The sequence below is a fragment of the Ruegeria sp. HKCCA5929 genome, assembly GCF_013034525.1.
Classification (GTDB): Bacteria; Pseudomonadota; Alphaproteobacteria; order Rhodobacterales; family Rhodobacteraceae; genus Ruegeria.
The window spans coordinates 1-57,671 of record NZ_WQGE01000012.1 but is presented as its reverse complement, the minus strand read 5'-3'; the positions used below and the strand labels follow the sequence as shown (position 1 = coordinate 57,671).

Below are 57,671 nucleotides of genomic sequence, written 5' to 3'. Positions count from 1 at the left end.
TATTGGTGAAATGTCCATAGTTGGGCCCCGCCCCATGATGGTGAACCAGAAAGAGCTTTATCCCGGAAAATTCTATACCGCCATGCGCCCTGGCCTGTCGGGACCATGGCAGGTTTCCAAACGCAATCAGTCTACATTTGCTGAACGCGCATTTCACGATACCGAATACTGGAAAACCATGTCGTTTGGCACGGATGTTTCAATCGTGTTCCGGACCATTTTTGTTGTTCTGCGCGGCACGGGCTGCTGAAACTGGGCTGTGCAACCGACCAATCGGTGGGTTGCATGCTTTTTCGTGGGTTTTGCGGAGGGACAACAATGAGCTGGATCGTACCCCCTATTGGTGCACGACTGACCGCCGCCCTTTTTGCAGCGGTACTCCTGCTGAGCGCCTGCGACTCGGCCGAGGAGCGTGCTGAAGCCCATTTCCAGGCAGGGCTGGCCCATCTTGAAGCTGGCGACGTCGAGCGCGCCCTTGTTGAATTCAGGAATGTCTTCAAGCTCAACGGTCAGCACAAGGACGCACGGCTGACCTTCGCCCGGCTGGAGCGTGAACGGGGCAATATCTCCCTCGCTTATGGTCAGTATCTACGGCTGGTGGAACAGTATCCCGATAATCTGGAAGGGCAGCGCAGCCTGGCTGAAATGGCTCTGGAAACCGGCAACTGGGATGACGTCCGACGCCATGGTGCGGCGGCGGCTGCACTGGCCCCCGAGGATGTTGCCATCCAGTCCATTAACAATACGCTGGCCTATACTGATGCGGTCAGAAACGGCGACTCTGCCGGTACCGACCTGACCGTGCTCAAAGCCCGCGAAATACTGAGTACCCATCCCGATCTGCTGACTGCACGGCAGACTGTAATTGATCATCTGATCCGCGATCAGGACTGGAGCGGGGTGCTGGAAGAAACGGCGGCTGCTCTTGCCCTTTCGCCCAAGCAGGCAAATCTCTACTCAACCCGTCTGCGCGCGCTGTACGAATTGGAGCAACCCGCCGAGATCGAAAACCTGCTTCAGAAGATGACGCAGGTTTTCCCTGATGATCAAGGTATCGAGCAGGCATTGGTGCAGCACTACATCGCCCAGGGCAATCTGGATGCTGCACAACAGATGCTGCGCTCCGAGATCGTTCCGCAAGCCGAAGATCACATGCCTGTGCAGCGCTATATCGCCTTTCTGGATCAACACCGCGGGACAGAAGCCGCCATTGAGGAAATGGATCAGGTCATCGCGCAAGGCGGGCCCAACACGCCCCGGTTCAAGACCATGCGAGCGATGCTGAAATTCCGCTCGGGTGACAGAGCAGCTGCCATTGCCGATATGCAAGATCTGCTGGTAGGTGCGGAAAGGACTGAGCAAACCCGCGAAAACGAAGTGGAGTTCGCCCGGATTCTGTTTCAGGCCGACCGACCTGAAGACGCACGGGCTCTGATCGAAACAGTAATCTCCGAGGATGCGACACAGGTCGACGCGCTCAAGTTCAAAGCCTCCTGGCTGATTGACGAGGACAATACCGGGGATGCAATCGTGCTTTTGCGCGAAGCGCTTGGTCAGGCACCACGCGATCCGCAACTCATGACCCTTCTGGCACAAGCGCATGAGCGTAATGGTGATCGGGAACTGATGGGTGAAATGCTGGCTTTGGCAGCAGAAGTGTCCCAAAACGCCCCCGCCGAAACACTTCGTTATGTCCAGTTCCTGATTGCGGAAGACGATCTGGTAATCGGGGAACGTGTTCTGATCGCGTCTCTCCGTCGGGCTCCGGAGCACCCCGAACTGCTGTTCCGGCTGGGTGAGATTTATCTGCGCCAGCAGGATTGGGGTCGCCTGGAGGTTGTCCAGCGCTCGATCAGCGAACTGGACACCCCAGAAGCACGCCGTCTGGCAAACGAGCTTCGGGCTCAGATGCTGGCGGCTCAGCAACAAACTGATGATCTGGTGACGTTCCTGAATGAGCTGGCAGACGATCCCGAATTCGGTTTGCCCGCAGATATTGCCCTGATCCGCCTGATGCTGGTCCAGGGGAAAACAGTCGACGCTTTCGCTCGCCTTGATCTGCTTCTCGAAGACAATCCGGACTCTTTGCCCATACGTCTGATCAAAGCGCGCGCGCTGATCAATGAAGGGGAATACGACAAGGCAGAAAAGCTTTATCGCACACTTCTCAGCGCCCGCCCGGACGTAGCCAGAGCCTGGATTGCGCTGCATTCGCTGGAGACCCGGCGGGGTAATCTGGAAACAGCACAGAATGTCATGGCAGAAGCCCTGACGACCCTGCCTGATAATCCTGATCTTCTGATGCTGCAGGCGGCTTTGTACGAACAGGCCGGCGATCTGGATCAGGCCATCGCAACCTATGAAACACTTTATCCCCTCAGCAATCAGTCTCTAATCGTTGCCAATAACCTGGCGAGCCTGCTGACAACACATCGCGCTGATCAGGAAAGCCTGCAGCGGGCCCATGCTCTTGCACGGCGCTTGCGTGGCACCCGTGTCCCGTTCTTTCAGGATACATATGGCTGGATAGCCTACCGATTGGGCAATTACGAAGAGGCGCTTGCGTATCTCGAGCCTGCAGCTGAAGCGCTGCCGGATCAGCCACTGGTCTTCTATCATCTCGGCCGGACTTACGCTGATCTTGATCGACCTCTGGACGCCCTGCGCGCCTTTAAAACGGCTCAGGCGCTGGATGCGTCCCTGAATGTTTCGCCACCGCTCGAGGTAGAGATTGAAAGATTGGGCACCGCAAACATCGCTGGGCAATAGCAACACCATGGGGGCGCTGCATTTCTGCCGCATCTCCTGGTCATTGCACACACCACAGATTGTTTTGTGCTCTACAAGAAGGCATAAACAGGAAAAAGTGAGAGATTTGAATATGCGTACAGTAATCGGGTCCTTGATCGCTCTTGTCATTACTATGCTTGCGACCACCTGGTCATGGGCTCAATCATATCAAATCCAGCCGGGCGATGCGCTTCAGGTCGAAGTTCTCGAAGATCCCACTCTGAACCGAACGATTCTGGTTCTGCCGGATGGATCTATCAACTTTCCGCTTGCCGGTTCGCTCCGGGCAGCCGGTCAATCGACCAATGGGTTGAGCTCATCTCTTTCATCGGCGCTGGCGTCAAATTTCAATGCGCCACCAACCGTCTTTATTTCGGTCGCCTCGCTGGCACCGCCCCCGCTTCTGGGTGCGCAAGCCGCAACCGGCCCAACCATTGATGTTTTCATCATGGGTGAAGTCAACATACCCGGAAAGTTTCTGGCGACCGAAGGTACAACCATTCTTCAGGTTTTGGCTCAGGCTGGTGGTCTGACCAATTTCGCGGCTCGCAAGCGCATCGAATTGCGCAGAGCTGACAGTAAAACAGGCGTGGTGAACAAATATATCTATAACTACAATGGATCGGGCGGTGGCATCCAAGGCAATACAGTGCTCAGAACCGGAGATGTTGTGGTCGTGCCATCACGCCGCTTGTTCGAATAGGGGCTGATACAGGTGGGGAAATCGAAATTCAGGCTGTCCACCGTTCTGGGGGGTGGAACTGCTTTAATAATTTCAGTGATGCCAGTTGTTGGGCAGCAAACCTCAACAACGCAAACGACAACACAGCAGACGCAGCAAACGACCGTGCAACAAGCGCCGGTCACATCAACGCTTGTACAGCAGACACCCAGCCAGCAGCTTATTTCGCAGCAGGCGCTGAGAAACCCAGCGCGGCAGGTCGGCCAGCCATTGACCGGTCAACCGACCGGCACCGGAACCGGCCTGACTGTGACATTGGACTACCTGACCTCGCTCAGGCATGACGATAACCTTCGTCTGACCGATCCGTCGCTTGGATCGACCACTTGGTGGGAAAACACACTTGCCCTTGGGATTCAGAAGCAGACAACGGATTCGACGCTGAGATTCGACCTGTCAGGGCTATACCGGATCGCCAATGAACCAATTATCGGAACGGAATCCAGCTTCTCGGATCCGCTCGCACGGCTGGACTATCAGCGTATACGCGCAAACAGCCGGCTTGGCTTGCTGGCTGAATACCGCGAGAGAGACCTTGCCTTCAATCGCTCGCTGACGGACACGAACCTGGATGGCGTCATCGACGCCTCGGACGTGATCGGCACCATAGGTGATCAGGTCAACACACGTGGGAATCTGGACTGGGAAACCGGCCTGAACGATCCTTTGGGATTCCGCTTCTCTTACAACCACCGTGAACGCAGCTATACGAACACAATCGATCCGAACCTGTTCGACAACCGGTCCGACGATTATTCGGCTGCGGTTCTGTTTCGGTTTTCTCCGGTTCTTCAGGGCAACTTGAATGTCGATTACCGGGATTTCGCGGCCGAAGACAGCGTCCGGACTGATCGGCAAACAACAGTCGTGTCGACGGGTGTTACGTATGACATTTCACCTATCACCACCCTCAGCGCGAATATCGGTTACAGCCAGGTGGACGACACACAGCGTGCGAACAACATAAATGATGTGACCGAAGATTTCGTCTGGAGTGTTGCCTGGAACAAGACGCTGCCGGATGGAACCGCAGATATTCTGTTTGACCAGACATTCGGTGTGAATGGTTCCAGAATCAACGCCACGGTCGGTCGAACTTTCCAACGCTCCAGCGGGTTGTTCGGCTTTAACATTGGCTTCACTCGGGGGCCTTTCGACGAAGTGACGCCGATTGGTCAGATCGACTACAGCTATCAATTGGCCAGCTCTCGGATCGGTGCGACGATTCAACGACGGGTCGGCACCAGTACGCAAAGTGTGGAAACCCGGCAGACCCTGGCCTTCCTGACATATGATTATTTCATCAACCCGGTATCCGGCCTGACTTTTAGCGTCAGTTTCATCGACCAGGAAGATGAAGGGACGGGCCCATCCAACCCAAGACAGCGCGGCACATTCAACGCCTCTTATACGCGCGCGATTACAAAGGATTGGGCACTCAACGTAGGCTATCAGTACGAGATGGACGACCAGAACGGCTTTAAGGCGACCTCGGACTCGGTCTTCCTGACACTTGGGCGGAGGTTCACCCTCAAACCCTGATTTGCTTTGGCTGGGCTCTTTTCGTCAACAAATTCTCCAAAAGCTGCATATTGTATCGATTTTGGATCAAAATCGCGGGAGCTTGGACACCCATGATTTCGAGGCGTGCTTTATTATGCATGATGGGCAGTGATGCATCGTTTCGATTCTAAAAACAGCCGCGACAATATCATTGAAGCGGCCCGAGGCGGCCTGCCGGTCATAAACACCGCAGGGCTGTTCTGGTTTGCCCTGTTGTTGCTTGGGTCGGCGCCTGTCTTCTGGATCGGGATCGTGTCGCTAGGGGCTGCGTGGAGCACACCGGAATACAGCCATGGTCCGCTGATCCCGATCATTTCGCTGTATCTGTTCCTGCGTGAACTTAGGGACATGCCGCCGCCCAATCCGGTTGTGCACGATCGATGGCCGGGTGTTGCCGTGATCACCGTGGCCCTGATCGTCGCCATTCTGGGAAATCTGGCCCGCATCCCCGATATCGTCACCTATGCCATGATCATCTGGACCGGTGGCGTCATGCTGACCGTGTTTGGCTGGCAGCGGGGCAAATACCATCAGCTGCCCGTACTGCACCTGGTGTTCATGCTGCCCCTGCCGCAGTTCGTCTACTGGAAGCTCACGATCTTCCTGCAATGGATTTCATCCGAGCTGGGCGTGTGGTTCGTACAACTGGCCGGTGTCTCAGTCTTTATCGAAGGCAATGTCATCGATCTGGGCGTCTATAAATTGCAGGTGGCCGAGGCCTGTTCGGGGCTGCGTTACCTGTTCCCGATCCTCAGCTTCTCGTACCTCTTTGCCCTGCTTTACCGTGGCCCGATCTGGCACAAGGTGGTTCTGCTGGTTTCAGCAGCTCCGCTGACCGTGCTGATGAACTCGATCCGCATCGGTGTGATCGGAGTACTGGTCAACCACCACGGCATCGAACATGCCGAAGGCTTCATGCATTTTTTCGAAGGTTGGATCATCTTCCTGCTCTGCGTGGCCATTTTGTTCCTGATGGCAATCGGGTTGCAGCGTCTGGCTCCAAACCCGCAGCCTTTTGCTGAGACAATTGATCTGGACACTCAGGGGCTGGGCACCGTCGCATTGCGTATCTTTGGTATCCGCGCATCAGTCGCACTGGCCATCGCAGCACTTTTGACATTGGCTGTTTCTACCGCGTGGACCCTGCGGCCCGCCTCGGAGGTAAAGCCAATCGAGCGGGATCCGTTTGTGCTTTATCCACGCCAGTTGGGCGACTGGTCGGGTTCACCCACCAGCCTTGATCCAAATGTCGAACGGACGCTGGGTGCCAGCGACTATCTTCATGCCACCTATATCGACAGCGGATCGGGCGATTTCGTGAACATGTTCGTGGCCTTCTACAACAAGCAGACCGAGGGTGACGGCATTCATTCGCCCGAGGTCTGCCTGCCGGTTGGCGGTTGGGAAATCTTCAGTCTGGAACCTTATGAGATCAACCCGGGCAACACCCCCTATGGCAGCTTCACCGTCAACCGTGCGGTGATCCAGAAAGAGTTGTCAAAACAACTGGTCTATTATTGGTTCGAACAGCGCGGAAAGCGTATTGTCAATGATTTCCGCGCAAAGATAAGTGTGGTTCATGACGGCTTTACCATGGGCCGCACCGATGGCGCGCTGGTGCGCTTTGTAACCCCGATCCTGCCCGGTGAAACCGAAGCGGATGCGGATGCAAGGTTGCAGAGATTTATGGAACCCAGCCTGAACCGTTTGCCGCAATTCGTGCCGTTCTAAACATTTAGTCTGACGCGCAATGGGATCCGAAAACCGGTTCCCGCTTTTCGGATTGCACACTTAGCCCTTCCAGATCCGCTTATACGCTGCAATGAGCGCGGGCACCTGATGGGGCCAGGCCATTTCCGCCTCGACCCGGGCACGCCCATAGCGGCCCATGGCAGCGCGGCGCTCGTCATCTGCCAGTAATTCGGTGATCTTGTCGGCCATATCCACCGGATCATTGGCCTTGGCATAGAGCGAGGCCTCCTGCGCCGAGAACCGTCCTTCGGTCACGTCGAACTGAACGATGGGTTTCTCGAACGCCATGTATTCGAGGATCTTGTTCATGGTGGATTTGTCATTCATCTCGTTCACCCGGTCCGGGTTCACGCAGACATCGGCGGTCGACAGGATTTCGAACAGATCCTGATCCGGCGCACGGCCGGTGAAGGTGACATAGTCCGATAGACCCATCTCAGCCGATTGTGCCTGTAGCTTGTCCAGGCTGGGGCCGCCGCCCACAAGGCAGAACTGAATGTCGTCGCGCCCCTGAACCTGCACCAGATGCGCCACGGATTCCAGCAGCAGATCGATGCCTTCCTGATCGCCCATGACACCGACATAGCCGACCATATATTTGCGCCCATTGCGCCAGTCCAGGTTTGGCGGCAGGTGCTGCAACCGGCTCAGGTCCGGACCCGAGCGGACGATGAACACATCCTCGGGCGCCATGCCGCCGCGTTCGATGGCGATCTTGCGATAGCTTTCATTGGTGGCAATCGACACCCGGGCCGAGGCGAAGGTCAGCCGCTCGAACGTCTTCATCAGCTTCCAGAAAAAGCCGCGCTTGTCGAACTTGGCCTCGTAAAGCTCGGGGTTGATGTCGTGGTGGTCGAACAGATAGCGCACGCCAAACAGCTTGAAGGGCAGCGCCACCAGAAAGATCAGATCGGGCGGGTTGCAGCCATGGATGACGTGAAAACCGCGGGTAAACTTGATCTTCAGTGCCAGCCAGCTTTCCCAGAACAGCGCCGCGCCATATTCCAGCAGATACCCCAGCGCACCGCTGGCATCCAAAGGCAGCGGATGGCGATAGACCTTGATGCCTTCATCTTCCCAGACGCGTTCCTCGTGCCCCTTGCCGGTGGGACAGATGACCGAGACCAACGCGCCTGCGGCAGCCAGCGTGCGCGCCTCCATCCAGACGCGGCGGTCGAAGGGCACGGGCAGGTTTTCCACCACAATCAGAACCTTCAGCCCTTTCAGGGGCTGGCTCTGGCGCAATTCCTCGAACGAGATCGGTTGCACGGCGGATACAGGGCTAGTCATATTCATAGGTTCTTAGCACCTCTGTATCGCCAAGGTTCAGGTCATTCACGATCCGGTTTGATCCAACCACCAGATCCCAGGGCCCGGCCTCGGCCGTGGCATGATCCACCAGCAGGCTGCCGACATTGGGCAAATGGGTAAAGGCATAGCCCAAGTTCTGTCCGCGCAGATCGGCAGGCTTGATGGCCGGGTCATAGACCGACAGCTGATAACCTGCCTGCAGCAGGCGCCGGGCGATATCGACATTGGGGCTTTCACGCAGATCGTCGGTTCCCGCCTTGAAGGCCAGCCCCGCCATCAGCACCCGGCCCCCGTCAGGCAGGCGGGCCATGATATCCTGCGCCTGATAGGTCTTGTGCGCCTGATTGGTCTGCAACAGACTGTCGATTAGATGGGTATGCGCGCCCACCTCGCCCGCGATATGCTGCAGCGCGCGAACATCCTTGGGCAGGCAGGATCCGCCAAACGCGCCACCCGGACGGGTGTAATAGGGTGAGATGTTCAGCTTGGTGTCCGACACGAAAATCTCGTGCATGGTTTTGGCGGATACGCCCATGCTGTGGCAGATGCGGCCGACCTCATTGGCAAAGGCCACCTTGGTGGCGTGCCAGGTGTTGTCGACGAATTTGGTGATCTCGGCCTCTTCAAAGGCGGTATAGAACACCGGCGCATCCAGCCCTTCGTGCATTTCGTCCATCACTGCGGATCGGTTGCCGTCTGCTGTACCCACAACGATCTTGGGCGGGTTGAAGAAATCATCCACCGCCGAAGCCTCGCGCAGGAATTCGGGGTTATAGACAATCTCGACCGCCTGTGCCGTTCGGTCGCCCAGATAGCTTTGAAAGATCGGCTCGATCAGCTGCCGCACGGTGCCAGGCCGGAAGGTCGACCGATACGCCACGGTCAGAGGCCGTGCCCGGCCCGGCGATACGGTTTCAGCAATCTGGCGCGTCACCTCGGCCACAAAACTCATGTTATGCGAGCCATCTGTGGAACTGGGCGTGCCGACACAGACAATGGCCAGATCCACATCATTGAGGTCTGGCATTTCAACCGAGGCACGGATCAGATTTCTGGCCAACGCTTCGGTCAGCAACTCGGCTACCTTCGGTTCCTTGATTGGGGGCTGTCCGGCGTTGATCTCAGAGACCTTGTCGGCATTCACATCAACACCGACCACCGTATGTCCTTGCCGGGTCAGACAGCAGGCCGCCGTAAACCCCACATATCCCAACCCGAAAATCGCAATCTTCATTCCGTCACACCAATTTTAGAGCTAAATACCCACAGGAAAATCAAACATCTACACCATATAGCTGGCACTCTTGCACGAACCGAGACCAATCTGAGACACTAAAGCGGAAATACACCTTGATATGTGAGGTCATTTTCTTACACGGATCGGATATATTTGTAGCAACATCACGCAACCTCTTAACTCTGAACAAAAAAACATGCGATCCCGACATAAAGAACACTGTCTTGATTTGACTATCAGCCGCTCTGGAGAATTGCCAGATTTGAGATTCGACGCTTTCAAGCAGAGCGGCTGAGAACGATGTAAGTGAAACATTACGAGTGAGTTATAATTATTGTTCCAAAACCGGAAACGTCATGCAAGCGCAGCAATCCCAGAATTCTGAACCAGCCCCCAGTATGCTCTCGCGGCGTTCTGCCTTGGCGGTCGGTGCTGCGACGCTGCTTGCATCGGGCATATTCAGACAGGGCTTGGGGTTTGTCACACTTGCCGTAACAGCACGCCTTCTGACGCCCGAAGATTTTGGCGTCATCGCCTATTTTCTGATCGCTGCCGCATTGTTGGAAATGTTCCAGCGTCAGATCGGGCTGATTCTCATCCGGCTTGAAGATGTCACATCTGAGCATCTGGATACGGTCTTTTCATTCCAGATTCTTTTTGGGCTTATAAGTGCTGCCCTGTTCTGGATTATGCAGCCGCTTGTCGCGCTTTTGGGCATTCCCGCCCTTACAGAGCTGATGCCCGTTCTTTCTGCGCTGGCTCTGGTTCTGGCCATTCGAAGCCCCCGGTTTTTGCTATTCGAACGCGGCCTGCGGTTCAGTTACATCGCTGGCGAAGAAACAACCAGCCGTGTCGTGTACACGATTTCGGCCATCACCTTGTCATGGTTGTGGCAGGATTATTGGGCCGTCGTTGTCGCAAGTTTTGCTGGTCAGGTCACCCGAGGCGTATGGACCTATTACTTCGCCCCTATGGCACCCCGGTTTTCGTTGTCGCGGTGGCGGGAAAGCCTGTCCTTTTCATCCTGGTCGATGGGGGCGCAGCTTGCGCAGTTTTTCTCGACCAACGCGCCGCAGCTTATTATAGGCGCGACGCTAGGTCTTGCGGATGCAGGTCTGTTTCGGGTGGGAACCCGGCTGGTCAATGTTGTGACACATCAGCTGTTCACACCAATGCTGCGTGTGATGTATCCCGGTCTTGCCGATCTGTCCCGGAAAACCGATCAGGGCCGGGAAGGGTTCCGCAAGATCAATGCCGGGTTCCTGGCCATCCTGCTGCCGGTCAGTATCGGCTTTGCGCTGGTCTCACAGGACGCAATCATCGTCGGGTTGGGCTATCAATGGGTCGCAGCTGCACAGGTCGTCTGGATTCTGGCCCCGCTATACGCGCTTGACGGATTGCAGGCCAATGTTCGTTCAGCCGTCTATATCGAAGGTTCGACCCCACTCCTGTTTATCAGAAACACCGCCTTGCTGGTCATTGTCGTCGGCCTGATGTGGGTCGGGGTGCAATATGGATTGACCGGCGCTCTGATTGCGACAGGATTGGCCAACGTGGCCGCGTTGTTCGCAACGCTGATAATCGCCAAACGGTTCGGCAACGGCGGCTTCTTTGAGCCCCTGACCGTCGGATGGCGCAGCTTCGTGGCCTGCGCCATCATGACGGTCGCGGTTCTGGCCACAGATTTTGCGATACGCACGGCCATATACGAGCCGCGTCTGCTGGTGATTATCACCGTCAAGGTACTTGTTGGCGTCTTTGTTTACACGGCCAGCCATATTGCGCTTTGGGCCATGTCCGGGCGGCCAGACGGGTTTGAAACCCTGGTCTTTTCGCTGGTGGCGCGCCTGCGTAACCGCTCTGACCCACAAGAGACATAAATGATCGAGTTGGGTGGTGTGTGCGTGTTCAAAGTTTTTATCGTTCAGTCTCAAGGCAAAATCCGATGCGCGATCCTGACCCATTGAATCATCTGCCCGGAGGTTGTGCTGGCCAGGCTGTCCCTGAAATCGCCGGAAGCGATGCAGAACCATCCATCGCATACCCGTTCGATTTGAGTGTTGTTATCGTGAACTACAACACGCTCGATGTGACGTCCCAGGCGATCCAATCGGTTCTCAAGTATCGCGGCAATCTGGTGCCCGAGATCATTGTTGTCGACAATGATTCAAGCGACGGAAGCGTTGCGGCATTGCGGGCGGCATTTCCACAGATAACCGTACTGGCCGCCGGCAAAAACGGTGGTTACGCGTGGGGCAACAATATTGGCATCCGGCACGCGCGCGGCCGTTACATTCTGGTCCTCAACCCCGATGCCCAAGTCTATGACGGCACGCTCGAACGGGCCGTTGAGTATATGGATTCTCATCCCGAGGTTGGTGTTCTGGCCGGGCATGTCTCGCTGGAAAACGGATCACAGCAACCCACCCTGTTTCGCCAGATATCGCTGAGCAGCATGTTCTGGAACATCCTGGTTCCGAACCGCCTCATCCGGAAAACCCGCCTTTTCGGCGATCAGCGATACGCCTCTTTGTCACGCGATACCATACAGGACGTTGATATCGTGGCCGGGTGTTTCATGATGCTGCCCCGGCATGTGATCGACAAAGTCGGCATGATGGATGATCGGTTTTTCATGTACAGTGAGGAATCGGAATGGTGCTGGCGGGTCCGGCAGGCGGGTCTGAAAGTGCGCTACAACCCCGATATCAGACTTATGCATTATGGCGCGGTTTCCACCGGGCAGACATCTCCCTGGAAATCTGTTGAAATCGCCAGGGGACACATCCTGTTTCTGCGTTTCACCCGCGGGCCTCTCATCGCCTGGCTCGGCACTGCATTGATGGTTGTGGGTGATGTGCTGCGCGCCGTCTGGTTCCTGCCCCTGAGCGCTGTAAAACCCGCCCATGCAGGGGCCAAAGCCTGGCGGGCGCGGTTTTCGTTCTTGCTGGGTGCTCTGATAAAGCCGCCGCACGGACAGATCCCACCGCAACCCAACCCGGACATGGCAGCATGAAAACCATGGCAAAAACGATCATGCGCGGAACCGTGCATACCGTTCTGGCCCCGATGGAAGCGCAAATGCTTGCCCGGCAACCGGATGCACGCTGGCCCCATGTATTTATTCTGGGGGCTCCACGCTCGGGAACGTCGCTGTTTTATGAGCTCATGGTTACTCAATTCCAGTTCGCCTATTTCTCAAACCTTGCGCACCGGTTCTACAAGACCCCTCTGGCCGCAACCCGGCTGGGTCAGAAATTGATCGCCTCACATACACCAGCATATCAAAGCGATTACGGGCATATCGCAGGATGGGCGGCCCCCAATGAAGGGGGATGGATCTGGCACCGCTGGATGGAAGATGGTCCATGGACGGATGAACGCACCCTGTCCTCTTTGCCGGTCGCAGAAATCAGGGCAACACTGGCAGGTATATCGGCACTGGCAGAAGCTCCGTTCATCAACAAAAATGTCATGCATTCCAATCGTGTCCGGTTGATGGATGCGCTTTTCCCAAAGTGCCTGTTTCTCGAGGTGCGCCGTGATGCCAGCGATACCGCCCGATCCATAATAAGGGCGCAACGGCGCAACAAAGGACACAAGCGCGATCAGCAAGGGTGGTGGTCTGTTCGACCATCGAATGCCGGCGGCGATACAGACATTGAGCGCGCCTGCCGACAGGTCACCGGCGTCGCACAGGATATCGAACGCGATTGCGCCCATATAGGTGATGACCGACATTTCCGGGTCGATTACGAAACCCTGTGCGCCAGACCGGCGCAGATGCTGAACGACGCCTCCGAATTTCTCAGGAGTCACGGCCTTCCGGTTGCATCGCGCCCGGATAACACCGTTCCCGACTGTTTCAATCTCCGCGCTTCTCAGCCGCTTGCCGATACCGAAGAAGCCCTTCTGGAACAAATGTTGTGCCCCCAATCGAAGATGGCTGAAATCTGATGGATATCGAAACCCTTTCACTGCGCCAGGTCGCACCTGAAGATTGGTCTGCACTTGGCCGCTCGTTCGACGATCTGACTTACGAGCAGACACTGACCTATGCGCAGGCCGCAGCCAGACGGATCGGTGCCAATGCTGAATTTATCAGCCTGCATGATGCGCAGGGCTTTCCCGTGGCTGCGGCCTGTCTCCGGATCAAACGGGTGCCGGTTCTCAAGCGCGGGATCGTCTGGGTCGCGGCAGGTCCGATGATGATACCAGCAGACGCCCCCCCGCCCAGGCCAGAACGGCAACGCGCCATTTTTGCTGCACTATGCGCCTATGCGCAGGACACCGGCCATGTCCTCCGGTTGCGTCTGCCAGCTGTGACAGCACATGACACGGCAGCTCTGGATCAGGTTGCGCAAGCGGCAGGCTTTTCCCCGACAGATCGCGCAGCGCCCTATCGCACCGTCATTGTCGATTGTGATCAAGATGAAGAAGCCCTGATGGGCGGCCTGCATGGGAAATGGCGGAACCATCTGCGCAAATCGCTGAAAGCTGGCCTGACCCTCGACATCGTGCCGATTGCGGACGCGGCGGACAGGTTTCAGCGCTTGTATCGCGAGGTACAGGCAACCAAAGGGTTTCAGGCTGCAGATATTCCTCCGGAATTCTACTATAAGCTGCAAGGGGAAGATTTTGATCACGAGGTTCTGTTCGCACAGTTGGATGGGGCAGATGTTGCGGGCATGACAATCGGACGGGCCGAGCGCAGCGCCGTCTATCTTTTCGGAGCCACCTCGCAAGCGGGACGGCGACCCAATGCAGGTCACTTCATGATGTGGCAGGCCATTCTGCATTGCCGCGAGGTCGGCGTTAAATGGTTTGATCTGGATGGCATCGACCCCGAGCTCAACCCCACCGTCACAGAGTTCAAACAACGCACCGGCGGCACTGATCTGGTTGCGGCCGGGCCATATGAATATCGACCGCCCGGGATCACATCAGCCCTGATCGGTGCCGCCGAGACCGCCCATACACATCTGAAGAAAGCGCGCACGTGACAGGTTTGACGGGCATAAACTTTCATGGTGTCGGAACACCTGATCGGACGCTCGAGCCCGGCGAAGCGCCGTATTGGCTCTCGATCTCTCAGTTTCATGATGTGCTTGATCAGATCGCTGGTGCTTCCGACTCAACCTGCTTTACGCTGACGTTTGATGACAGCAATCTGTCAGACCACGATATAGCCTTGCCCGCCTTGGTGGCCCGGGGCCTGCGGGCACAGTTTTTCATTTTGACCGGGCGGATCGGACAGCGCGGTTCACTGGATACCTCACATATAAAAGCGCTTTCTGAGGCGGGGATGACAATCGGCAGCCATGGTATCAACCACGTCGCCTGGCCCAGGCTGAGCGATGCTGAGCTCGAACAGGAACTGCGCCTATCTCGCACCCGACTGGAAGATATCTGCGGCCATCCTGTGACCGAAGCTGGCATTCCTTTTGGTCGATATGATGCCCGTGTTCTAAGGGCGTTACATGCGGCCGGATATACTGCAGCCTGGTCAAGCGATGGCGGGAAATACCGTCCTCAGGCATTTCTGCGCCCCCGTACATCCCTTAGGGGCGATATGACAAATCCAGGAATACGCGCCGTCCTTGACGGGCAGATGGCCCGCTCTCAGCAACTGCGTCGCATGGTCGGAATGCTACGGCGACGATGGCTGGTCACGGGATAAACCATAGTTTTTCAGGGCTGTGCGTCCGACACGGGATCCGCAAATCTTGTATACTGCACCCTTTTCCTTTTTGTCGTGGCAGGGCTGACTTCGTCGCCGGGATCCTGCGTGCATTCCGAGTCAGAAAGCCAGACACCGGCGCCCAGAAGAAACATAAACATACAGTAAGACGCATCCCATAAGTGGACGGTAAACGCCGACACACTGATGCTGATAAATGCAATCAGATAGCCTCGCCGGGCCATGGAATGTGCCCCTGTCAAAGGTGCAGTTGCGGCTTTCCAGCAGATATATACGGACGCCAGGGTAATCAGAAACCAGGTCACAATCCCATAGCGCATCGCCAGAAGAAGCCAGAAGTTGTCGACACTCGGCTTCATCCAGCCCGGGCGTGTCCAGTCCCAAAGGCCAATGCCGAAGATTGGATTGCCCAGCACATCATCAATCGCATTTCTGAAGATGTGAATTCGGTTCCAGGCAGAGCCCGCTGAAAAGGTCAGTTCGCTGGCGATGATTTGAAAGGCATTCCTGTTCGAAGCAAGTTCAAGCGCAATGTAGAGCGCACCAAAAATGATAAGGAATATTTTCCAGCGGCTTTTGATTTGCTTCAAGATCTCGTCCCACGCGATCAGCAATCCCTGCAAAAGCACGCTTAAAAACGCTCCCGAAGAAAGCGAGCTGAAAACGGCGACCCCCACAACAAACGGGCGGCGCGCCCTTTTGAAAGGAGAGGCGTCTGTGCCCAGAACATACCATGACAGAGCAAAAGCAGGGGCGCAGAACACTCCGAACAGGATCGGGTGTGGCATGGTCACCTGGGCGCGCTCCAGCCCGAGCCGGGGCTCTTGCGCCACGTCTCGGTAAACATTGAAGACCCCACTGAAAATATCGATCAAAAGCGGGTTCCCGGTCTTGTTTTCAAGCAAGGCAAAAGGCAGCAGAACCAGAACCGCTCCGAAATACCACCGGACAAACCATTGGAATGACCTGAGGTCCCTGATCAAAGTACGCGCCACAAAATAAGGGATCAGGGTTTCGATGAGAAGGATGCCAGCAAATTCCCACTGATCGGCCACCCCATGGTTCACGAAAAGCGCACCCGTCATCCAGAAACCACCCACCAACACCAGAAAATCCGGAAGACGCACACGCCCCGAGGCGCCGTTAATCCAACGGATCATGATCGGAAGCGCCATAACCAGCAGATAGACGCGGTACATGCTCAGCCGGAGGCCGCCCAGAAAGAAAAAGAACGGCATCACCAATGACAAAACCAGCAAGACAATTAAAAGCTGGTCCGCAGATGCTGCACTAGCTGCTTTTGCTGTCCGATTGTGAGAACGCGCAACAAGCGTCATTACATGAGTATTCCCTATATTTTAGACCATTCACCAACAAGATATCTTAGTCTGCACACCGCTCAAACGACCGGTCGAAACATAGCGCACCTCTGCAGTGATCTGCAAAAACAGTTCGTGATGCCCGTATCTGTGACTTCAAGAGCCTGCTGAGCCTCTTCATCAAAATCATACGCTTACGCCCAGTCGAGCACCAAATGCCGACCTGTCCCGCGACACCGTATTCAACAATCCTATGTTTCTCCTCGGATTGTCTTCATATCAATACTATACCTCATCAAAGAGGCGGAAAATCCAATCATGGGTTCAAGCAACGCTGGCACAAAACTCGAGCGATAACTAGAAAATCAATGCGGATTGTTTTGGAGCATATATGCGCATCATAAAACCCCGGACATGGCTGTTCGTGACAATTGTAGCACTTCGGATCCTGCCAACATTCATACGCCGGGCCCGGAAGAAGCTGCAGGGCAAACCCCACCATTTTGAACGTTCAGCCCCGCGCCAAATTCCGCGAAAAATCTGGATATATTGGGATAGCGGAGAAGAAAACGCACCTGAACTGGTCCGTGATTGCATCGCGTCCTGGCGCACACAGAACCCCGGCTGGGACATCCGCGTTCTGAATTCCGAGACTGCCGCACAGGCTGTCGAGATGCCGCACGATCCCGTTAAACTGCCTGTTCAATCTTATGCCGACCTTCTGCGTCTGAGGCTACTCAGGCAACATGGTGGCGTATGGGTGGATGCAACAACATATTGTCTTGCTCCGCTTGACACATGGTTGCCGGTCGTGGCGCAGCGGGGTTTTTTTGCCTTCACCTGGACCAAAAACGACGCCTGGCTTATCTGGCCGGGCGTCCGCCGAACGCTGACGAATTGGTTTCTTGCCTCAGAGCCAGCAGGTCGATTTATCACAGCCTGGGAAGAAACCAGCTTTGACTATTGGGAAGGCCGGGTGAAGCCCCACAATTACTTCTGGCCCCATATCATGCTCGACTACCTGTTTCTGACCAGCCGGTCCTTTCGGCATGCGCTTGGTGAAATTCCACAGATCGGCTGTTTCGGGCCACATCTGGTACATGATGCGGTGACACATGGGAAACATATCGAAGAGATCTCTGCACTACTGCAATCCGGATCGGTTCCCGTTCAAAAATTGCGCTGGAACTGGAATGCAGAACAGGTTGCAACAGCCCGCGCGCTGTTGAAGATCAAAAGCGCGCAAACCTGATCACGCCGCAATGTGTCACGATGGAACAACCGCATCTGAGCGGACCTCCCGGTACAGCTCTATGTCCGCTTTATAGTAGCTGGCAATAAAGTCACGTACCTGCGCCTCTTCGAACACAGAGGCATCAGTGCTGCCCCCCGGTTTCATTAGAACTTTTCGCGCCGAACGTCGCAGTGTTTCATGGACAGAGCCCGGAAGCACCCGACGAGCAAGAGCGCTGCTGGATTGCGCAACCTGTTTCAGTTGCGGATAGCGGAACACAGTTGTTTTGTTGGCGTGTCCAACGGACAAGGTGTCTGCACCGATGTGGCGTGCCAATGCGCAGGCAAATGCATCAAGATGTTCAACCGGAAAGATGTTTTGCACCAGCCGCTCACCGTCAATTTGCACAAAGTCGGATTGGCGCGTGAAATGAATAAACTCTGGTCTTATCACAGCGGGATACGACAGCAGATATTCCTGTACGCGTCCGATCTCAGAGCGTAATTCCGCTTTGTTAAGCTGAGCGAACTCCTTGCCCAGATACATTTTGGCCCGCTGCGCCAAGGCTGAACGAAAGCGCTGAAACGGGTCGCGCAGCAATGCGTAACTGTCATAAACACGCAGCTTCTCGAACACCTCCGGATCAAGTTCGCGCAAAAGAGGCAGAGGAAGATGCCGGAAATCGATCGGCCCAAACTGAGGGTGCTGCTCAACCGTTCTCAGAAACCGCTCATCCGCATCGTGATACGGCAATACCGCCGCCCGGACCGATGTCCCAGCACATTTGGGGATATGGATGAAAACAAATCTATGCTGGTCCGACACAATCATAAAACAACACTCTTAATTCAACACACCCCGTATGCAGGAAGCGTGGTACTGTTGGCAAGGTAGCGGAAAAATGAAGGGGCGGATCGGAGAAACCTCCAATACCGCCCCTTCGGTTCTCATACAGCTAGTCAAGCCGCCTCAATCGCTCACCAACCCCAGAAATCTTCCTGGATCGTTCCGAAACCATCAACAAACAACCCATCGCCATCCGCTAGGGAATTACCGATCTGATCATTGATGAAAGGGCTATCCTGACGCTCAGAGCCCCAGCCATTTTCTCTTCCACGGATGAAATCAAAATGCGTTTCTGTATCATTCACATTCTGATCCCGGAAAGAGAAGCTTCCGTTGAGCCAGCTGTCATTATTGTTCGCCTGAGACCTCAAACCACTTTGATTTAGGGGCAGGTTGGAATTCCCCAGGCTCCAAAACGACTGCTGCTGGCCGCCAATTGCCATGTCTCGTACATAGTCAACAAAGACAGTTGCCGGCTCAGAATGCGCGGGGCCGTCGGGGCGGTTGCCTCCAATAGTGCCAAGACCGCCGCCAAGCTGAAGGGTCGGGACGGTAACATGCGCACCACTATGCAGCCAACCCGCGAGGTCCAATATGAAGGTATCTGTAGCTGTCTGGGAAGCAGGCCCGGTTGGTGCCGGGGCACTCGGCGCTGGCGCTGGCGGAGTTGGAGCGACCGGTACAGGCGCGGATGGCGCCGGGGCGCTTGCATCGGGTACGGATGGTGCCGGGGGGCTTGCATCGGGCGCAGACGGCGCCGGGGCGCTTGCATCGGGTACGGACGGTGCCGGAGGGCTTGCATCGGGCGCAGACGGCGCCGGTGCGGGTGAAGAGCCGGTATTTGGTTGCGTCACAGCAGAATTGGAGCTGCCAACCCACTGATTGTAGTCAAATGGGTAATTGTCGACCAGATTTGAACCGGCATTCAACACATCCAACGTACTGCCGGGAACGACGCCAAACTGATTGTATCCATCCGCGGCCGCCGTAGCATGATAAACGAACTGGGTGTCGTAATAACCCGCTGCGGATGGGTCCGTGTTTTGGATATAGACGTTATTTTTTACGCTCCAATCCGACTGACCATTATGTCCGATAATGGCGTTCGCCACATTCTGCTCGATCACAACATTCTTTGATCCATTTGCCCCGATCTTCGGAATTGCAACACCGCCAGTCTGGCTGGATGGTACAGCGATCAGAGTGTTATTCTTGATCGTCAAGCCATCGGCCATGTGCATACCAATGCCGTTTGCCTGGGCATTGTAGATAATGTTGTCTTCGATAAGGATATTGTAGTTCCAGTGCGTCGGGTCCGAATAGTTGGCCTTGTCCGAACCCGCCCAAATACTTTGGGTGAGATCCCCGGTTCCCATATCCAGAACGTTATTCCGGATTACGATATCGCTGCTGCCTGTTCCGTTGGAGCGCTGAATCTGGATCATGTCGCGGTGATCACCGGATCCTGCAGCCCCACCAAAATCGTGGATATAGTTATTCTCGATCAGAACATTTTGAACTTCACCCAGAGAAATACCGTCCGAGCGGATCGTATGGATGTTATTGCCCGAAAAGTTGATATCGCTCGACTTGGAAGCTGACAGTGCCTTCCACCAGGAATGGAATTCCGTGTTGGTCACATCGACATTGGTTGAGCCTGAGATCATCAGCCCCCTGCCATAGCCTGTGCCATCAGCAGTCGTACCCGTTCCGCTGGCAAAATCCCCATCAAAGACCGACTGATCTATGCTGATATTGCTGCTGTTGGAAATTTTGAACGGGCTGGTATGGGTCGCGTCGCCTGAGCTGAAATTGTAGTCGAACTTGACCGTATCAAAAGAGACATTCGACACCTGATCGAGTCTGAGCCCTGAAAAGCTGGCCATCGCACCCGGATCAGCAGATTTCAGTGTCACAGGTGATGAATAGCTCGTGTTCTTGAGCGACAGGCTGCCATAATCGCCTGGCGCAAGTAGTATCGTTTCCCCACCTGTCGCCTGAGACAGAGCCTGGTTCAGCTCAGCCGCAGAGGTTACCGTGATTGTCGTCGACATGTTCCACCTTCTGTTTCATAGGCGCTGTGAGTGGCAGCGCACGACTTCCCGCACACCCAGGACAGATGGAACAGCCGCCCGAGGGCAGCAGAGTGGCCAAAATATGGCTATGTTTGGAAATTGTTGCCTGTATCGGGGCAATGCTGCCCCCGTGCGCTCATTTCCGAATGAACTCGATACTCGATACTGGGAATTGTTCCACTTCCCTTGGCGGTCACCTTCTGTTTGGGTGATTGAGTCCTACACGGCAACAATGAACACATTATTGCCATTATTCAGGCGTGGCCTTGCGTATCTGCAGCATGCATCGGCAATGATTTGCTTGATGCCGTAGGGGCAACCTGCGTTTGGGATCGCATATATCCGACTATCCGACGACCGCCATGATGCTTTCACTCAGAGTATCGGCACCACAGGCACGCATCATGGACACGAATCGCTGATGCTCCTACGCTTTCAGCTCCGCAGAAATTCAAGATGGTCATTTCATGCGACGTATAATAAACGGTCCCGTTGGTTTCCTGGCCCTTGCTTGCCTGATCTTGTTTACCTTGGTTACTCCGTCGGCCTCCGCGACGGCCTGTGCAGGCATTGCGGTCGCCGCGGATATGCCGAAGGCCCAAAACGGACAGGCCATCCATAACGCATCAGAACTTTCCGCCGCACTCAAGGCGGCACAGGGCGGCGAAACCTTTATCCTGACCGGAGGGAATTACGGTCGCCTGAAAATCAGAACCGATTTCAAAAAGCCCGTGACGATCCGTTCAGGCAGCCCCGGCACACCCGCCTGCTTTACCGAGATGCGTCTGGACGGAGCTGGAAACATCGCGTTTGAGGGGCTGATCTTTGACTATATATATGCGCCCGGCGACAAACATTTCACCCACCGGTTCACCATTCAGAACAGCCGTAACATCACCATCTCCAACTCGGTCTTTGATGGCGGCCAAAATGGGCCCGCTGGCCATGGGCGCGGCATCAACATTCGGGACAGCGCAAATGTAACCATCGAAAACTCGGTCTTTCGACTGTGGTGGAAGGCTCTGACCGGGGACAGCGTCACCAACCTCACAATCCGTGGAAATACTTTCTACAACATCCGTTCAGACGGTATTGGGCTGGGGGTTATCGACGGCCTGCTGATCGAAGCCAATCACATGCACAACTTCCGCCGGCTGGCTGGCAGCAATGATCATGCCGACATGATACAGATCCAGCGCAGCTCAAACCGGCGCAGCACCAATATCGAAATACGCGACAATATCCTTGATATGGGTGCCGGAGATTACACCCAGACGATCTGGATGGGCGGCGACGGAAAAGATCTGAGTGATCCGATGTTGCGGCATCAAAACGTACTGATCGAAAACAACGTCATCTACAATGCACAGGCACATGGCATTTCCGTGCATGGGGTCGATAATCTTTCGATCCGCAAGAATTCAGTCATCCGCGTCCGCAGGCCCACCGAAACCGGGGGCGTTACGATCCCGCGCATCAGCGCCGCGTGGTCGACCTCTGTTGTGATCGAACAGAATGTGACGAGCGATATCCTGGGCTATGAAAATCAGCGGGACTGGGTTGTTCTGAACAATGTGATCGTTCAGGATGAAATCCCTTCTGCAAACGGCTTCTATGATCGCGAGTTCATCTATTACGCAACCGGGCCCACAAACGGCTATAATGAATATGGTGTACGACCGGGCAGCACAATCGACCGTCTGGACGCAGGTTCGACGCTTGTCAAAAACTATCCGACACACCAATAGCCAAGTAGGTAACTTAGGCGGCTCCTGACTTTTATTGGCGGGCCATCCTTGCCCCTGACAGGGTTGTTCTCAGTTTTGTTGTGATCGGCTTTTCGATAAACGAATACATCAAGCAGCCCGCAAAGACACTTGCCACCAGACACAACAGGGCGATGACATCACCATTCGCTGATCCCAGGACAATTGACGATGCCTTGTAGAATGCCGGGATCGACAGAATCTGAATAAGATAAATGCTATAGGACGCATCGCCGAGATAGATGGCAAACGCGTTGGATGTCTGCCCTACGGAAATCAGGCCGAACACAATCAGCGCCGAAGGGATGCCCCAAATAACAGCGCGGTTCACCTGCGTAACAGCCTCACTATCCACCAGGGACAGGCATAAAAGAGCAAAACCGATCGCGAAGATCGCAATCCCGGTTGTATTGCTGACCCTGTATCCCGTGTTGAAAAGATATGCGATGCCCATGCCAAAAAGAAACTCCAGCGAAATGAAGTCCCAAGCCATGAAGGAGGTCACCAGCAGGATGACCCCTACGGTCACGAGGGTGTATTTCCAGATACCAATCGCCAGCGACAGGCCAAAGATCAGGTAGAAGAACATTTCCCATTCCAGGGTCCACCCCACATAAACAATGGGGGACTCTCCGGTCATGAGCTTCGAAATGAACAGAAGGGACCATGATATCGATGCGGGTGTCACCTCCAACGACCTGAACAGCCCCGGGAGAGCAAAATACAAAACAACGACAAATGCCGTTATTAGCCAGTATATGGGGACAATGCGGATAATCCTGGATTTTAGAAAATCCCCTATCCCCCTGCGTCGCTGCATTTGAGTATGAAGCATTACAAAGCCTGAGATCACAAAGAAGATATCAACCCCATTTGCGCCCCAGCCGGATAAAAAGCTTAGAAAACCGGCATCTTGTTGATAATTCGTCGCCGTCTTAAGGACGTGAAGAAAAACAACATTGATGGCAGCAAAGGCTCTCAGGGCCTGAATATTGTTAATCATTACCACTCAAACTTTTTAAGTTTATCCCGCAGGAACGATAACGTTTTAGCCCTTTAAATGCTAGGCTCAGGACTTATCCGGCCCTTCCGGGAAAGCACCGGCCTGGGGGTGGGGATGCCTTGAAAGCCCGAGGGATTGACTGGCCGCAGTCATTTTTTCTGCCCCCAGTCTGCTGCAGGTGATATGACAGTACGAAATTAAGTGTGGTTCAAAGTTTTTCGTTTTTTCATGACATCATCTGAATTCGGCAAAGAGAGTGTTTTCTTCATCCGGCGCGAATATCGTACCTCCGCCGTTTTATGCGCCCTTGTTGTTGCGCTTGTACTGGCGCTGATATTGCGGCTTTGGGGAATTGAGCCCCGCAGCCTGTCCCATCCGGAAATTTATGTTCCCGGCATCGACCTTGCGGCCGGAATTTCTGAACCACCGCCCCGCCATGATCTGGCTGAAACCGTCAGGTGGCACTTCCATGACGAACCCCATCCCATGGGATGGTATGTCACCATGCTGGGCTGGACCAAAACATTCGGGACCTCTCATCTCGCCCTTCGGTTTCCGGGCGTATTGTTTGCTCTGGGCTCGATCCCGCTGATTTTTCTGATCGCACGGAACATATTCGGGTCCACCATAGGCTGTCTGGCGGCACTTTTGCTGGCACTTCATGGCTTTCACGTCTTCTGGAGCCAGATGGCCCGCATGTATATCGCTGGGGCCTTTCTGTCGCTTCTGGCAACCTGGCTTTTGCTTTGCCTCGTCAAAACGCGTGAACCGCGACCCGGTATCGAGGCGGCATATGTTGCCTCGGTCGTAGCTGGTGTTCTGACAGTCGAGCTGTTCTGGCCCCTGATCCTGATCCACCTGTTCTGGGTCGTGCTGATCGCACCCCAACCGGATAAGACACTACCGTTTTCACAGCGCATAAGCCTGCGGCGGGCTCCCCGGCTGTTTCAGATACAAGCCCTTGCATTTATCCTGTCTGCCCCGGCGCTGACACATGCGATCTACCGCGCCCGCAAAGGGGCTGCCCCCGACCCATCTTTTGATTTTCTGGCCGAGTATTTTTCCTTCGGGTTTCTGTTCGCAAAAGACATCTTCACCATTCCGCACCTGCAAATCGGATCAGCCGGAGCCCTTGCCCTGCTGATATTTGCCCTGTCCTTGCTGATCGCCAGCCTGAAAGCTCCTAAACGCGAGGCCTGGATCGTCAATGCCGATCGTCCCCTGCCCATGTGGATTCCAGGTCTTGCTGCACTCTGTTCGGCCGGGTTCATGTTCTGGCTTGCCACAATCGCTCATCGCCGGACCGAAGCTTTGATGATCCTGTCGGTCTTGCCACTCATGGCCCTGCTCATTCCGGTTCTGGGAGCCGTCTGGAGCACCCTCATGCCCCGGCTGCCATTTGGCAACCGCTACGTCCCACAGGAAAGAACCCTGCTCTTATGGTTCTTGGCGGTTGTCGCTCCGCTGATCCTGTTTGCCGCCTCCTACAAGGTATCGATCCTGGCACCCCGCGCCTTTTTGGTTTTTATCCCTTATCTGATCATCCTCAACGCGGCGGGTGCGATCTGGTTGTTCCGAAACAGCCATCTCAGAGCAGCCCTGATCAGCCTATGCGTTGCCGTGTTTACCGCCAGCATCCCTTATGCAGCCAAAAAACCCGGCTCTCCCAATGATTATCAGGCAATTGCGCAAGCCATGCTGCCGGAAATGCAAGACGGAGACCTTGTGTTTCTGAGGCAGCGTAATTGGGTGGACAGCCCCTTGTTTTATTACATCAGTGATGCGGATTTCATCGTTACAGATCATGAGACCGCTCTACAGACCCATCCTGAAGCCCGCGTCTGGCTGGTGACCTGGCCCTACGAAGAAGAGCCCGTCATAAATGATGCACGGCGCGCGGCGCTCAGTGGCTATAAACAGACACTGAAACTCAAAAAACTGCGCGCCAGCGCAGAACTCTTTGAGCCGGACCCTAAACCATGATCACCTGGACGGGACCACAGAAAATGAAGCTCGTATGACGTTGCTGGATATGGACACCGCGCGCGCCTCTTCCCCGGCACAGAGGCAGGATCAGACCACCCCGACACTCAGTATCGTGGTGCCGATGTTCAATGAAGAAGACGTCCTGCCGATCCTGTTCGAGCGCATGGGTTCTTTCCTTGAGACGCTTGGTGAAAGCTATGAGATCATCTGCGTCAATGACGGCAGTACAGACAACACCGCCGATCTGTTGGCGGATGCGCACGTGCGTGACAATCGCATAAAGGTTCTGAACTTTTCCCGCAATTTCGGGAAAGAGATCGCCTTAACCGCGGGGCTTGATGTGGCCTCGGGTCAGGCTGTCATTCCTATCGATGCGGATTTGCAGGACCCCCCGGAACTCATCGAAACCTTCATCGAAAAGTGGCGGGAAGGCTTCGATGTTGTTTATGCCGTTCGCCGCCATCGGCATACGGATACCGCGATGAAACGCTGGTCGGCGATCAAGTTCTATCAGGTCATCAACCGGCTTTCAGGTGTGCCCATTCCCGCCAATACCGGTGACTTTCGCCTTATGGACCGGCGTGTGGTCCGTGCCGTTGTCCGGCTGCGCGAACACAACCGGTTCATGAAAGGGCTTTTTGCCTGGGTCGGCTTCCGACATGTCGAAGTGCCTTATGACCGCCCCGAACGTGCGGCGGGGCAGACCAAATTCAATTATTGGCGCCTTTGGAACTTTGCGCTGGATGGCATCACAGGATTTAGCACCGTACCTCTGAGAATTGCCGGCTATATCGGTATGCTGACCGCATTGGGCGCTATTATCTATGGTGTATTGCTGACCCTGCGCACCCTGATCCACGGGGCTGATGTACCTGGCTACGCTTCGCTGATGGTTGCTGTGTTGCTGATCGGCGGCCTGCAACTTGTCGTGCTTGGCGTGATCGGAGAATATCTGGGACGCCTTTATGAAGAGGCCAGAAAACGCCCGCTTTACATCATCGAAAGCAGCCTTGGCCTTGATGACCGCCAGACGTAGCCGACATCGCAGCTGACCATCAAACGCGCCGGAATTGCAAGTTGATGAATTAAGAACAACAGACGCAATATGCCAGTTCTTACCGGGGCAGTTCGACCACCTGATTTGTGCGACTGCTCTCAATCACCGCATTGGCAATTTCAATTGACCGAAGCCCGGCCTTGCCGTCTGCAATTCGGCCACTCGCATCCCCATCGCACAGTTTGATAAAATCCCGTAATTCCTCTGCGAACGAAATCTTGGCCGTTGTCTTCCATGAGAACAGTTTTTCGCGGACGGCAATGTCGAAATACCTGCGCGTTGTCGTAGTCGGCGTCCCGCCGGGTTCCGGCATCGTAATAAGAACATTCTTCATTGGTGCATATGCCCCCATCACCATGCCATGTGTCCCGTGCACTTCGATTGCAAAATCATATCCGCGCCATTCCCCCCAGCTGGCATGATAAACTGCAGGCACACCTTCGGGGTTTCGGAATATCGCGACTGCGGTGTCCTCGGACCCCGGCAGGTTCCAGACACGCTCACCGGCGACCCCATAAACCGAACTCACCTCGCCCAGCATGTGGCGCACGATATCGGTCATGTGAATCCCTATATCCCACATTGCTCCGCCACCGGATTCCGGCACTTTGTATTCCCAGTCATGGGTAAAATGGGCCAGCCCGTCATGCCCACCAAAGGCACGAATATGAGTAATGTCTCCGATTGCCCCGCTGGTTATGGTGTCTTTCACATAGGCGAATGAAGGATAATACCGCATGTTGAAGCCCGTGGCGATCACCCGGCCTGCGGCCTTTGCCTCGGCCAGCATCTGACGGCAGGTTGCGGCGCTGTTGGACATGGGTTTTTCGACCAGCACATGCATTCCATGTTTCAGAGCGCTGACACATGGATCCTCATGCGTATGCGGAGGGGTCGATACTACGACCGCGTCCATGTCCGTTTCCAGAAACCGCTTCAGGTCGGTGAACACGGGAGCGCCCCCAGCGACACTGCGGGCGGCTTCTTCAGACAGATCCAGAACAGCCGCCAGCGTTGTGTCCGGGCATTCCTGAATGGTCTCGATCCGAAGTTTGCCAATTTTTCCAGCCCCGCCAACAACCCCGATACGCATGGTTTTCTCCTCATAAGACAGACCGCGAACAGCCCGGCCCCGAACTGTCAGCTTCACATAGCAATATTTTCTTGAGGAGTATGCGCCACGGCGACGTCTGTACGCCGGTTATACCGATCGTCATCGAATTCCTCATTAACAAACGCGGGGCACAACTTACCCCGTACTTATGACAATAATTCGTCCTCTGCGCAGTAGCACAGGCACCCACCCTAGGCTAGGCTTCTGCTTTGAAACACATTGTGCCGGATCCTGAATTTGAGGCGTAGAAAAAGACTATGACAGCCACCGGACCAGATCATCTCGACGGCAAGGCCGTCTTCGTGACAGGGGCTACAGGGTTTATCGGCAAGCGGCTTGTTCCGGCGCTTATCAATGCCGGCGCCCGGGTCACCGTCCTGTTGCGCAACCGCCATGGGCGGCAAGCCTTCAGCGCTATGGGGGCCCGAGTCATACAAGGAACGGCAGGGGATCGCGCCTTGCAGGAAAAGGCCCTGCGCGATCAGGATGTATTATACCATCTTGCCTATGACATGCGCGCTACGGCAGCAGATAATCTTGTCACCTTCGAGACCCTCAGAAGCGCCGCAGAAAATGCCGGCGTCGGGCGGATCGTTCATGCCAGCTCGATCGTTGTCTATGACGGATGGCCACAGCAAGACCTGACAGAAAGCTGCCCGGTCTCAAACGACAAGGCTGACCCATATCGGCGAGCTAAAATCGCGATGGAACAGGCTCTGTTGCAAGGAAACTGCCCTGCTGCGATCCTGCAGCCGACACTGGTTTACGGGCCCGGAAGTATGCTCTGGACGGATCAGCTGACCCGCTGGCTTGCCGCCGGCACCGTGGTGCTACCCAAACCCGAAGGGCTGTGTAACGCTGTGTTTGTGGATGATCTGGTACAAGCCATGTTATGCGCCGCAGCGCCAAAAGACCTGCAGCAAGAGCGGTTCATCATCTCGGGCCCCTCCCCCACCAGTTGGTCAGCCCTGCTATCGGGCTATGCCGACATCATTGGCTGCGGAAAGATCAGGCACATTCCGCTGGAAACACTCCGCGCACAGCTGCCTGATGAAGAACCGGGGGAAAGACCTGACACACAATCGCTGGCTGCACGGGTCAGTACCATAGCGCGGGCATGGATCGGTCGGGACCGGTTCGAAAGTTTGGTCCACACAGCCACGCAACAGTTGCCCAGGCAAAACGAGCTGTACCCTGACCGTTATATGCTGGAGATATTCTCGGGCACAGGACAGTGTAAGATTGATCATGCCCGTACACGGCTGGGATATGAGCCCACTTATGATCTGAAAGCAGGGCTCGAAGCCACGCGGCCCTATCTGGAAGCCCGCTTCAAAAGATAAACAATTGATGAAAACATCAATAATTGAGGCATTTTTTGAAACACTGTACGACCCGCCGATACAAGGCCGACAAATATATTGGATTCGCGCCCATTCCACCCTATCCGTGAAGAGGGGTGGAATTTTCGGCACCCAGGATGCCAATTGATTTCAGTGTGACTTTGTACGATCAGGATAGATTATGAATTACGAAACCTCGCACCATCAGTCCCTCAAACAGCTTATTGCAGCGCGCGATGCGCGGGTTGCCGTGGTGGGGCTGGGCTATGTCGGCCTGCCCCTGGCCCTGACCGCTTATGACAAAGGGTTCGACACCACCGGTGTTGACCTCAACCCCGACCGCGTAGCGCGGATCAATCAGGGCGATCAGGTCATCTCGTACCTGGAACAGGACCGGATCGCGCAAGCGGTGGCCAGCGGCAAATTCCGTGCGACGCAGGACGCCGCAGCACTTGCCGAGGCCGATATCATCCTGATCTGTGTGCCGACCCCGCTGACCGACGCACAAGACCCAGACATGCGCTTTGTCGCCGCCGCCGCGCAAACCATCGCACAGCATCTGCGTCCCGGTCAGATGGTAGTGCTGGAAAGCAGCGTCTGGCCCGGTGCCACGACGACACTGGTTCAGCCGATCCTCGAAGCAGGCGGTCTGCGCGCAGGGTCCGATTTCTTCCTGGCCTTCTCGCCCGAGCGCGAAGATCCCGGCAATGACACATTCGACACGCACAGCATTCCCAAGGTGGTCGGTGCCGACGACCCGCAATCGCGGCAACTGGTCGAGGATTTCTATCGCGCCATCGTCACCAGTGCCGTGCCGGTCAGTTCAGCTGCCACCGCCGAGGCGGTGAAACTGGTCGAAAACAGCTTTCGCACCGTCAATATCGCGCTGGTCAACGAATTGAAGACCGCACTCGAAGCAATGGACGTGGATGTCTGGGAAGTGATCGAAGCTGCGGCGACCAAGCCGTTTGGCTTCATGCCCTTCTATCCCGGTCCTGGAATCGGTGGGGCCTGCATCCCGGTGTCTCCGGCCTATCTGGCCTGGCGCGCCGCGGATGCAGGATCTGATACGCCGCTGATCAATCTGGCCCGCTCCAGCAATGATGCGGTGCCGGAAATGCTGGCGGCACGGATGGCGGCAGAACTGGCCGCACGCAACGGGTCCGCACTGGCGGAAACCGGGCAGCCCCTGACCGGACAGCGCATCCTGCTGATGGGCATCGCCTATAAGCGCGATGTCGAAGATACCCGCCGCAGCCCGGCGCTGGTGTTGCTGGACGAGCTGGAAAAGCTGGGCGCCGAGGTTGACTATCACGACCCTTATTTCCCGCGCCTGCCCGAAGGCGGCGAATACCCGCAACTGGCGGGCCGGACCTCGCAGCCGCTGACGGCAGACACCCTGAAACGCTATGCCGCCGTAGCTGTAATCACCGATCACAGCGCCCCGGATTACGATCTGGTCGCACGCGAGGCCACGTTGGTCTTCGACACGCGCAATGTCTTTGAAAAAGCGGGGATCAAGGTGACGGATGGGCGTTTGGTCAAGATGTGACCCCCCGGGGGTCATCCGTCAAACCTTTGATCCTTCAATGGCCGAAACGCACGCATGTCTGCCATTCCGCCTCGATGATCGCGAATTGACAGCGTGATGTCATAGGCGGACCTTTGCACATCTTCAGGGGTCCTCGGCGTTCTATATTGCTGTCACAAAAGTTTTAAGGAACTATCTGTTCAGACATAATTCATGTCTCAATAAGTTATAAGCAGTGTCGCGCGAGTAGTGGAGCAAAGCTCCATCAGGTACAAATAACCAAATTTTAACCTTTAGTAGTCCAAAGTTTTGCCATGATTTCATCGCGGAATCATTTTGGGCAGTTGCCCAATGGCATAGCTACGCCTGCTCGGGGACCAGCCAGACCAAGACCATAACCGGAGGACTTGGAAAACATGATCGGAGTTATCGGAATAGCCATTCTAGTCGGCCTGTGCGCCGCTGGGATTGCTTTGTTCTCCGGCGCGTCCATTCTTATGGCACTGGGCAGCTACATCCTCTTTGGATGGCTCTTCATCATTGCTGCCCTCATCATTGTTGTCCCCGTCAAAGCCATGAAATCACGCGGGCAAAAACAAAAAACCGCTTATTCCAGCTAAACGCCTAGTCCCGTCCGGCAACCCTCTTGGCCACATAGCCCAGAAACGCCCGTTGTGGGTTTCTGATCTGTGGTCGACCCGATGCGGCCCAATAGGCCAACCAATCCGCCTCCAGCGCATAGACATCGCGGCCCGGCGCCATCGCCCGGGCTTCTTCCAGCGCCTCTGAGGGCAGGATCGGCTTGTCCGGTCCCTCGACCACCTGCCCCCTGCGCGAGAACCGGATCAGGTCGCCTGGCTCTTCACTCATCTCGTAATCGGGCAGATGATCGGCGGCGATCATGTCGCGGATCATCTTGCGGAACACCCGCCGGGGCGAGGCTGACCCTGATTTCTTCAGCAGCACCTCAACCGAGATCCGCCACTCGGGCTGACGGCCACAATGTTTGCGCGCCAGTTCATAGATCCGCCGCTCGAGCGGTTTGCGTAGGCGAAAGTAATCACGGCTGAGGGTCAGAACCGATTTCGCCAGCACCGCCCGAAACAGCCAGTCTGACAATTTCACGCTGACGCTGACCATCCGGCCTGCCCTTGTGTGACGGACGATCTCCCAGCTTTCGATCAGGCCAAAGCCGGTGGTGGTTTCTTTCTCACCTGTGACGATGTTGGTGGTGATCCTTGTGCCCGCCAACCGCTCGAACGCTTCGCGCAGACGCTTGTAGCCGTCACCGCTGGTTTCGCGATTGGTTGCGACCAGCAGATCATGCGCCTTGAGGTGCAGCACCCGGCTGACCGTCCGGCCCGCATTGATCGCCGCCATCAGCTGGCTGATACAAAAGATCAGGATGTCCTTGTCATGGATCGTCGCCAAACCGCGCACCGAAGGCGTCACCGTAATCTCGACCCCGTTATGTTCGTAATTCAGAATCCGCCGGTCCGGCCGGGTCGAGAGCGAAAACATCGGATGCTCCATCGATCCCATATCTGTCTTGGGCAGCGCATCGAAGATGTCGCATACAAAAAAATCGCCCGTTGGGTGCCGGTCGGGCAACAACGCCCCCGACCCGCTCATACTGCCCTGCCCATATGTCCTGCCCGAATCTTTGTTCGTGGTTTTATTGACGCTTACCGTAGAGTTATCCACAGGAGGCGTAAAGCCGCCGGAACGTGGGTTCAGAGTCACTACAACGTGGGATCAGAGTCACCTTATCGTGGGATCAGATTCACTGTAGACATAAAAAAACACAAAAATCTCTTTTTTTTCTTATACTTAAAGGGAACAAGGCTTACCGGTAACTAATAAATTAACAGGATTCTAACTGGATATTTTTTGACCACTCACCCTAAACCTGCCTTTCAAATAGAATTTACCCCTTATTTTTGCTTAGAAAATTCGGTTTTATGCTCACAATGCTTCCACATGCCCCATTTTGTGGTATATTGACCAAAACATAGCACATGAGCAGATTTTCAATGCGAGCAACACCGTCCGAAGGGCTTCCCCCTTATTTCAATATCGATCCCGATCTGGCCCATGCTGAACTGGGTGAACCAACCGGAACACATGAGTTTTCGCAGATTGCAGATGCCTGTGCCCGAGGACGGGCAGATCTGGCGAACCGCGGTCTGGAAGACGACGGGCAAAAAAAGCTGCGCCTGTTTTCAACATGGGAGATTACCAAATATCTGATCCCTGTGGCGCCTGCCCATTTTAGGCGTGTGCTCAAAGGTAACCCGGATTTGCCGCAAGGGCAGTCTGAAACCGAAGGCGGGGCCAAGTGGTTCACGTTGGATGAGGTTCTTCGGCTGCGGACATATTTTGCTTCGGAAGGATCCAAGGCGAAAGAATACCGTCCCTACCGTCCTGAAGGGTTGCCAGCCAAAATCGTTTCGGTGGCTAATTTCAAAGGCGGCGTGGGCAAAACCTCGACCTGCGCGCATCTGGCCATGTCCGCCGCATTGGACGGCTACAAGGTGTTGGTCATCGATCTGGACAGCCAGGGCTCGATGACGTCGATCTTCGGCGGCAAGGTCAGCGATGAATGGCAGACGGTGTTCCCCTTGCTCGCCCGTCATTACGCCACCCATCTGCGCCGCGACAATCAGGGGCGGCTTGACCGGGGTGAAGCGCCGCATCCGATTGACGACACCCTGTCCGAGGCGCTGAAAACCCGCAGCAGCGATCTGATCCAGACCACCCACTGGCCGAATATCGATCTGATCGGCGCTCAGCTGAACCTATATTGGGCTGAATTCCAGATCCCGGTCTGGCGGATGCAAGGCCGCAGCTGGAAGCTGTGGGATGCACTGACCGATACGCTGGACGAGGATGGGGTGCTGGACGACTATGACATCATCTTCATCGATACCCCCCCTGCACTTGGTTATCTGACGATCAACGGGCTGGCGGCCTCGGATATCCTGCTGGTGCCCATGGGGGCCTCGTTTCTGGAGTTCGATTCCACCGGCCGGTTCTTCGACATGCTGCATTCGACGTTCCAGTCCATCGAAGATGGTGAGAACATGGCCGCCCGCGCGTTGGGGCGCCCTGAGATGGCTTTTCAATGGGATGCAGTGCGCACGATCATCACCCGCTATGACGGCAGCCAGCAGGCCGAGCTGGCCGGGCTGATGCAAGCCTATCTGGGCCGCACCCTGTCGCCGCACTGGCAGGGCTACACGGCGCTGATTGGTCAGGCCGGGGAACAGGTCAACGGCATATACGAGGCGGATTACCGCGATTTCAACCGCGAGACCTATGTGCGCGGGCGGGAAACCTTTGACGCCACTTATGCCTCGTTCAAGAAGCTTTTGATTGGCGTCTGGCGAGGCGAAGAGCGGGCCCAGCAGGCTGAAGAGGCAGGAACACCGGAATTGTCGCTCTGAGCGCGATGTTTCGCGCGCGAAACACGTCTTCTGTGCCCCGAAACAGAGGCTGATCCGAGCAGGAAAAGGAAAAAGTGATGGCGAAACGCAAACGACTGACCCCAGCCCGGCCGGATTATCTGGAAGACAACCGCCCTGCCCCCGGGTTGAACCCCATGTTCCCTGCTGAGACGCCCCGCGCTGCACCGCCGGTTGCACAGGTGGCCGGAGCCACGGCAGCTCAGGCCGCTTTGGAAGAGCTGTCCGGAGAATTGCGTGCTGCCCGCGCCGAAGGTCGTTTGGTGCAGGACCTGCCGCTGGACGCCATCGAGGAAACCTATCTGGTGCGCGACCGGATGACGGCTGATGACGCGGATATGGAGGCACTGAAGGAAAGCCTGAAGGCCCGCGGGCAGCAAACACCGATCGAAGTCGTGGAATTGACCGAAGGGCGGTATGGCCTGATCTCTGGCTGGCGGCGTCTGGCGGCGCTGCGGGCTTTGAAACAGGATACGGGTGAGGCGTGCTTTGAAACCGTTCGCGCATTCCTCCGGCAGCCGCAGAGCGCCTCAGACGCGTATGTGGCTATGGTGGAAGAAAACGAGATCCGTGTCGGGCTGAGCTATTACGAGCGCGCCCGGATCGTGGCCCGAGCGGCAGAGCAGGGCGTTTACCCGGATGAGGCCGCTGCCCTGCGCGGGCTGTTTGCATCGGCCAGTCGGGCCAAACGGTCAAAGATCGGCTCGTTCATCGCGATCTATAACGCATTGGATGATCACCTGCGCTTTGCGTCAGCTATTCCTGAACGGTTGGGCTTGTCGATTGCCAAGGTCCTGAAGGACGATCCAAAGACGGTATCTGCGTTTCTCAAAACACTGGATAGAGCCGGGGCCGAGACATCGGAGGCAGAGTTGTCTGCCTTGACCAAGGCGGTGAGTAGCAGCAGCTCAGATCGCGGGAATTCAGCTGTGTCAGAGTCCGATGCAACCCCTAAAGAGACAATTGGAACCATTCAATTGAAGCCGAACCGAAACGGAACGCAGATCACTCTTTCCGGTCGGGGAATATCTGAAGCATTCCTTGCGGACCTGCGGGTTTGGTTGCAATCCCGCGACGGCTAATGTTTCGCGCGCGAAACGCTGGTCACGGTATGGTCTGAGCTTTGGCCGCTTCCCATTCCGTTCCATTGAAGTGTTCGATGATGACGGCCTGATACTCGAACCTGCCAAGCCGCTGTGCATAGTGGCATCGTCCATCGAGCGGAACGCCGGGATCTTCCAGCGTGAAGACAGCCAGCCTTTCCCGGCCATCACTATTTTTCAGTCGAAAGCGCGTGGCGGCACCTGCAAGAGGCAGAACCTCGCAGGCGGGGCGTTGCCAGACAAGCATGTCTTTGGTTCGGCACAGTGTCTCGTCATTGCCAAGGTCAATGCAATCGACTTGTTGTTTCAGTCCGGGTGAAGGCTCAAGGCACACATGCACTGTATGGCCGTCGTGAAAGACTGCGCCTTGATCGGGGAATGCGGGGCAGGCGATGGGGCTGGCTGCTACAAACGGCGGTTCCATCGAGCGGTTATAAAGTTCGCTGAAAATACCGGGCATGGGGTTGTTGTGGTGGAAAACACTCCACCCAAGCATTCCGCCCCAGCTGAGTTCTGGATAGTCCAACCCGCCCGAGAGGCGAAAGGTGTTGCCGTCAAATCCGGGTGTTTCTGAAACTTGCTTATAGATCGCTTGCGCGGTTTCTGTATCCCGCCGTCCGGTTTCAACCTGGTCTGACCAGACCATGATGCTCAGGGCAATGGATACAGCCCCCAGGGCGATCGCAGCGCCCCGCGCCAATCTTCCGCCAACGGATTTGGGGAGCCACCAGCCGCATATGTGACCTGCTGTAATCAGAACTGCAATGACGGCGAAGGGCAGATAGGCCACCACGCGTCCGGGCATCCAGAAATCCGAATAAGTGAACCACGCAGTTATCGGCAGAATGAAAAGCCCTGAAAATGCGCCAATGGCTATTCGTACTGCAGGAACAAGGCCGGAAGTTCGAAAACCGCGCAGCATTGATATCCCAGAAGCCAGCAGAGCCACTCCGAAAACGGCTGCATACATCAGGCGAAGAAGCTTTGGCGTGTTCTGCAAACCGCCAGAGTGTAAGGTTTTCCAGAATGTCGGCAGGGAAGCTATCTTTTGCAGGATTTTTTCCAGCCCAGGTTGGCTGAAACGGGTGGCTTCTGCTGTATGTGAACTCAGACTAACGGCGACCCGCCATTCCAGAAGGTAGATCAGGATGGCAAAAACAGATCCGGCCAGAGCCATGAGGATCGCCCGCGAGATGATGTGTGAGGAGATCTTGTCGTACCGCATGATCTGAAGTGCGAAGAACAGAGCTCCGAATGGGGCAAAAGGTTGATAAATTGCACAGGACAGGGCCAGCATTTGAATGGCAAGAAGTGCACGGGCAAACCAGCCGATCCCGATATGTTGTTCAGAGAGCGTCCAGAACATTCGGTAAGCTTGCAAGGACAGGGCCAGCGCCAGCGGAAACGCGAAAACATGCGATGAAAAATTTAGCGCATCAATCATGTAGATATTGCAGACACTCAGGCTGAATATAGTGGCTGCGGCAAACGGAGTTTGTCGTGTATCGGTTGCCGTCTGTGCCAATACCCATGAAATCCAGAACAGGCAGGCAAAGGCGAGAGGGGCCTGAATGGGTGTCAGGAAACGCTCGCCCATAATGAAGACATAAAGCGCTTCCATCGCCCATCTGCCTTCTTCGGTGGTCCAGTTGAGCGGCATGCCTCCTGCAGGCGCGCCGTGAACCTGCCGCCAGTCATCGGGATTGTATCCATCCAGCATCAACCCAGGCAGAGTGGCGACGCAAAATACGGCCGCGCTTATGATCACAGCATGCGCCATGGTCAGATTGAAACTCTTGAACACAAAAATACTCCGAACTCATTCAATCGTTACGTAGACTATTATCGGGCAACGGGATTGAGAAGCGCAGATGAGGAAAACGTTGCTGCATGAAAAGGTGTTTGTGATCCCGGGGTTCATCTTGCCGTCAATGTGCTGCGTGTTCTTAAAAGTGTAGTGTGGTGTTCTCATACCGAAACCGATGCTGCCCCGGCACTGGTCAAGCCGCCTCTCCTACCAAAATCAATCACACCTGATAAGGGATACTTATCAGGTGTGATTGGTTGTCAGGGAATTCGGAAAAGTGCTGCGCGAAAAGACCAGATACTGCACTTAATGACGGTAGAACCCCGCATTGGCAGGTTTTATGGTCGTTGAAGGTCGACCCCATCTGCCCCCTTAGGCAGAATTCGTCCGATTAGGAACTCGTCGTTCGAATATACTGCGGTGACGCAATGCGCTGCGGTCGTCCCTGATCGAAACCGGATTACGGCGTAATCCGCGCGCAGCACGGTGTTCTTGGCACATTCTCCTTCAAAGAATGCGCGACGGGCCTGCAATAACTGGTACCAGCGCACGACATCCGGTTTGCTGGTTGGAATGTATTTGAAATTGACGACGAAACCCCGTCCGCTCAATCGTTCCATCCCACCGGGGAACGGATCGCCCTCCAGAATTGATCCTCCTGCAATTTCCTCCTGCATTATGATTGCCGCATTCGGTACCGTGTTGGCGCGGATCCATGATAGAACATCACGCTCGGAGGCGCTGAGAGCGGATTCGAGTCTGATATGTGGGGGATACCGCGTGACGATTTGCGCCAGACTGCCCAAAGCCTGGGGCAGTAAGAGCAACGAAACTGCGGTGCAGGTTGCCAGCGCCAGCCGCGGTCGCTGGTCCTGCTCGATCAGTTCCGACAGCATATGCGCCAAAGCCAGAAGCGACATCAGACAGATCAGCCCGGCAGGGCGCAGCAGGTAGAAGGGTGCCAGCAAGTAGCGGCCATCGTCCAGCATGTAGATAACAAGTGCCAGAAGGACATATACGTTCAGCCCGATCAACCAGATCAGCAAGGCCCGGTCCCTGAACCGGTCGTGTAGCATGACGAGTGCAATCAAAAGCGCCAGATGCACGCAGGCACCGGGCAGCCAGGCTTTGATGAAATGGCGGATGCCATCGAGCAGGGGAGCAACATGGAAGTGCGCCGAAAGTTCTGTGTAGATCGCGTTTAGCGAGCGATCGAGGTCCGAGGTATCGACCTCCACTCCGATCCGTTCCCAGATCAAGACAAAGAATAATGGCAGGATCAGCAGGAAGAACCCGATCGCGAGACGTGCGGATTGCCATATGCGACCTGTTTGCAGAAAGTGCAGCAGAACCAGTGCTACAGCCCAGAAACCACCGACCAGAAAATGCATGTAGGTTGCTACGGCCAACGCGATCGCAGCCAGGATCCAGCGACCGTTAAGCGCTGAGGTGATCGCAAGGAATACCGCAGCGTAGGCAAAGACCTTCGCCTCTATTGTGTCGAACATCCATTCGTTGCCAAGAATACCCTGAGCGCTTTGGCAAAATATCAGGAGCGATAGAGCCAGTTCCGCAACCCGCAGTCCGAAATCACGTGCGATGGCGGCAACCCCCAAGGCAGAGAGCAACCAGAGTGTCAGTGCGAAGATCGTTTTGGCAGCTTCAAAGCCTGTCAGTGTGATAACGTTGCCGATCAGCAAAAAGCTTACGATGCGCCCCTTTGAATCGTCGAAAACCGCATGCCTGTCTGTGAAAGCGTCGGGTTGCGCAAACCTATAGGAGAGATCGAAATAGTTGATCTCGTTACCCGACCACTGCACTGGCCACATAAATGGACCAATGACCGCGATTGCCGTTAGAACAAGTAGCCAATAGCTACGGCTCGCGGCAATGTCGCCAGCCTGCACCAGTGCGCCTTTCATCAGACCCTTATGGCACAGAGCGCTGTTGCTGTTTGTGCCCGCATTCACCCTCCTTTGCGCATGCGGCCGCGGTTTGGTGAGACATAACATAGTTATGCATATTTTTTGCAATATTTATAAAGCTTTGAACGCTGGGGATTAGCGGGAATAAACCTTTGCAGAAACGATGAAAAGTCAGGCGTATCTGTTTCTTTTTTGCCTTTAATTTTCCAAATTTTAATTGAATGTATCCATTTAAGGCGCAATCATCGCCGGGTGCTGTACGGACCCGAGCCTGGTATCGTTATATAACCCAATCATCGAGAAACGAGGTAGGATCATAGGGAGTGACCGAGACCGTTTCACGCAAGGTCGCATTTAGAATGATGTTTTTGAATTGATGTTTGGACGACTGGGAAAAGCTCCATGACACAGCCATCTTCTGCGCCTGACCGCAATGATGTCGTCGTGCTTCTGTTTATTCTACTGCTTGCGGCTGTACTACGGACAGCAGGGCTGAATGCACCGTTGTGGTATGATGAGATTTGGACCGTTGATACGCATATCCGTCTGCCCTGGGGCGAGATGATGCGCGATTATTCGATGAATCATCATTATTTTTTTAGCCTTCAGGCAAAGCTGGTTTCCCAGATTTTTGGCGAACAGGCCTGGGCTTACCGTTTTCCTGCCGTCGTGTTTGGTGTTGGTCTGGTCGGTGCGATCTGGTGGCTCGCCAGAGACGTGGCCAGCACAAAGGTAGCGCATGTTTCCGCCTTGCTTGTCGCCCTGTCCTATCACCAGGTCTGGTTCTCCCAAAACGCCCGTGGCTATACCGAACTGGCTTTCTGGAGTACGTTGGGCTTTGTGCTGTTTCTCAGAGGAATACGCCACCCGACCTTCGGAACATGGATTGCGTTTGGGTTGACTGCGGCAGCGGCGGTTTTCACGCATTTGACAGGGGTATTTTTCTTTGTGGCTTTGGGCCTTGTCTGGTTGATGTCTCTGACAACCGGGCTTGGCAGGGGGGAGTTGACCCGCAACTGGGTGGTGCGCCCACTGGTGGGAGTGGCCTTTGCGCTGGTATTGATCCTGTTGGCATATCTGCCAATTCTGCCCAGCATTGCTGGAACTATGGGTGAGATTGCCGGCACCTCTGCTGCCGATCCGATGCAGGAGTTTCAGAATCCGCTCTGGACAATTGTCGAAGGCGTGCGAACGACCATTGGTAATATCAATGTCGGGCCCATGATGCTGATTGTCATCATCGGTGGGTTGATTGCCATCATATGTGGGGTGATAGGGGCGCATTCGGCACAGCCACTGTTTTTCCCATCCATTGTGGCGCATATCGGCGTAACGCTGGCTATTTTGCTGACATTCGATATGCGGATCTGGCCAAGGTTTTTCTTTGTGGATATTGGTCCGACCATCATCCTTGTCGTTATCGGATGCCAGATTGCGGCAAGCCTTGCCGCGCGGGTGTTCGGGCGTCCGGCCCTGGGGCGGTCGCTGTTTGTGCTGGGTATTTTTCTGATGATTGGCCTGTCCCTGTTTCTCGTGCAGCGAAACTATGTTGCCCCAAAACAGAACCTAGCAGGTGCTTTCGCGTTTGCAGAAGACATACGCGAACCATCAGAAAGGGTGTATGCCATCAATCCGGGCGGCCCGATTTTTGCAAGTCATTTCGAAGCCAATTGGACTACGATAGATAGCCCTGAAGAATATGCCGAAGCGATGGTAAAGCCCGGGCCCGTACTGCTGGTTGTTCTGTTTCCAAACCGGATGTTTCGCACCATCCCGGCTTTGGAACGCGATACTGGTGAAGCGCTTGAATTCATAAAAGGATTTCCCGGAACACTGGGGGATGGTGCGATACTCGTTTACCGACGCAGTTAGGATCAGGCGAAGACATTTGAGCATTATCGTCAGACAGAACCCATGGTTGACATTTTCCTGCCGAAAACTGGTTTCGCGATAAAAGAACCATCATGGGCATAGGAGAAAACACCATAACGCACCGGGGCCTTACACTGCGCAAGCGATAGACGCATGAGGCTTGATCAGCTAAAGCCCGGCATAACAAAAGAGAGCTTAGAATGACCAAAACCGCACTTGTTACAGGTATTACTGGGCAAGATGGAGCCTATCTGGCAGAGCTTCTTCTTGAAAAGGGATATAAAGTTGTCGGCACGTTCCGCCGGGTGGTTTCTACCAATTTCTGGCGCATTGATGATTTGGGCATTCGTTCGCATCCCAACCTGTCATTGGAAGAGCTTGACCTGACCGATATGGGGGCAATGATCCGTCTGATTCAGAAGACGGAGCCCCATGAAGTTTACAATCTTGCGGCGCAGAGTTTTGTAGGGATTTCGTTCGATCAGCCCGCCACGACATCTCAGATCACGGGCATTGGGGCGCTGCATTGGCTTGAAGCAATCCGAATTGTGAATCCTAAAATTCGTTTCTATCAGGCGTCCACATCAGAGATGTTCGGCAAGGTGCAGGAAATCCCTCAACGGGAAGAAACACCTTTCTGGCCACGCAGCCCTTATGGCGTAGCCAAGCTTTATGCCCATTGGATGACTATAAACTATCGCGAAAGCTACGATATTTTTGGTACATCCGGGATTCTGTTCAATCATGAAAGCCCGCTCAGAGGGCTGGAGTTCGTGACACGGAAAATCACCGATGGTGTAGCCAAGATCAAACTGGGGCAGCTTGATTATCTGGAACTTGGGAACCTGGACGCCACGCGTGATTGGGGGTTTGCAAAGGATTACGTGGACGGGATGTGGCGTATGCTGCAGACAGACACACCGGATACGTTTGTTCTGGCAACAGGGCGAACCGAAACTGTACGCGATTTTGTGGCGATGGCGTTCAAGGGTGCAGGCATTGGTCTGCGATTTGAAGGGCAGGGGGAAGATGAAGTGGCAATTGATGCCGAGTCAAACCGTGTTCTGGTGCGCGTCAATCCAAAATACTATCGCCCCGCCGAGGTCGAACTGCTGATTGGCGACGCAAGCAAGGCCAGGGACGTTTTGGGTTGGGAGGCCACGACCTCTCTCGAAGATCTCTGTCAGATGATGGTCACTGCTGATCTGGCACGCAATGAACGGGGTGTTTCGTTCTGATGTCAGGGGGCCGCGTCTTGATCACTGGCCGCTATGGGTTCACCGGGCGTTATGTGGCTGCTGAACTTGAGGCAGCGGGATGGGAGGTCTGGGGCACCGGCATGATGGCGCCTCCTGCGCCAGATCCGGCTTATCTGAAGGCGAATCTTTCGGACAGCGCGGCAATTGCACATGTTGTAGACAGGGTAAAACCCGATGCGGTAATTCATTTGGCTGCAATTGCCTTTGTCGCGCATGGCGCGGCCGAGGATTTCTACAAGGTAAATGTGATTGGAACCCGGGTTTTGCTGGAAGCATTGGCTCAGTCCGGGGTTGCTCAATCCGGGGTCATTTTGGCAAGCAGCGCCAATATTTACGGCAACTCAAAACATGCGCCGATTGCGGAAACAACCTCTCCGGCACCCGTGAACGATTACGCGGTTTCGAAACTGGCTATGGAATACATGGCTCAGCTGTTTACGGATCGCTTGCCGATCGTCATCGTGCGCCCTTTTAACTACACGGGGCGCGGGCAGAATGCCCAATTCCTTGTCCCTAAAATCGTGGCTCATTTCCGGCAGCGCGCCCCGCAGATCGAACTGGGTAACCTGGATGTTGCCCGGGACTTTTCCGACGTTCGCGATGTGGCGCGTGCGTATCGGGCATTGCTGCGTCCGGATTTGCGCGGGCGGCAGATCAATATCTGCTCTGGAGTGGCGACCCCTTTGCAGGACATTGTGGATATGTGCAGCGACATTACCGGGCACAATCTGACCGTGACTGTGAACCCCCAGTTTGTGCGGGCCAATGAGGTGAAGGAATTGATGGGGGATGTCACGTTGTACCGCAGCCTCACCCAGGACGGGCCAAATTACGGCCTGAAGGAAACACTTGAATGGATGTTGACGTAAGCGCTTAAAATAAAGTGTCCTTACGCCATTTTATGGCGTTTCGGGCTCTTCCCCCTGAAAATACCCAATCAATTCGCCAAAGGCCCACATCGTCACGATCAAGAAAACCAGCGGGGAAGCTGGCCAGAATTTGCCGAGATAAACGCGCTTGTGCATTTGGTTGCGCAGATGCCGGGTAAACAGAACAAACGGCAACAGTGGGGTTACGGCTGCGCGGAAGGCGCGCAACCCGAACGAAATTTCGCCGGATCGGATGCGGGCATATTTACGGCCCCAATGAAACCACTCGCCCGCCAGTGTGAAGGTCGGAATACGCGGACGGTATTGGGTTGTTCTGGGGCGATCTGACAGAACCATTTTGTCACCGTTAGCCTGCAGGGCAGCATGGATGGAGGGTTCATAGAACCGATGTTCATACAGATGACGCAGTGCGCGCAACTTGTCGGCGCGATAACACACATTGGTTGCTGACAGAAAATCTGTCTCACTGGTCGGTAGAGGGGCCATATAGCGCCCGAAGTCGCAGATATGAACGGCCCAGTTCCAAGTCGTATCATATCCGTTGTCAGCACACCCCCCGACCGCTGCGGCCCCGGTCTCATCCATCAGGTCCATCACCGAGGCAATCCAGGTTTCGGCCGGAATGCCGCGATCCTCGACAAGGCCGATCCGGCGCCCGCGTGCGGCTTTGATGCCCTCGGAACGGCGGATGTCCCAGAACCGGTGCAGATCAAGGGCGTTTCTTGGCACCATACCGCCTGCGAGTACCCCGAGATCGAGAAACCGGAAGCCGGGGAAATCATCTGCCATTCCGGCATCTTCAAGCGACAGCTGATCATATGGCACGATGACTTCTACCTTGTAGTCACCAATCTGATTGGCAAGCGCATTCAGACATGCCCGCAGCGCGGCTCCCCCATCAACGATAGCCACAACGACAGAGATATCAGGTAGTGAAGGATCTGGATTGTTCATCACAGACATTTCTCTCATCGAACCTTGGACAGAGACCGACCGGCCCCGAACCAGTATCCGGCAACCTCACCCAGTCCCCAGGACAGTGAAAACGGGATCAGCAAAGGCAGGGAGGGCCACAACCGACGCACATGACGCCCTTTGGTTATGACGTTTCTGACCACGCGGTAATAGACGATCGGAGGCAACGCAAAAGCGACGAGCCCCATAATAAGCCTTTTACCGCTCGACTCCTCGCTGACCCGAGCTCCGGCGAAGCTTTTGGAATACAGGTATCTCTGGGTCAGATACAGACCGAATGTATAGTGCATCTTATGCCCGGAAACGATGTCGTTGCGCAGGGTCATAGAGACACCATCTGCGCGCATATGATCATGCAGGTGGTTTTCCCATTTGCCATCATCCAACAGGGTATCGAACCGTTCCAAAACATCACGCCGGTAGACCGTATTGTTGCCCGGAAGCCAATCCGAGGGGCCATCATTCAGAGGAGGCAGAACGGCACTGTACTCGCATAGGAATGCCGCCCAATCGATCAGGGTATCTTTGGCTTCGTTGTCGACAGGCCCGGCCACTACATCCGAACCGTCCGCGATTTCATCCAGCATCCGCTGGGTCCAGTTTGGTGGAACCAGCACGTGATCTTCAATGACCCCGATAGCATCGGCTGTCGCGGCCCGGATGCCTGCGGCGCGCATCTGAGGGATTGTAGCATCCTCGGCGACTGCCAGAACGTGTACGTCCGGAAATTCTGTCTCTACATCCCGAATGAAGTCCGGGCCGAGGCGTATAACAGCGATAATCTCGGCTAGGGGGCCGGTCTGGTTCTGCAAAGCCGCAACGCACCCGCGAAAATCAGACAGAGAATTGACGCATGGGATGACGACCGAAATCTGATGCTGCGTCATGTGTTTTCTCCGGTGTGACCTGTATTCTTCGGGAGGATCTGATCACAGTCGATCATGGAAACGGAGCTGCGTTTGCATCTGGGTTTGAAAACCCCGGAGCGCGTTGATTTTTGTGTCGCTGATCGCATTAATAAATTCCATTTTAACAAACTGTCTCCGCTTGAGGGATAGTTTCAGAGTCGCTTTCCAAACGCGTTTTCAAAACTGATTTCGGTCATTTCGGCAGCACGCGCCCAGGTGAACTTTGCGGCCTGACGTATGGCCTGCTGTGACAAGCGCGCATGAAGATCGTCGTCACTCAGCAACCTGTTTGTCTGATGGGCAATCGAGGACGCATCGGTTGGGTCAAACAGCAGCCCGCCATCGCCGACAACTTCGGGCACGCTGCTTGCATCAGACCCCAAAACCGGGGTGCCGCAGGCCATCGCTTCGACAGGGGGGAAGCCGAAACCTTCATAGAGCGACGGGTGCACAAGCGCATGTGAGGCATTGATCAGAAGCGCCAGCTTTTCATCCGAAATCTCGCCGGTGAAAATGATCCGGTCCGACGCAATTACATTGGCTCGGGCCGAAGCCTGCAGATCTTCAACATTATCCCAGAACCGGTCGCCGGTTGTGCGCCCGACAATGGCCAGAAAAGCATCGGGATGCTGTTCCAGGATCAATGGCATCGCATGGATAAGGCTCAGCACATTTTTGTGGCGGTTAAAGCCACCCACATAGACAAGAACACGCGCCCCGGAAGGAATGTTGTACTCTGCCCGAATTTCTTCTATCTTTTTGTTATCATTTATCTCTTTAAAAACTGGGGCCGCGGCCATCGTTGTCAGGTCAATCTTGTTGCGCGGAATGCCCAAAATGGACTGCAGATCCTGGGCTGACGATTCAGAACCGGTGATGAACCGCGTGGCCTGCAATTTGGCGATCGTGGTTTTTGCTTTCCACAGCATAAAATTCAGTTTTGACGGGAAGATCAGATCCGGAAAGCGTTCAGGGATCGTATCGTGGATACAGATGACCTTCGGGACCCGTGACATTAAGGGATAATACGAAAAAACGGTGGGGCAAAAGAACACGTCGCATCCCAGTCGGAGCGTTGCTTGATGCATCTGAAACCGATTTGCGACGTCTGCTCCGTCCGGCTTTGGCGCAACCACGATGTCGACCCCCTGAGGCACCGGGTAAGACGGTTCCTGATCACAGATCAGGGTATAACGAAACCCGCTGTCTCGAGCTGCCAGAGCTTCGAGCACACCTCTTGTGAAACGTCCGAACCCGCGCTCGTTACGCCAAGTCGTCCCATCAATCCCGACATGCATGGTGATACTCCGTTCCTGCGAAATTCCTTGGTCCCAACCGCTTCGAGCCGCGACGGAGGATTTAAATCCAAATCATGCGCTTACTCTATGGCAGGCAGAGCGCGGCCCACAATCATTTGATATCCTTGCATCCCTGTTGCTACATCATCGAGGCCAATTTGAAGGGCGGATTCGTAAATGCACGCTGTAACGGAATCAGATGATCGAAGGCATCTTCGGATCGCACAGATGTGCACGGATTTCGGAATGGGTGGGATTGCCAGACATGCCCTTGATCTGGGCATCTGGCTAGAAGGTCAGGGTCATGGTGTTTTTCTCGCCGGAACGCCGGGCGAATGGGCGGGGCAAAAACACGAAGATGGCTTTCTGTCCATCCCGACACGCTATGTTGGGGCGGATGGTGGCGGGCTGGTGCGCAGGCTTGCCCATACCGGTCATGGGGCGATTGCCCTGCGTAGTTGGCTTTCGACGTCGTGTATCGACATCATTCATGCGCATGAATCTGCACCAGCTCTGGTGGCGCTGCTGGCGCGGATGCGTCTGAATATCCCGCTTGTCGTGACGTATCACGGGTCGGATCCACAGCGGATCAGAGGGTTTGGAAAGATCGCACGCCATGCCGATCTGGTTGTGACGCCCAGCCACCGCGCCGCTGAGGATCTGGCCGAAATTGCCGATGTATCAGAGGACAAGCTTCGGGTCATAGGGCTTGGGATCAAGCCGCCGCCTGAAGATACGGATCACGACGTTGCCGCGTTACGAAAAACCCTGCTGCGTGGCGGCAATCGCCTTGTCGTCACCATCGCGCGGGTTGCCTATCAAAAGGGCATTGACGTCTTGATCGAGTGTGTGGCGCGCCTGAAGGACACCCACCCCGACTATCGCTTTGTTGTCGTCGGGGATGGGCCGCTGGATCAGGAGATGCGGGCGCTGGCGACACAGCGCGGTTTGGATGAGCATTTGTTTTTCGCCGGACGTACTGAGGTTCCCTATCGCTATTTGCGGGCAGCGGATCTGATGTTGCTGACCTCGCGGTGGGAGGCGCTGCCCATCTCTATTGCCGAAGCGTTCCAGGTTGGAACCCCGGTTGTGGCCACCGATTGTTCGGGTGTTCACGAACTGGTGCATGATACGGTCGGTGCCTGTGTGCCAATCGGCGATGTCGCGGCGATCACGCAGGCTGTTGAGCACATTCTCGAAGATGACCAAAAGCGCGCCGACATGGCGGCCAGTGCCTTGGACAGGTCGAAAGAGAGCCGGTTTGATCCAGACCACATCAATCGGCAGATCGAGGCGCTTTATTTCAGTCTTCTTGACTGAGCAGCGGACAAAAGCTGCATTCCTTTGCAGCATGCCCGCAACACAGCCTGTGAACAGGGCATCAGGGCAAGTTCCATCTTTCGATCACGGTATGGATCATGCTTTCATATCGGAAAGTCATTGGTAATCCGGTTTGAGTCACATGCAGTCTCTGCGCATTTTGATGTTCACTACATTTTATCCCCCGTATTCCTTTGGTGGCGACGCCATTGGCATTCAACGCATGGCCCGAGCGCTTGTGGCGCGCGGGCACGATGTGACAGTGGTGCATGACGAAGACAGCTATCTGATCCTGGGCGGCAAACCGCAGCCCGAAGGGCCCCCAGACGGGGTGCGTCGGATCGGGTTGTGCAGCCGCAATGGCATGATGTCGAACCTGCTGACCCAACAGATGGGCCGCCCGGTGGTTCATGGCGCGCGCATCCGCGAGATTCTGGACGAACGGCAGCCGGACATCATCTGGCACAACAACACTTCGCTGATCGGCGGGCCCGGCCTGTTGCCGATGGGCGAGGGGCTGAAAGTCTATGAGGCGCATGAACACTGGTTGGTCTGTCCAACCCACGTTCTGTGGCGGCATGGGCGGGAACTGTGCGATGATCGCCAGTGCTTGCGCTGTGTGCTGAATTACAAACGCCCACCGCAGTTGTGGCGCTATACCGGCGCACTGGACCGGGCACTGGATCACATGGATCTGATCATTGCCAAAAGCGAATTCAGCCGCGCCAAACATCACGAGTTTGGTTTGCGGCAGGAGATGCAGGTGCTGCCCTATTTCCTGCCCGATCTGGACCAGAGCGCCCTGCCGGAACCGGCGGCGCATGAGCGCCCCTATTTCCTGTTTGTCGGGCGGCTGGAAAAGATCAAAGGGTTGCAGGATGTCTTCCCCGCCTTTGATCGTTACCCGGATGCCGATCTGCTGATCCTGGGCGATGGTGATTACGCGGATGAGTTGAAGGCACAGGCCGCAGGCAATGACCGGATCAAGTTCCTGGGCCGCAAGACACCTGACGAGTTGAACGCTTACTATCGTGGCGCACTGGGGCTGATTGTACCTTCGGTTTGTTATGAAACCTTCGGCATCATCCTGATCGAAAGCTTCCGGCTGGGCACACCGGTGATTGCCCGACGGCTGGGCCCGTTCCCCGAAATCGTCGAACGGGCAGGGGGTGGAGAGCTGTTCGAAACCGAGGATGACCTGATCGCGGCGATGCGTAACCTTCAGCACCAGCCCGATCAGCGCGCGGTACAGGGCGCGGCGGCACGCCGGGCGTTTCTGGAAATCTGGCACGAAACAGCCGTGCTGGAGGCGTATGGCGCGGCGCTGGCGCGCGTGGCCCATGGTGCAGGAAACCAAAGATTGGCCGCCGTGCTGGAGGGCGGGGCCTTTGAAACCGGTACCGGATAAGCATCCCGGGCGAGCGTTGCTGTCAGGGGGCCAGCGTTCCGATCCGGTGGGCGTTTGCCATGACCGAAAAGGTGATGGTTGTGGCCGGAATGCTGGGCAGGCTTGAGGCATCGACCAGATGCACCCGCGCCAGCCCTTTGGGGCGCCCCAGAATATCCGACTGTCCTGCGCGGGGCGCTTTGGCCATGGGCACCGAGCCGCCGACATGAAAGCTTGATCCCACATCACCGGGGCGGCGGGCAAAGCTGAGCGGCGTCAGCCCGGCCAGTTTCAGCACCTGCGCCAGCCGGGATGTGGCCCGCGCCATGACCTGCTCGGTTGTGTCGTTCGGCAGGACCTTGGATACAAGCCGCCCGTCAGGGGCCAGTGTCAGATCAATACGGGCAGAATGGTCGGAATGCAGAAACGCCTGCGCCACGATCAACCGCCGGGCCAACATATGCCATAAAGGAGCTGAGCCGGGCAGCTTTGCGCCATAGCTGCGGATCAGATCCTGGGCATAGAACTCATTCCAGGTATATATCTGGCTGTGCACCAGATGGGGCGAGAGATCGGGGTCATCCAGCTCGATGAAAATCTGCGGCAGAGTGTGATAGGGAACCTGATCAGGGCGGCGCGGGGCGCGCCAGCGGTGAAGGCTGGGCAGGAAGAAATGCTGGCTGTCTTGCAATTGCAGGCGGGCAGCCGGATCCGCCGAAGACAGCAACAGCAGGCGCGCCGTTTCCAGAACGCCTGCGGCGACAAAAACGCGATCAGCTTTCAGTTTCTCGCCGCCATCCAGCCGGACGGTGACATGATCGGCCTGCTCCTCGAAAGCATGGGCAAGGCCGCTGCGGTAGCGGAACGCCGTGTGGTGGCGCAGATCCTCAAGTGTTTGTCTGGCCGAATAAATATGCCCCCAAGGGCACCCATGCAGACACTGGCCGCAGTAGCGACAACCCGGATCCACAGCCAGGCGCGCCATCCCGGCAGAGGCTCCCAAGCGGGCAAGATTGCTTTGGTGGTGCTCCAGACGGTGCAGAATGTGCCCGGCCTGAGGTGATGGGGTCAGCGGAACCCGGTGCTGCATCGGAAAGGCGGGGAACAGGGCCTGCAAGGCATCTTCTCGCCCGCTGACCGGCAGAAATTTGGCAACTGCCCGGTAATGCGGTGCCAAATCCTGCGCGCTCAGCGGCCAGTCGGTGATATCTGCATCCCGGTTGGGCAGGATCGCCGAGCCCCAAAGGTTGGATAACCCCCCCGCCGCATGTGAGGCACGCAATCCGATCTGATCCGGCGCAACCAGTGTGTCTGTACCCGGCACCATGGCAAAATCGGACCCGAACCGGCGCACCTGTCCGGGCGGCGTGTCTAACTGAGGGGCCTGCCAGGCCCGAATATCTGCCGCAGACCAGTCCTCAGGATCTGAGGCCGCCATCCGGTCGCGGCGCTCCCGTTCAGAGGCTTCAAGCTCTTCCCCTCCGTCTATCATCAAAACCTGACGGCCACGGTTCAGAAGGGCAATGGCCACCGATACGCCTGCTGGCCCCGACCCGATGACAAGATCGGTCACGGGGTGCGGCCCGTCTGCACTGACAGATGCGCCCTCATGCGGGAACCGGGCGGGTCATCTCGGCAACGATATCATCGATGATCTGCTGCAGCGTCCGCATCGGGCGGAACCCGGTGACGCGTTGCAGTTTCGAGACATCGGGCAGGCGGCGCTGCATGTCCTCGAACCCTTCGGGATAGACGGTGTCATAGGGGACGAATTGGATTTCCGAGGTCGAGCCGGTTGTTCGAATGACCTGTTCGGCCAGTGCGCGGATCGTGACCTCCTGATCGGTGCCGACATTGAACACGTCACCGCGTACCTCGGGCAGGGTCATCAGACGGCACATGGCCTCGACCACATCCGCCACATGGCCGAAGCAGCGCGATTGCTCGCCAGTGCCGTGTACCATCAGTGGCGCGCCTTCCAGCGCGGATTTGACGAAATTTGGCAGCACCATCCCGTAACGCCCGGTCTGACGCGGGCCGGTGGTGTTGAAGAACCGCAGCACCGTGACAGGCAGATCGGATTCCCGTGCATGGGCCAGTGCCAGAAACTCGTCCAGCGTCTTGGCGCAAGCATAAGACCAGCGCAGGTTGCGGGTGGCGCCGATGGTCAGGTCACCTTCTTCCTGAAAGGGGAAATTGGTGCTTTTGCCATAGACCTCGGAACTGGAGGCGATGAAGGTATGTGTCTTGTCCACCAGCGCGGCATCCAGAACGTTTTCCGTGCCCGCAACATTGGTCAGGATCGATCGGCTGGGTTCATCCATGATCAGCTTGACCCCAACGGCCGCCGCCAGATGGAACACCACATCCGCCGGTCCAACCAGATCAGCGACCAGCTGGCGATCCAGAATACTGCCTTTGACAAAGGTAAAACCGGGGTGATCCGCAACACTGGCCAGATTGGACACGAGCCCCGTTGACAGATCGTCCAGAGCCGTAACGGTATGGCCATCCCCGATCAGCCTTTCCGTCAGATGAGAGCCAATAAACCCGGCCCCGCCGGTCACCAGAATATGCATATCTATATACCTGTTACTTGTTCTGAACCACTGTGCCGAAGTGTACAATCTGTCCCGCGCCTCCGGCTATAGTCGCGGATAAAAAAGCTGTGCTCACCAAGGCTTCCCCCGAATGGCGGCCCGCACGTTGCGCATCAATTTGCGTGCCGCAAGATAGGGCCCGCCGCGCCCGGCAAGATGAGCCTTCCAGCGGGCGATGTCGGTGAAATAGAACATCTCGAGCCGCGGCAGATCGTGCATGTCATCACCCGCTTTTGCCACGCCCAGCCTTGTGCCGACCGAGGTGTCGTAATTCCGGGCGACTCGCGCGCGTATGTCCGGGTTCGATGCCCCATAAGGGGGTGCAAAATGGCGAATGGGCTGATCCAGCCGGGCGGTGATGTCCTGACCAGGGCCGGTTATCTCGTCTTCAAGCGCCTCAGGGTCCAGCGTGGTGAGGTCGGGGTGGCTGATACTATGCGCGCCGAAACAGACCCCTTCTTCGGCCAATGCCGCAACTTTGTCCCAGCCCATCAGCGGGCGCGGGGGGACATGTCCGCCGGGCCAGCTGTCACTGCCGCCCATCCGGCCCGAAGGCAGATAGACGATCGGGGTGAAATTATGATCGCGCAGGATCGGCCAGGCGGTATCGGCGAAATCTTCGAACCCGTCATCGAAGCTGATGATGACCACGCGCGGGGCAGGCGGGTTGGCCAGCGCATCCGGTGTGACCACCGGCAGGCCGGATGCCGCCAGCGCCTGCATCTGGGCCTTGAACACCTCGGGCGCAATCGAGGTCGGTCCCGGCGCATCCGAGATCGAATGATACATCAGGATATCGGCCTGCCAGGCGGGCATGGGTCAGTCTTCCACCACATGGGTGGCAAAGACCTCGCGGTATTTGTTCCATTTCGCGCGGTCGACATGGCCCTTGCTGTCGATGCAATCCGCCGCGCCATAAGCCATGGCAAAAGCGTGGTGGGTGTTGTCATGGGCAAAAAGGCCCTGCCGTCCAAATACGAGCAATCCGTCCATATCTGAGAGCCACTGATCCACCGTATCAAACCGCTCTTCATAGCCCACATCGTAAACCGGATAGGCATGGCTCAGCCGCCGGGTTTCGCAGCGGCGCACCGGTACGGTGACGGGCAGGCCCAACTGGCCCAGCCATTTGGTGAATTCCTGCCCCAGTTCCTCGTCGGACATGGACCACCATTTTTCATCCGGGTCGCAGGGCAGCTCGGCACACAGAACGGTGACGCCCTTCGGCGCGCCACTGGCGTTATAGTTCTTGGGCTCTGACATGCGGCTGATCGGGATCGACAGTTCGGGGAAGTAATGCGCATCGAACTCGGTGAACTGGTCTGTCTCCAGCACCAGGTACAGCAGGATCATGCCGCGGAACCGGATCGCGCGGGCGGCTTCGACCACCTCGGCCGGAGCGTCGCCGATCAGGCGCGTCAGCCCGGTCAGCGGGATGGTCGACAGGATCAGATCGCCGGTCATGTGCCGCTCGCCATCTTCGTCGCGGATCGTCAATCCGGTGATGCGGTTGCCGTCCCGCTCGATGGCGGTGATTTCAGTGTTGAACAGAAAGCTGGCACCGTTGCTTTCCGCACTGTTCCGCATCGCGTCCGAGATTTGTCCGAACCCCTTGCGCGGATAAAAGAACCGACCCGCCGTCTCGCTGCGCAGCCCCGGCAGTAGGCGCAGCATCTTCATCAGGATCTTGCCGACCGAGCCGCTGCCGACCCGACGTTCTGCCAGCTTTACCGCCAGCTTGTCCGGATCCAGCCCCCAAAGCTTGCGTACGTAAGGGAAATAGAAATTGTCCGAAATCGTCGGCCCCAGCCCGTCATAGAGCACGGTCGAGAATGTCTCGGGACCTTCGCTTTTCTTGCGGAAGGGTTTCAGCGCCATGTCCCCGATCAGCGACGCGGCAAAGGGTTTGGGCAGGCGCATCAGCGCATCGGTCAGTTTCAGCGGAAAGTGAATCCATTTGCCGCCCAGCCGAATGCGCCCATGGCGCGGGCGCAGCAGCAGATCGTCACCCAACAGGGATTTCACATCGGCCAGAACTTCGGGCTCGGCCGCCGGATGAAACCGGTGCGAGCCATAGTCGCAAATCACGCCTTCAACCGGGAACGAGGCCGAATTGCCGCCCGCAACAGGTGCACGTTCGATCACGGTTACACGGGCCTGTCCGGTCAGCGCATGGGCTGCGGCCAGACCAGCCGGTCCAGCCCCCAGAATGATGATGTGGGGTTTGTCGTTGCCTGGGTTTTGGGAAACATCCGTCACTTGCACTCTTCCTTCTGGGAACTCGCCGGAGCGCTAAGCCGCATCCCGGACATGGTCAGAACCAGCGCGCCAAACCCGCCCGCCGTAAACAAAACAACCTGCCAGACAAGCCCGGCGGCCACGACCGCGGCGGCGCTGGCGCCAAAGGGGGCGAGAAAACTGGCCAGCGTCGCCTCGCGCAGGCCCAACCCGTTCAGAGATACTGGCAGCACGGCAATGATCTTGGCCAATGGCCAGGCAAAGATCCATGGTCCGGCGGCCACATCGACACCGGCTGCGATAGCCAGCCACCAGGCCAGCAGGACCAGCCCCAGCTGGATGGCGACCGAGGCGATAAAGGCCACGGCTAGTGTGCCGGGCTTGCGGCCCATTTCAGCCAACGCATCGGACAGACGATGAGCAAAGCCTTTGCCGGGCAGGGACGGCACATAGCGCCAAGGCAGGGGCAGCAGGCGCGGCAAAGCGACCATGCCCGCCAGCGCCGCCAGCAAGACCAGAGCTACAGGCCAGATCATATGCCCGCCCGCAGCGCTTTCCCATGTCAGGACCAGCCCCAGACAGGACAGGGTCAGCAGGGCCACCATATCGATCAGCCGATCCACGGTTGCGCCCGCAACAACCCGCGCGCCGTCTTTCATTGCGGCTTGCGCCAGGCCGGCGCGTACCGTGTCGCCACCGATTGCTCCGGGCAGGCACAGGTTCGCGGCCAGACCTGCAAAATGCGCCCGGATAGCCAACGGGGGGGCAAACCCGCGCCCCAGCAGCAGCCACCATTTCAACGCCGCCGCAACATGGGCCAGCAGAAACAGCGCCAGCACGCAGGCAAAAACCCAGACCGGGATGGCTTTCAGCGCTGCCAAAATCGCCTCGGTCGGCAGAATCCAGAACAGGATCGCCAGCACCACGACCGATCCGGCCACCCGGATCAGCCAGCGCCGTTGACTTGGATCGGAAAACATCCCGCCGCTCCTGTCAGGGTCTCAGGTGCAGCCGCGAAATCATGTCGGCGATCAGCCCCAGCGACCAGATCATGATCGCCGCCAGGAACGAGAACACCGCCGTTTCACTGAGGTTCCAGTAGAACATGTCGATAATGAATTTCACTGTGCCCAATGTGAAAAACGCCAGACCCAGCGGGATGAACACCCGCAGCGGGTTGAACAAAGTGCTGATGCGCAGGATCAAGATGATGAAGTTCAGGAAATCAATCGGCCGGATTTTCGATTTGCCCACCCGTTTGCCATATTCGATCGGCGTATAGATCATCCGCTTGCCATTTGACGTCATGCACAGCGTGATCGTGGTGGTGAACGAAAAGTTCTGCGGCAGCAGCGGCAGGAATGGGATCAGCTCGGATTTGCGGAACACGCGCAGACCTGAATTGAGATCGTTGATCTTGCGCTCGGCCAGGAACGACGCAAAGGCGAACAGGAACTTCTTGGCCGGTTTGCGCAGCAGCGGCACGTTTTTCATCGCGGCACCTCGGTCGCCGACCACCATGTCCTGATCGCGGCACATGGCCAACATGCCCGGCAGGTAACGCGCGGGATAGGTGCTGTCAGCATCCAGAATGGCGACATATTCATACTGCGCCATCCGCACCCCACGCTTGAGGCTGGCGCCATAACCGGAATTCACGTCGTTGAAGGTGACGGTGGCTCCGCTGGCCTCGGCCTCGGCGCGGGTGTTGTCCTGGCTGGCATCGTCTACCACGATGATCTCATAGGGGATGCCCAGCGGTTCAAGGTGGGTGCGCACATCCTCGACCGTGTGGCGCACGGCGTTTTCTTCGTTGAACGCGGGGATGACCACGCTCAGGCTCATGCCGGCGGTTTCCGATGCGATCAGCTCTTCGGATGTGGTGCTGTTCGTTTCCATCGGCTCTGCGACTTTGTTCATGAAAATGAAAACCTTTTATTCACTCAATAATCCCTGCCCCGGACCCTGCTGCCAAACGTGCACAGGGCGTGGAACGTGACGGGCATAATTCCCTGTATTGCGTATAGTATTCGAACACGTACAGACTGAACATAGACAATAAATTTGACCAAATTCGACCGTTTAGGCGTCAAGTTTGTAATTACGTATACTGCGCGCAGCAGGTGTGAGTGTTTGAGCCATGTGTCCATCGGCACTTGGCAGAGTTCGGGCAACAGGAAGGAAACCAGTGTCAGGGCGGCAGAGTTTCAGCAGCGGAGTTGCCTGGATGTCGGCTGGTATCTGGGTCGAGCAGGCGTTCAACTTCATCATTTTTGCCATTCTTGCCCGTATTTTAGGGGTCGAGGCTTTTGGTCTTCTGGCGATGGTGGCGGCCTTTGTGTTGTTTTCCGAATTCCTGGTGCGCGAAACGATTTCCGACATTCTTCTGACCCGTGACGCGCTGTCGTCAGAACGGTTGAACTCGGTTTTCTGGCTGCTGGCCCTGCTGGGAGGCGGGCTGACAATCGTATTGTATCTGGGCGCGGGACTGGTCTCAAATTTCTACAATGAGCTGATTGCGCGCGAATTGTTGATTGGATTGTCCCCAACGGTGCTGATGATTTCACTGACGGCGGTGCCGGTGGCGATCCTGCGTCGGGAAATGCGGTTCCGTATTCTGGCTATTCGGGCCGCGCTTGGTGCGGCGGTCGGCGGGGTCGTGGGCATTGGCATGGCGTTGTCGGGATACGGGGTCTGGAGCCTGGTCGGTCAGCGGCTGGCGATGACGGCCACCAATATCGTGATGGCATGGGGCGCGGTGTCCTGGCGCCCGGCCCTTGACGTGTCGCGGGATCACATGCGGGCAATCCTGCATTTTGGTCATCGGATTTTGGGCCTGCGCGCGGCCGAACTGGCTGCGGTGCAGTCCCCTGCGGTGATCATCGGCGCGATGCTAGGACCTGCGCAGGCGGGGTATTATGCCATTGCCTGGCGTGTGATCGAGACAGCCGCGTTTCTCATGATCACACCGTTGCGTACCGTGGCGCAGCCTGCCTTTGGTGCCGCGGCGCGCGATGATGGCCAGGCGGCGGACTTGCTGATGGATGTCATGCGCCTGACCGGGTTTCTGGCTTTTCCCGCCTTCGCCGGGCTGGCTGTTTTGTCAGAACCGGCGCTGATATTGTTGTTTGGCCAGAAATGGGCTCCGGCCGCTCCGGTCCTGAGCCTGATGTCGGTGTTTGGCATGTATCTATGCGCCGAAAAGGTGCAACAGACCTTCTGTCTGGCCGCAGGTCAAGCCGGGCGACTGGCGGTTCTGTCATGGGTTGAGGTGGCGCTGGCAGCAGCCGTGATCGTGGCACTGGCCCCCTATGGCTTGTCGGTCGTCACAGCCGGTTTTGTGGCGGTTTTTCTGCTGATCTGGCCGCTCAAATTTGCCAACCTGGCGCATATCGCGGGGTTGCCCAACCTGCTTTTGATGCAGCAGCATCTTTCACCGCTCTTGCTGTCGGCGGCAATGGCAGGCGTGGTGCAGGGGGTCGTTTGGGCGCTGGGGGACACCGCACGGATTCTGGTTCTTCTGATCGGTATGGTGACCGGGGGTATGGTTTATTGCCTGCTGGCGTTTCTGTTCCAGCGGCGCAGGTTGCACCTGCTGATGTCGATGGCCCGACCCCGGGGCACCAACGCGACATGAACCCGTATCTGAATACGCCGGGCACAGACAATGCGCCTTATGCCGGGTATGAGGTGGCGCTTACCAGATGGGATGCCCCAGGCGAAAGATGACCGTTTTTTCCTCGCCATCCGATTTTATCAGGTTGGCCGTGATCTCGTTTTGCGTCTCGGCGGGCGTCAGCTGAAAATAGGCTGTGGCTTTTGCATCGTGCTGGATCAGCTTGGCTGACTGGGCCGGACCATTATCAATTTCAACCGTTACGGTCACAACGTCCGGTTCGCCAATCCGCATTTCAACATCAAGCGGGGTTTCGTGCCGCAGTGGGGCGCGAAAGATCAGCCGGGCGACCGACCCGTCCACGTTGACGGGATGAGCTCTGGTGGCATCATAGGCGTCGGGGTTGAAACGGTAGTAAGCTGTGAACAGCATACCGGCCAACAGCAGCAGATAAGCCCACCGGGTCCAGCCCATGCCGCGCCAGATGCGTTTGAACGGGCCGTAACGTGCATCGTCTGGACGTAGCCTGGCAGAAAAGATCATGGCGCCGGTTACGGCAACGCCGGTCGCGACGAACCCGAACACAATCCAGAGCGCCATCGAAAACGCCCCACCCCACGTGCCGAAATGCAGCATGTT

At 56.3% G+C, this 57,671-nt stretch carries 45 protein-coding genes (1 of these 45 running past the window's edge); 25 read left to right on the top strand and 20 right to left on the bottom strand.

Annotated elements, in window-relative coordinates:
- From GOV90_RS20210 to xrtD, 5 genes are all read left to right on the top strand, one after another.
- Positions 1-250, top strand: partial view of a sugar transferase gene (locus GOV90_RS20210; protein ID WP_256367985.1) — the 3' portion only. It extends 440 nt beyond the left edge of the window; only the last 250 of its 690 coding nucleotides appear in the window; the start codon falls outside the window, past its left edge; it ends in the stop codon at positions 248-250.
- 68 nt (positions 251-318) lie between these two features.
- Positions 319-2,769 (top strand): tetratricopeptide repeat protein, encoded by a 2,451-nt coding sequence (locus tag GOV90_RS20205; RefSeq protein WP_171136168.1) that lies wholly within the window; start codon positions 319-321, stop codon positions 2,767-2,769.
- Positions 2,770-2,881: 112 nt separating this feature from the next.
- A complete protein-coding gene (locus tag GOV90_RS20200; protein ID WP_171136166.1) occupies positions 2,882-3,493 on the top strand; it encodes a polysaccharide biosynthesis/export family protein in 612 nt (203 codons plus the stop codon).
- A gap of 144 nt (positions 3,494-3,637) precedes the next feature.
- Positions 3,638-5,074 (top strand): hypothetical protein, encoded by a 1,437-nt coding sequence (locus tag GOV90_RS20195; RefSeq protein ID WP_171136164.1) that lies wholly within the window; start codon positions 3,638-3,640, stop codon positions 5,072-5,074.
- Positions 5,075-5,206: 132 nt separating this feature from the next.
- A complete protein-coding gene (gene xrtD, locus GOV90_RS20190) occupies positions 5,207-6,826 on the top strand; it encodes a VPLPA-CTERM-specific exosortase XrtD (RefSeq protein ID WP_171136162.1) in 1,620 nt (539 codons plus the stop codon).
- A gap of 60 nt (positions 6,827-6,886) precedes the next feature.
- Here xrtD and GOV90_RS20185 read toward each other — a convergent pair whose 3' ends face one another.
- Both GOV90_RS20185 and GOV90_RS20180 read right to left on the bottom strand, forming a co-directional pair.
- Entirely contained in the window at positions 6,887-8,137 is a 1,251-nt protein-coding gene (locus tag GOV90_RS20185; protein ID WP_171136160.1) for a glycosyltransferase family 4 protein, read from the bottom strand.
- On the bottom strand, positions 8,130-9,392 hold the full coding sequence (locus GOV90_RS20180) for a nucleotide sugar dehydrogenase (RefSeq protein ID WP_171136158.1): 1,263 nt from the start codon (positions 9,390-9,392) through the stop codon (positions 8,130-8,132). The genes GOV90_RS20185 and GOV90_RS20180 overlap by 8 nt, the downstream gene beginning before the upstream one ends.
- A 359-nt stretch (positions 9,393-9,751) precedes the next feature.
- Between GOV90_RS20180 and GOV90_RS20175 the strand changes: the two genes are divergently transcribed.
- The 5 genes from GOV90_RS20175 to GOV90_RS20155 all read left to right on the top strand — a co-directional run bounded on the left by GOV90_RS20175 (position 9,752) and on the right by GOV90_RS20155 (position 15,075).
- Positions 9,752-11,275, top strand: coding sequence for an oligosaccharide flippase family protein (locus GOV90_RS20175; protein WP_171136156.1), 1,524 nt, complete (start codon positions 9,752-9,754; stop codon positions 11,273-11,275).
- A gap of 65 nt (positions 11,276-11,340) precedes the next feature.
- Entirely contained in the window at positions 11,341-12,411 is a 1,071-nt protein-coding gene (locus GOV90_RS20170; RefSeq protein WP_171136154.1) for a glycosyltransferase family 2 protein, read from the top strand.
- Positions 12,408-13,352 carry a sulfotransferase gene (locus GOV90_RS20165; protein ID WP_171172890.1) on the top strand — a complete coding sequence of 315 codons (945 nt, stop codon included), beginning with the start codon at positions 12,408-12,410 and terminating at the stop codon, positions 13,350-13,352. The genes GOV90_RS20170 and GOV90_RS20165 overlap by 4 nt, the downstream gene beginning before the upstream one ends.
- Positions 13,352-14,398, top strand: coding sequence for a GNAT family N-acetyltransferase (locus tag GOV90_RS20160; protein WP_171172889.1), 1,047 nt, complete (start codon positions 13,352-13,354; stop codon positions 14,396-14,398). The genes GOV90_RS20165 and GOV90_RS20160 overlap by 1 nt, the downstream gene beginning before the upstream one ends.
- A complete protein-coding gene (locus tag GOV90_RS20155; RefSeq protein WP_171136149.1) occupies positions 14,395-15,075 on the top strand; it encodes a polysaccharide deacetylase family protein in 681 nt (226 codons plus the stop codon). Before GOV90_RS20160 ends, GOV90_RS20155 begins: the two co-directional genes overlap by 4 nt.
- A gap of 11 nt (positions 15,076-15,086) precedes the next feature.
- On the opposite strand, the gene GOV90_RS20150 is transcribed toward GOV90_RS20155, so the two are convergent.
- Positions 15,087-16,433, bottom strand: coding sequence for an O-antigen ligase family protein (locus GOV90_RS20150; protein WP_171136147.1), 1,347 nt, complete (start codon positions 16,431-16,433; stop codon positions 15,087-15,089).
- Positions 16,434-16,806: 373 nt separating this feature from the next.
- On the opposite strand from GOV90_RS20150, the gene GOV90_RS20145 reads away from it, so the two are divergent.
- On the top strand, positions 16,807-17,667 hold the full coding sequence (locus tag GOV90_RS20145) for a capsular polysaccharide synthesis protein (protein WP_171172888.1): 861 nt from the start codon (positions 16,807-16,809) through the stop codon (positions 17,665-17,667).
- A gap of 15 nt (positions 17,668-17,682) precedes the next feature.
- Here GOV90_RS20145 and GOV90_RS20140 read toward each other — a convergent pair whose 3' ends face one another.
- Together GOV90_RS20140 and GOV90_RS20135 are read right to left on the bottom strand one after the other, a co-directional pair.
- Complete coding sequence (locus tag GOV90_RS20140; protein WP_171136143.1) at positions 17,683-18,480, bottom strand: sulfotransferase family 2 domain-containing protein; 798 nt, start codon at positions 18,478-18,480, stop codon at positions 17,683-17,685.
- A gap of 146 nt (positions 18,481-18,626) precedes the next feature.
- On the bottom strand, positions 18,627-20,549 hold the full coding sequence (locus GOV90_RS20135; protein WP_171136141.1) for a right-handed parallel beta-helix repeat-containing protein: 1,923 nt from the start codon (positions 20,547-20,549) through the stop codon (positions 18,627-18,629).
- 488 nt (positions 20,550-21,037) lie between these two features.
- On the opposite strand from GOV90_RS20135, the gene GOV90_RS20130 reads away from it, so the two are divergent.
- Positions 21,038-22,318 carry a right-handed parallel beta-helix repeat-containing protein gene (locus GOV90_RS20130; RefSeq protein ID WP_171136139.1) on the top strand — a complete coding sequence of 427 codons (1,281 nt, stop codon included), beginning with the start codon at positions 21,038-21,040 and terminating at the stop codon, positions 22,316-22,318.
- A 31-nt stretch (positions 22,319-22,349) separates the two neighbouring features.
- Here GOV90_RS20130 and GOV90_RS20125 read toward each other — a convergent pair whose 3' ends face one another.
- On the bottom strand, positions 22,350-23,339 hold the full coding sequence (locus GOV90_RS20125) for an acyltransferase (protein WP_171136138.1): 990 nt from the start codon (positions 23,337-23,339) through the stop codon (positions 22,350-22,352).
- A gap of 228 nt (positions 23,340-23,567) precedes the next feature.
- Between GOV90_RS20125 and GOV90_RS20120 the strand changes: the two genes are divergently transcribed.
- Both GOV90_RS20120 and GOV90_RS20115 read left to right on the top strand, forming a co-directional pair.
- A complete protein-coding gene (locus GOV90_RS20120; protein WP_171136136.1) occupies positions 23,568-25,322 on the top strand; it encodes a glycosyltransferase family 39 protein in 1,755 nt (584 codons plus the stop codon).
- A gap of 34 nt (positions 25,323-25,356) precedes the next feature.
- On the top strand, positions 25,357-26,361 hold the full coding sequence (locus GOV90_RS20115; protein ID WP_305848776.1) for a glycosyltransferase family 2 protein: 1,005 nt from the start codon (positions 25,357-25,359) through the stop codon (positions 26,359-26,361).
- A gap of 79 nt (positions 26,362-26,440) precedes the next feature.
- Here GOV90_RS20115 and GOV90_RS20110 read toward each other — a convergent pair whose 3' ends face one another.
- Positions 26,441-27,475 (bottom strand): Gfo/Idh/MocA family protein, encoded by a 1,035-nt coding sequence (locus GOV90_RS20110; RefSeq protein ID WP_171136134.1) that lies wholly within the window; start codon positions 27,473-27,475, stop codon positions 26,441-26,443.
- A gap of 278 nt (positions 27,476-27,753) precedes the next feature.
- Between GOV90_RS20110 and GOV90_RS20105 the strand changes: the two genes are divergently transcribed.
- From GOV90_RS20105 to GOV90_RS20095, 3 genes are all read left to right on the top strand, one after another.
- Positions 27,754-28,839 carry an NAD(P)-dependent oxidoreductase gene (locus GOV90_RS20105; protein ID WP_171136132.1) on the top strand — a complete coding sequence of 362 codons (1,086 nt, stop codon included), beginning with the start codon at positions 27,754-27,756 and terminating at the stop codon, positions 28,837-28,839.
- 181 nt (positions 28,840-29,020) lie between these two features.
- On the top strand, positions 29,021-30,391 hold the full coding sequence (locus GOV90_RS20100; RefSeq protein WP_171136244.1) for a nucleotide sugar dehydrogenase: 1,371 nt from the start codon (positions 29,021-29,023) through the stop codon (positions 30,389-30,391).
- 395 nt (positions 30,392-30,786) lie between these two features.
- Complete coding sequence (locus GOV90_RS20095) at positions 30,787-30,990, top strand: hypothetical protein (RefSeq protein ID WP_171136242.1); 204 nt, start codon at positions 30,787-30,789, stop codon at positions 30,988-30,990.
- Between the two features lie 4 nt (positions 30,991-30,994).
- Here the strand turns inward: GOV90_RS20095 and GOV90_RS20090 are convergent, their stop codons facing one another.
- Positions 30,995-32,002 carry a replication initiator protein A gene (locus tag GOV90_RS20090; RefSeq protein WP_171136240.1) on the bottom strand — a complete coding sequence of 336 codons (1,008 nt, stop codon included), beginning with the start codon at positions 32,000-32,002 and terminating at the stop codon, positions 30,995-30,997.
- Positions 32,003-32,388: 386 nt separating this feature from the next.
- On the opposite strand from GOV90_RS20090, the gene GOV90_RS20085 reads away from it, so the two are divergent.
- Both GOV90_RS20085 and GOV90_RS20080 read left to right on the top strand, forming a co-directional pair.
- Complete coding sequence (locus GOV90_RS20085; RefSeq protein WP_171136238.1) at positions 32,389-33,816, top strand: AAA family ATPase; 1,428 nt, start codon at positions 32,389-32,391, stop codon at positions 33,814-33,816.
- A gap of 77 nt (positions 33,817-33,893) precedes the next feature.
- The gene (locus tag GOV90_RS20080; protein ID WP_171136236.1) at positions 33,894-34,916 is read left to right on the top strand and encodes a ParB N-terminal domain-containing protein; all 1,023 of its coding nucleotides are present in this window, start codon (positions 33,894-33,896) and stop codon (positions 34,914-34,916) included.
- 22 nt (positions 34,917-34,938) lie between these two features.
- Here GOV90_RS20080 and GOV90_RS20075 read toward each other — a convergent pair whose 3' ends face one another.
- Together GOV90_RS20075 and GOV90_RS20070 are read right to left on the bottom strand one after the other, a co-directional pair.
- Positions 34,939-36,741 (bottom strand): hypothetical protein, encoded by a 1,803-nt coding sequence (locus GOV90_RS20075; RefSeq protein WP_171136234.1) that lies wholly within the window; start codon positions 36,739-36,741, stop codon positions 34,939-34,941.
- A gap of 341 nt (positions 36,742-37,082) precedes the next feature.
- Entirely contained in the window at positions 37,083-38,666 is a 1,584-nt protein-coding gene (locus GOV90_RS20070; RefSeq protein ID WP_171136232.1) for a hypothetical protein, read from the bottom strand.
- A 405-nt stretch (positions 38,667-39,071) separates the two neighbouring features.
- Here GOV90_RS20070 and GOV90_RS20065 point away from each other — a divergent pair, with 405 nt between their 5' ends.
- The 3 genes from GOV90_RS20065 (at position 39,072) to GOV90_RS20055 (ending at position 42,669) form a co-directional block, all read left to right on the top strand.
- Entirely contained in the window at positions 39,072-40,541 is a 1,470-nt protein-coding gene (locus GOV90_RS20065) for a glycosyltransferase family 39 protein (RefSeq protein WP_171136230.1), read from the top strand.
- Between the two features lie 200 nt (positions 40,542-40,741).
- A complete protein-coding gene (gene gmd, locus GOV90_RS20060; protein ID WP_171136228.1) occupies positions 40,742-41,779 on the top strand; it encodes a GDP-mannose 4,6-dehydratase in 1,038 nt (345 codons plus the stop codon).
- 17 nt (positions 41,780-41,796) lie between these two features.
- On the top strand, positions 41,797-42,669 hold the full coding sequence (locus GOV90_RS20055; RefSeq protein WP_253284822.1) for an NAD-dependent epimerase/dehydratase family protein: 873 nt from the start codon (positions 41,797-41,799) through the stop codon (positions 42,667-42,669).
- A 30-nt stretch (positions 42,670-42,699) separates the two neighbouring features.
- Here GOV90_RS20055 and GOV90_RS20050 read toward each other — a convergent pair whose 3' ends face one another.
- From GOV90_RS20050 to GOV90_RS20040, 3 genes are all read right to left on the bottom strand, one after another.
- On the bottom strand, positions 42,700-43,644 hold the full coding sequence (locus GOV90_RS20050) for a hypothetical protein (RefSeq protein ID WP_171136224.1): 945 nt from the start codon (positions 43,642-43,644) through the stop codon (positions 42,700-42,702).
- Positions 43,645-43,658: 14 nt separating this feature from the next.
- Positions 43,659-44,552 (bottom strand): glycosyltransferase family 2 protein, encoded by an 894-nt coding sequence (locus GOV90_RS20045; protein WP_171136222.1) that lies wholly within the window; start codon positions 44,550-44,552, stop codon positions 43,659-43,661.
- Positions 44,553-44,725: 173 nt separating this feature from the next.
- On the bottom strand, positions 44,726-45,871 hold the full coding sequence (locus GOV90_RS20040; RefSeq protein ID WP_171136220.1) for a glycosyltransferase family 1 protein: 1,146 nt from the start codon (positions 45,869-45,871) through the stop codon (positions 44,726-44,728).
- A gap of 177 nt (positions 45,872-46,048) precedes the next feature.
- Here GOV90_RS20040 and GOV90_RS20035 point away from each other — a divergent pair, with 177 nt between their 5' ends.
- Positions 46,049-47,191 carry a glycosyltransferase family 4 protein gene (locus tag GOV90_RS20035; RefSeq protein ID WP_171136218.1) on the top strand — a complete coding sequence of 381 codons (1,143 nt, stop codon included), beginning with the start codon at positions 46,049-46,051 and terminating at the stop codon, positions 47,189-47,191.
- 163 nt (positions 47,192-47,354) lie between these two features.
- Entirely contained in the window at positions 47,355-48,599 is a 1,245-nt protein-coding gene (locus tag GOV90_RS20030) for a glycosyltransferase family 4 protein (RefSeq protein WP_171136217.1), read from the top strand.
- A 22-nt stretch (positions 48,600-48,621) separates the two neighbouring features.
- Here the strand turns inward: GOV90_RS20030 and GOV90_RS21435 are convergent, their stop codons facing one another.
- The 6 genes from GOV90_RS21435 to GOV90_RS20000 all read right to left on the bottom strand — a co-directional run bounded on the left by GOV90_RS21435 (position 48,622) and on the right by GOV90_RS20000 (position 55,336).
- Entirely contained in the window at positions 48,622-50,151 is a 1,530-nt protein-coding gene (locus tag GOV90_RS21435) for a GMC oxidoreductase (RefSeq protein WP_171136215.1), read from the bottom strand.
- A 34-nt stretch (positions 50,152-50,185) separates the two neighbouring features.
- A complete protein-coding gene (locus tag GOV90_RS20020) occupies positions 50,186-51,157 on the bottom strand; it encodes an NAD(P)-dependent oxidoreductase (RefSeq protein ID WP_171136213.1) in 972 nt (323 codons plus the stop codon).
- A 93-nt stretch (positions 51,158-51,250) separates the two neighbouring features.
- Positions 51,251-51,994, bottom strand: coding sequence for a polysaccharide deacetylase family protein (locus GOV90_RS20015; RefSeq protein ID WP_171136211.1), 744 nt, complete (start codon positions 51,992-51,994; stop codon positions 51,251-51,253).
- 3 nt (positions 51,995-51,997) lie between these two features.
- Positions 51,998-53,437, bottom strand: a complete 1,440-nt coding sequence (locus tag GOV90_RS20010; RefSeq protein ID WP_171136209.1) for an FAD-dependent oxidoreductase — start codon at positions 53,435-53,437, stop codon at positions 51,998-52,000.
- Positions 53,434-54,396, bottom strand: coding sequence for a lysylphosphatidylglycerol synthase transmembrane domain-containing protein (locus tag GOV90_RS20005; protein ID WP_171136207.1), 963 nt, complete (start codon positions 54,394-54,396; stop codon positions 53,434-53,436). The genes GOV90_RS20010 and GOV90_RS20005 overlap by 4 nt, the downstream gene beginning before the upstream one ends.
- A gap of 13 nt (positions 54,397-54,409) precedes the next feature.
- Entirely contained in the window at positions 54,410-55,336 is a 927-nt protein-coding gene (locus GOV90_RS20000) for a glycosyltransferase family 2 protein (protein WP_171136205.1), read from the bottom strand.
- A 307-nt stretch (positions 55,337-55,643) separates the two neighbouring features.
- Here GOV90_RS20000 and GOV90_RS19995 point away from each other — a divergent pair, with 307 nt between their 5' ends.
- Positions 55,644-57,053 (top strand): oligosaccharide flippase family protein, encoded by a 1,410-nt coding sequence (locus GOV90_RS19995; RefSeq protein ID WP_171136203.1) that lies wholly within the window; start codon positions 55,644-55,646, stop codon positions 57,051-57,053.
- Between the two features lie 60 nt (positions 57,054-57,113).
- On the opposite strand, the gene GOV90_RS19990 is transcribed toward GOV90_RS19995, so the two are convergent.
- A partial coding sequence (locus tag GOV90_RS19990) for a hypothetical protein (protein WP_217352342.1) occupies positions 57,114-57,671 on the bottom strand: 558 nt, incomplete at its 5' end.

Coding starts and splice junctions, on each gene's coding strand:
- GOV90_RS20020 (WP_171136213.1), bottom strand. CDS start 51,157: ATGCATATTCTGGTGACCGGCGGGGCCGGGTTTATTGGCTCTCATCTG.
- GOV90_RS20165 (WP_171172890.1), top strand. CDS start 12,408: ATGAAAACCATGGCAAAAACGATCATGCGCGGAACCGTGCATACCGTT.
- GOV90_RS20180 (WP_171136158.1), bottom strand. CDS start 9,392: ATGAAGATTGCGATTTTCGGGTTGGGATATGTGGGGTTTACGGCGGCC.
- GOV90_RS20170 (WP_171136154.1), top strand. CDS start 11,341: ATGCGCGATCCTGACCCATTGAATCATCTGCCCGGAGGTTGTGCTGGC.
- GOV90_RS20205 (WP_171136168.1), top strand. CDS start 319: ATGAGCTGGATCGTACCCCCTATTGGTGCACGACTGACCGCCGCCCTT.
- GOV90_RS20080 (WP_171136236.1), top strand. CDS start 33,894: ATGGCGAAACGCAAACGACTGACCCCAGCCCGGCCGGATTATCTGGAA.
- GOV90_RS20045 (WP_171136222.1), bottom strand. CDS start 44,552: ATGACGCAGCATCAGATTTCGGTCGTCATCCCATGCGTCAATTCTCTG.
- GOV90_RS20125 (WP_171136138.1), bottom strand. CDS start 23,339: ATGATTAACAATATTCAGGCCCTGAGAGCCTTTGCTGCCATCAATGTT.
- GOV90_RS20110 (WP_171136134.1), bottom strand. CDS start 27,475: ATGCGTATCGGGGTTGTTGGCGGGGCTGGAAAAATTGGCAAACTTCGG.
- xrtD (WP_171136162.1), top strand. CDS start 5,207: ATGCATCGTTTCGATTCTAAAAACAGCCGCGACAATATCATTGAAGCG.
- GOV90_RS20005 (WP_171136207.1), bottom strand. CDS start 54,396: ATGTTTTCCGATCCAAGTCAACGGCGCTGGCTGATCCGGGTGGCCGGA.
- GOV90_RS20120 (WP_171136136.1), top strand. CDS start 23,568: ATGACATCATCTGAATTCGGCAAAGAGAGTGTTTTCTTCATCCGGCGC.
- GOV90_RS20050 (WP_171136224.1), bottom strand. CDS start 43,644: ATGAACAATCCAGATCCTTCACTACCTGATATCTCTGTCGTTGTGGCT.
- GOV90_RS20150 (WP_171136147.1), bottom strand. CDS start 16,433: ATGACGCTTGTTGCGCGTTCTCACAATCGGACAGCAAAAGCAGCTAGT.
- GOV90_RS20115 (WP_305848776.1), top strand. CDS start 25,357: ATGACGTTGCTGGATATGGACACCGCGCGCGCCTCTTCCCCGGCACAG.
- GOV90_RS20030 (WP_171136217.1), top strand. CDS start 47,355: ATGTTCACTACATTTTATCCCCCGTATTCCTTTGGTGGCGACGCCATT.
- GOV90_RS20100 (WP_171136244.1), top strand. CDS start 29,021: ATGAATTACGAAACCTCGCACCATCAGTCCCTCAAACAGCTTATTGCA.
- GOV90_RS20130 (WP_171136139.1), top strand. CDS start 21,038: ATGCGACGTATAATAAACGGTCCCGTTGGTTTCCTGGCCCTTGCTTGC.
- GOV90_RS19995 (WP_171136203.1), top strand. CDS start 55,644: ATGTCGGCTGGTATCTGGGTCGAGCAGGCGTTCAACTTCATCATTTTT.
- GOV90_RS20085 (WP_171136238.1), top strand. CDS start 32,389: ATGAGCAGATTTTCAATGCGAGCAACACCGTCCGAAGGGCTTCCCCCT.
- GOV90_RS20200 (WP_171136166.1), top strand. CDS start 2,882: ATGCGTACAGTAATCGGGTCCTTGATCGCTCTTGTCATTACTATGCTT.
- GOV90_RS20035 (WP_171136218.1), top strand. CDS start 46,049: ATGCACGCTGTAACGGAATCAGATGATCGAAGGCATCTTCGGATCGCA.
- GOV90_RS20015 (WP_171136211.1), bottom strand. CDS start 51,994: ATGCCCGCCTGGCAGGCCGATATCCTGATGTATCATTCGATCTCGGAT.
- GOV90_RS20105 (WP_171136132.1), top strand. CDS start 27,754: ATGACAGCCACCGGACCAGATCATCTCGACGGCAAGGCCGTCTTCGTG.
- GOV90_RS20175 (WP_171136156.1), top strand. CDS start 9,752: ATGCAAGCGCAGCAATCCCAGAATTCTGAACCAGCCCCCAGTATGCTC.
- GOV90_RS20095 (WP_171136242.1), top strand. CDS start 30,787: ATGATCGGAGTTATCGGAATAGCCATTCTAGTCGGCCTGTGCGCCGCT.
- GOV90_RS20000 (WP_171136205.1), bottom strand. CDS start 55,336: ATGAACAAAGTCGCAGAGCCGATGGAAACGAACAGCACCACATCCGAA.
- GOV90_RS20160 (WP_171172889.1), top strand. CDS start 13,352: ATGGATATCGAAACCCTTTCACTGCGCCAGGTCGCACCTGAAGATTGG.
- GOV90_RS20135 (WP_171136141.1), bottom strand. CDS start 20,549: ATGTCGACGACAATCACGGTAACCTCTGCGGCTGAGCTGAACCAGGCT.
- GOV90_RS20090 (WP_171136240.1), bottom strand. CDS start 32,002: ATGAGCGGGTCGGGGGCGTTGTTGCCCGACCGGCACCCAACGGGCGAT.
- GOV90_RS20185 (WP_171136160.1), bottom strand. CDS start 8,137: ATGACTAGCCCTGTATCCGCCGTGCAACCGATCTCGTTCGAGGAATTG.
- gmd (WP_171136228.1), top strand. CDS start 40,742: ATGACCAAAACCGCACTTGTTACAGGTATTACTGGGCAAGATGGAGCC.
- GOV90_RS20140 (WP_171136143.1), bottom strand. CDS start 18,480: ATGATTGTGTCGGACCAGCATAGATTTGTTTTCATCCATATCCCCAAA.
- GOV90_RS20070 (WP_171136232.1), bottom strand. CDS start 38,666: ATGAAAGGCGCACTGGTGCAGGCTGGCGACATTGCCGCGAGCCGTAGC.
- GOV90_RS20065 (WP_171136230.1), top strand. CDS start 39,072: ATGACACAGCCATCTTCTGCGCCTGACCGCAATGATGTCGTCGTGCTT.
- GOV90_RS20145 (WP_171172888.1), top strand. CDS start 16,807: ATGCGCATCATAAAACCCCGGACATGGCTGTTCGTGACAATTGTAGCA.
- GOV90_RS20040 (WP_171136220.1), bottom strand. CDS start 45,871: ATGCATGTCGGGATTGATGGGACGACTTGGCGTAACGAGCGCGGGTTC.